This is a genomic window from Dyadobacter sandarakinus, from assembly GCF_016894445.1.
In the GTDB taxonomy this organism is placed as follows: domain Bacteria; phylum Bacteroidota; class Bacteroidia; order Cytophagales; family Spirosomataceae; genus Dyadobacter; species Dyadobacter sandarakinus.
The window spans coordinates 4,700,001-4,757,334 of record NZ_CP056775.1 but is presented as its reverse complement, the minus strand read 5'-3'; the positions used below and the strand labels follow the sequence as shown (position 1 = coordinate 4,757,334).

Below are 57,334 nucleotides of genomic sequence, written 5' to 3'. Positions count from 1 at the left end.
AACCGTTACTTTTCCGGATTGTTGCGTATCAATAGGCAGAGAATACAACAGATACGCAATGAACCTGATCTATCAGCAGGAATCTTACGAGATTATCGGAAGTTGCATGGAGGTACACAATGAGCTTGGTCACGGCTTTTTGGAAATAGTCTACAAAGACGCGCTCGAATACCTGTTTTTGCAAAAGTTCATTTATTTTGAGCGTGAGAAAGAGTATCCGGTTTATTTCCAAGGTCGGTTGCTGAAGCACAAGTTCTGGGCTGATTTTGTGGTTTATGACAAGATCATTCTCGAACTAAAATGTGTGAAGTGTCTCACAGAGGAGCACATCGCCCAGACTATCAACTATCTCAAAGTTTCGGGAAGCAAACTGGGTTTACTGGTTAATTTCGGGAGGGGAAAGTTAGAATATAAACGCCTGGTACTTTGACTGCCACGGATACACGAATTTACACGGATGTGGATGATCCGTGCAAATCCGTGTATCCGTGGCAAAAAAAAGCAGAATACGATAATATATCCCAATATGAATTACAAAATACTGGCACTCCTTCTATTATTTACCCTTCCAGCTTTCGCCCAGAAAGCAGTTGATAAGGAAGACTGGATTTCGCTTTTTAATGGAAAAGACCTTACGGGCTGGGATATCAAAATTGCCGGGCATAAGGTGAATGATAACCACAAAAACACCTTTATCGCCGAAGACGGGATGATCCGGGTGAATTACAAAGAGTACGACAAGTTCACTGATGAATACGGCCATATGTACTATCATAAGCCATATTCACATTATAAGATCCGGCTGCAGTATCGTTTTACAGGCAATCAGGTTCCTGGTGGAGCCTCGTGGAATGTCCGAAATAGCGGCATCATGCTCCATTCGCAATCAGCTGCCAGTCTCGGCCTTGACCAGGATTTCCCGATTTCGCTGGAAATGCAGTACCTGGGTGGGCTGAATGCCGGAGAGCGTAATACGGGTAATCTTTGTACGCCGGGAACCATCGTCGATATTAATGGAAAACTGGCCGAGGAACATTGCAGTAATTCTGCTTCCAAAACTTACAATGGCGACCAGTGGGTGCATGCAGAGGCTATTGTGCTGGGCGATTCCATCGTGTATCACCTGATTGAAGGTGACACGGTCCTGGTTTATACCAATCCCCGCATTGGCGGCGGCTACGTAGGTGCCAATCATACTTTTAAAGATGGCAAGGTAGGCAACGAAGCAGAATGGATCAAAAAGGATAATACACCCCTGGGAAGCGGGTACATTGCATTACAAGCTGAAAGTCACCCGATCGATTTTAAAGACATCCAGCTTCTGAATCTGAAAGGATGCATGGACAAAAAAGCATCCAATTACAAATCGTACTACATTGAGCCGGATAAAAGCTCCTGTTTGTATAAAAAATGAAGCACCCTGTTCTCCGGATTTTAGTACTCATCATCATCTTTGCAGGCTTAAACTGGCTTGCTTCACAGTTTTTTCTGCGCCTGGACCTGACTGCTGATAAACGGTATAGCATTTCTGACGCTACCATCAGCCTTCTCAGCAACCTTGACAAGGATATAGTCGTTAACGTATATCTCTCAGGTGAATTTCCGCCCGGATTTGAAAGACTGGAAAACGCGACCCAGGAAACACTGGAAGAATTCAGGACCTATGCCAGTGGTCACCTGACCGTCAATTACTCCGACCCTTCTGATGCTGCCAGTGAGGAGCAGCGGCAAAAGCAGTACATGAACCTCATTGATCGCGGACTTACTCCCACCAATGTATTTGCAAACGAAGACGGAAAACGTACCGAAAAAATCATTTTTCCGGGTGTTATCGTACAGGCGGATACCCTTTCCGTACCGGTCCAGCTTTTAAAAGGAAACAGAAGTTCAACGCCGGAAGAGCAGCTAAACCAGTCGTATGAAGGCGTTGAATTTGAAATTGCATCTGCAATACGTCTTTTATCCAATCAGCAGCGCAAAAAAGTAGGCCTTGTTGTAAGTCATACCAAAGTACCGCCAGCCCGCCTCAGTGATCTGATTGCGACAATTCAGCAGCGATACGACGTATTCCTGGACATGAATAATCCCGAATCGTACCAGGGTCTGGATGCTTTGCTGATTCTTAAACCGGATAGCGCATTTTCCGAAAACGACAAGTTTAAGCTGGATCAATATGTAGTCCATGGAGGAAATGCAATTTTCCTGCTCGACGGTGCCAAAGTGGACAGTGTAAGCCAGGAAGGAAGCTATGCTCAGCCACTCGATATCGGTCTTTCCGATTTGCTTTTCAGATGGGGTGTTCGTATCAATACCAATCTTGTAAAAGATCTTACCTGTGCCGAAATCCTGCTGAACGTAGGGAACAGCGGCGACAAGCCCGAAATACAGGCTATTCCCTGGCGGTTTTTTCCATTGCTCAATAACTTTGGTCCACACCCGGTAACACGCAATATCAATGCGGTATATACGCGCTTTTTAAGCTCTATTGATACAGTAGGCGGTACTCAGGGCATCCGCAAAACTCCCCTGCTTTCCTCATCTCCCTACACGCAGCTGGTAAATGCGCCTGCACTGGTCGGCTACAATGAGGCCCGGAAAGATCCCGATCCTCAGGAATATCGTAGTGGAGTGAAGCTGGCCGGTATACTGCTAGAAGGTACATTTAACTCCCTGTTTGCCAACCGCATACTTCCGAATGATCCGAGAGCGGCAAAATTCAGGGAAACAGGAGCTCAGGGAAAGGTTATTATATGTTCCGATGGTGATATTGCAATCAATGATTTTGACTATCGCCGCAATGCCCCGCTGCCCTTGGGTTATGACCGCGTGTCAAAGCAGACTTATGGTAATAAGGACTTCATCATGAATGCAATTGATTATATGACCGATGCAAACGGACTCATCAATTCCAGGAGCAAGGAAATTACGATCAGACCGCTGGACAAGATTGAAGTACGTGAAAGCCGGAGGTTCTGGCAGGCACTTAACCTGTTGCTTCCCCTGGTATTTATAGGAATTTTTGGTGCCGCGAGACATTACATACGCATCCGAAAATTCGCCTGAACCGGAGCGGTGGCTACGTATTTTTTCCATACTTTTGTTCCCTGCTGCCAGATTTTATATTCTGTATTGCAATAAATCCATCCAACACTTACGTCACGAATTATGAAGTTTGTCGTTTCGTCATCAATCCTCCTGAAACAGCTGTCTGCGATAAATGGTGTCGTTTCAACGAACCCGATTGTACCTATTCTTGAGAACTTCCTGCTCTCTCTTGAGGGAAATACATTAACTGTCACTGCGTCGGATCTGCAAACAGTGATGATCACGGAAATAGAAGTGGAATCTTCTGAAAAGGGCGCAATTGCGATTCCTGCCAAGTTGCTGCTGGATACCCTGCGTGGCCTGCCTGAGCAGCCTATTACATTGCAGGTGAACAGCGAGACCTTTGGAACCGAGATTATTTCTGACAATGGCCGGTATAAACTTTCTGGTGAAAACCCGATTGACTTTCCAAAAACACCGGCTGTAAACCGTGGCCAGGCTGTGAATTTCTCATCCACAGCATTGGGAGCTGCCATCTCAAACACACTTTTTGCAACGAGTACTGACGATCTTCGGCCTGCTATGACAGGTGTTTTCGTTCAGATGGGTACAGAGAATGCTACGTTTGTAGCCACTGACGGTCACCGCCTGGTTCGCTACCGTCGTACAGATATCAAGTCGGATCTGGATACTTCTATGATCATTCAGCGCAAGGCATTAAACCTGCTGAAATCCTGCTTGCCTTCTGAGGATGTACCCGTAAAAGCAGAGTTTACTACATCCAATGCATTTTTCAGCTTTGGAACCATTCGTATGATCTGCCGCCTGATCGATGAGCGTTTTCCTGATTATGAAAATGCAATTCCTACGAATAATCAGAATACATTAACCATCAGCAGGCTCGAAATACTTAGCTCACTGCGGCGTATTTCCATTTACTCCAATCGTACGACCCACCAGGTCAGATTGAAGTTGTCCCTCAATGATCTTGTTATTTCTGCGGAAGATCTTGATTACTCAAATGAAGCCAATGAACGATTGATGTGCGAGTACAATGGGGATGATATGGAAATAGGCTTTAATGCTAAATTCCTTATTGAGGTCCTTGGAAACTTGTCAAGCAAAACAATTAGTTTTGAATTATCCGCTCCAAACCGGGCAGGCCTGATTATTCCTATTGATCAGGAAGAAAATGAAGATATACTCATGCTGGTCATGCCGGTAATGCTTAACACATACGTATAGATAGTACTTACCTACCTGTTCAAAGGCCGTCTGATCGACGGCCTTTTTTGTTTATAATCAATAACTTACATTTATTACGAAAAAAATCGTAGATAACTCTTGCATCTACGATCTTTTTCGTACACATTTGCTACGAACATTATCGTAGCAGCTAAAATCATGTACATCAAACCAACAGATGCAGAACTTGAAATTTTGAATTACTTATGGGAAGCCGGTCCTAGTACGGTGCGTGCAGTACATGAAACCGTATCAGCGAACAAAGACACGGGTTATACCACAACTTTAAAGTTAATGCAGATAATGCATGACAAGGGTCTTTTGTATCGTACTGAGCAGGGCCGGTCACACATTTATGTTGCCCTGCTTGGTCAGGAAGAAACGCAGCAAAATCTGTTAACCCGCCTGGTTAATACCGTTTTTCGGGGCTCAGCAGCTCAAATGGTCATGCAGGCACTTGGCAACCACACTACTTCCAAAAAAGAACTGGATGAAATTCGTGAGCTCCTGAACAACCTGGAAAACAACCATCAATCATGAAAGCAACACTTAACCTTTTCAACGATGCGACACTGGCTGCATTTGGATGGACATTGGTTCATTCCCTTTGGCAGGGTGCTATCCTGGCATTAATCGCTTGTGCAGCTTTTTATTTTTTCAAACACCGCACAGCCCAGACCCGCTACCTGACCGGCGTATTGCTGCTCGCAGCTCAGCTTACTGCTTCGGTAATTACATTCCTTTATTACCAGTCCAAAACTGTAACCATTTCAGGTTTAAAACCAGCAGTGTTACAGCAGCCAGCAGTTGCACTATCTCAGCTCGAATTGTCCATGGCATTTAAAATGCAGCTTTGGCTAACCTTACACTTACATGAACTGGTAATCTGCTGGATCATTGGTGCCGGCTTGCTGCTGCTGCGTTTTATGGGCGGCTGGATCTTCACTGAACGTCTGCGCACGCGTGCTCACGTTGTAGCGGATCGGGAATGGCGCACGCGGTTTGGTGTTATTGCCGCCAGGATGAATATAAAACAATCGGTTGACTTCAAAGAAAGTAACAGGGTTACAGCGCCGGTGGTCATTGGTACGTTCAGCCCGGTTGTGCTTGTACCATTTGGATTTTTAACAGGTTTTCCTCCCGCTCAACTGGAAGCGATACTAGCTCACGAGCTTGCGCATATTCAGCGCAATGATTATTTGGTCAATGTGCTTCAATCATTGGTAGAGGTCATTTTCTTCTTCCACCCGGGCATCTGGTGGCTATCCGAGCGCATCCGTGCTGAACGTGAACATTGCTGCGATGACATTGCACTCCGGGTATGCGGTGATAAAATGTCGCTTGCTTATGCCTTGCTGAAAGTAGCTGACTGGCAAACAACCACAGGTATGGCGATGGCTTTTGCTTCCCGGAAGCCTTTGCTGCTAAACCGCATTCACCGGCTGCTGGGACTTTCTGCCAAGTCACAAAGATTTGCTCCAAGCCTCTCCGCTACGATTCTTACGGTTGCCATTGCGACGATGGTGTCAGCCTATGCATTTGCACAGCAAACTGATAAACCTGTACCCAAGAAAACAGCTAAGCATCATACTGCTGCACGCAAATCAAAAGCGGCTCATCAGAATGTTGATCCAGCCATAGAAATAGAAGAGCCAGAGATGAATATCCAGATTGAGGAGACTGAGAATATGGAGCTGATGATTGATCCTGGTATGGAAAATGATTCTATCAACAAGAAAATAGCTGAAATCAACCAGAAAATGCAGACTATGGAAGCCGAAATGCGGCCATACCAGAGCAGAATGGATGAACTGAATCTTGAAATGGAAAAACAAAGGTTTGAGATGGAGCGCGCGCAACGCCAGCTCGAACAAATCGAATGGAAAAAAGAGCGGATTATGGATGTGCGGTCGGGTTTAATGGAACAGCGCTCTGAAATACTGGACCACGCTCAGGAGCAGGAAGTATCCAAAGACAAAGAAACCGAGGTTGAAAAACAGGTGGCGGAGTTGGAACAGAAGATTAAAGCTCAGGAACAAGCTGTGACCGACCTGAACACCCAGATCGCCGCTGCACAGAAAGCAGTCTCCACAGCTGAGGAGCCGATCCAGAAGTCGGAAGCTGAACTACAGGAAATTTCGGCAAAGCTGGACGAACTGGGTCGTAATGCAGGTCTGGAATCTCTGGGGCTTGCCAGGGTTGGGGTTCCTGCACCTCGTCCTCCGAAGCCGCCGCGTGCTGCCAGGATCCATGGTGCCCCCGCACCTCCTCCGCCGCCTGCAAAGGTCGTAAGGCCCAAAAGCCCTCCTACCCCACCATTGGCACCGGCCAGAAAATAATATTATATGAAAACGGACAACCAGGCTCAGCCAGGTTGTCCGTTTTCTTTTATTCTACTTCTATGATTACATCGTCCGTCATGGGATGTGATACGCAGGTGAGTATAAAACCCTCTTCCCGCTCAGCTTTTGATAAGGCATCTTCTTCATCCAGATGCACCTTACCCGACACGCACCGCCCCAGACAGGCCGTGCACATACCAGCCTGACAGGAATATGGAAGATCAATATCCATATTCAGGGCGGCTTCCAGTACGGTTTCGTGTGGCTTTACCGGTAACTTGTACTCAGTACCTTCGTAAAAAAGGGTAATTTCTCTTGTTTTCACAGCATCATCTTCAGTTGTCACCGCGCCCGGCTCGGCGGAGCTTGCAGTTGCAAAGCTTTCCTTCCGGATATGAGCCTCGGGAACCGACAAGATTTCAAGGGCACTTTTCGCTTCATGCGTCAGATCTTCGGGTCCGCAGAGGTAGTACTCGGCATTCTGCGGGTTTAAAGCAGGAAGAGATTCCATAATTTTAAGAATGTGTGTTTTGTTGAGGCGGCCCCTTTGTCCTTCCCAGCTCTCCACTGGCTGGCTGAGCGTATGCACTATGTGCAGGCGATTTGCATACTTCATCTGAAGAGCCTGCAATTTTTCCCGGAAAATAATCAGCTCCTCATTGCGGCTGCCATAAAGGAGAAAAACTTCACTTTCCGGTTCTACAATCAGGACAGACTTCAGGATGGAAAAAAGAGGTGTGATACCGCTGCCTGCACCGATAAAGACGACCTGCCGGGTTTGATCGTCAGCCTGCTTTGGAAAAAAGTTGCCCGCCGGTTCCAGCGTTTCGAGCACATCGCCTGGCTTTACATAGTCAGCAAGCCAGTTGGAAGCATATCCCCCCGGTACCCGCTTGATCGTAATTGCCGGCGACACATCCGTGTAAGGCGAACTCGACATGGAGTATGAGCGTCTCACTTTTTTATCTCCGTCAGGTAAAAGTAAAGTCAGGAACTGACCCGGACGATAGGCTACAACCTCATTGATCGGGTGCCAAAAGTGGATGGTTACAGCCTCATCCGTCTCTTTTTCCACTTCTTTTACTTTCAAAAAATAATGCTTACTCATGGTAATACGCTGTTATGCATAAATGCAAAAGCCTCACAGGTAACACCTATGAGGCTTTTTTGATTTCAAAAACAATTATTTCAATGTTGCTACGGCATCTTTAATGCGCTGAACCGCCTCGGTCAATGCCTGATCAGCAGCTGCCGTGGAAATCCGGATACAATTAGGTGCCCCGAAACCCGAGCCGGCTACGGTCGACACGTATGAATTGGTCAGCAGCCAGTTGGCAAAATCGTCGGAATTGTTGATGGTATTTGTTCCATCAGATTTCCCAAAGTAGTAGCTGACATCAGGGAATGCATAAAAAGCGCCATCCGGCACATTCACCTTGAAACCAGGAATTTCTTTTAACAAACCCACTACAAGGTCACGGCGGCGCGCGTAGGCTGCGGTCATTTCTTTGGTAGCGTCCAAAGGTCCGTTAAATGCAGCAGTGGCCGCTTTCTGGGCTATGGAATTCGTACCGGATGTAACCTGTCCCTGCAATTTTTCCACTCCTTCGGAAATCCATTTCGCAGCAGCAATGAAACCGATGCGCCAGCCCGTCATCGCAAATCCTTTTGCGACACCATTTACGGTGATCACCCGCTCTTTCAGCGCCGGGATAGAACCCATACTGAAATGGCCTTCCTCGGTGAAGTTGATATATTCATAAATCTCATCCGCCAGTATGTAAACACCTTCGTGCTTTTCCAGAACAGCCCCGATTTCACGCAGTTCCTTTTCGGAGTACACCGCGCCGGTCGGATTGTTGGGAGATGCGTACATTACCACCTTTGTACGGGGTGTAATGGCAGCTTCCAACTGTGCGGCGGTTACTTTGAAACCATTGTCGAAAGCACCGTCGATGATCACCGACTTGCCTTCCGCCAGCTTCACCATTTCGGAATAGCTTACCCAGTATGGAGCAAAAATCACTACTTCATCGCCGGGATTAACCAATACCTGGATCACATTGGCCAGTGAATGCTTTGCTCCGGTAGAAACCACGATGTTCTCGGGTTTCCAATCTATATTATTGTCACGTTTCAGTTTATCAGCGATAGCCTTGCGCAGATCAGGATATCCTGCCACTGGTGAATAGCCGTGAAAACCATCATCGATTGCCTTCTTAGCAGCTTCACAAATGTGCTCAGGTGTCTTAAAATCAGGCTCACCTACACTCAGACTAATTACTCTGTGGCCCTGTGCGGCCAGTTCACGTGCCATTTTGGTCATCGCCAGCGTCGAAGATTCTTCAAGCGCGTTGATTCGGTCGGCCAACCGGTTTTCCAATGCTACTGCGGACATTGTACAGAAAATTAAGTTTTAAAGAAGATACTGCTATCTATATCAACAAATTGCCCGCAAAGTTACGTCTTTTTTAAAAGAAGGCCCCTGTCGTTGAACAAAGAATTGTGAAAAGTGCAGATTCACGGGAAATCACGCCTGTGCAGACTATCATTTTTTGTAACACAAAAAAACAAAAAAATGCCGCTCCTGAAAAGGAACGGCACTGTGCCGAAGGCGGGACTCGAACCCGCACAGGATTGCTCCCTCACGCCCCTGAAACGTGCGTGTCTACCAGTTTCACCACTTCGGCTCGAAATCGGTGTGCAAATATAGTAAAGTTTTTTTCTTTCCAAGACTTTGCTCCATGAGGTCAGAAAATTTATAAAAACCTATTTGCTGACATACAAGGCATCCAGATTACGCCCGATACCCTCATAATCGAGTCCGTAGCCGACAACAAATTTGTTCTCGATTTCAAAGCCGAGGTACCGCATGCTGATGGGTGTCTTCAGAGCTTCGGGCTTGTGAAGTAGCACTGCAAGCTCTATGGAACTGGGGCCGAGTTGCTGCAACTGGTCCAGCAGTGACTGCATGGTGAGCCCGGTATCCACAATGTCTTCAATGATAATGATATCCCGTCCCGCCAGGTCACCGTCAAGGCCGAGTATTTGTCGTACCTGCCCGGTAGACGAAGTGCCGGAGTACGATGCAAGCCGGATGAAAGACATCTGGCAGGATAGCGGAATACGCTTGACAAGCTCACTGGCAAACAGGAATGCCCCATTTAAAACCACCAGAAAAAGAGGACATCGCCCTTCATAGTCACTTGTGATGGACATTGCCAGCTCCCCGACGCGGGCTTCCAGATCTTCCCGCGAGATAAATGGCTCAAACGTTCTGTCCAGTATGTCAATGGTCATGAAAAGTAGGTATAAAGTAGTCTGAACATCAATATTAACTCTTTTTTCAAAAACGCTGCCGGACAGGCAAACGTTAAATTAAATTCGGGCGTTAATTAGGACAGATTTTACCCCTGCTATGAAAAATATCATTTTCGTCCTCACCTTATCCATTGGCCTTTACCTGGCTTCTGCCCGACCGGCGGATGCACAGCTATATTCTTCTGCCGAGCTGGACAAGAATTATGATATGATCCTGAAAAATCCGGGCATTCAGATTGAGGCTACCGAGGCGATTAATATGATGTATAATTACCGTTTTACGGAAGCAGATGCCGAATTCCGCTGGCTGAAATACCGCTATCCCACGCACCCGATGCCGCACTTTCTGATGGGTTTGGCAGAGTGGTGGAAAATCGTCCCGAATACCGACAATGAATCACATGATAAAGCATTTCTGGCCCAGATGGACTCTACGATAGAGCTGGCAGAGGAGCTTTATGATAACGAAAAGAACAAAATAGAGCCTGCATTTTTCCTGGCCGCTGCCTATGCATTCAAGGGCAGGCTGTATGCTGAGCGGGAAAGCTGGGCCAAGGCAGCATTTGCAGGCAAAAAGTCACTCAAATATTTTGAACAATGCAAAGGGAACGGTGACCTGAGCCCCGAACTGCTTTTTGGTGACGGACTGTACAACTATTATGCTGAGTGGGTACCGAAAGAATACCCGATCCTCAAACCTGTGATGGCGCTTTTTCCAAAGGGGAACAAGCGCCTGGGCGAGCAGCAACTTGAAAAAGTGGGCAACAATGCTTTCTACACGCGGGTGGAAGCGCGGTACTTTCTTTTGCAGATTTATAGCATGGAGAGCGAGCATTCCAAAGCGTATGAAATGGCCAAGTACATGTGGCAGACGTTCCCAAACAATCCTTATTTCGAACGCTATTTTTGTCGCACGGCATTTGTGACGGGAAAAATGGCAGAGGCTGAAAAGGCTGCTCAGAATATTCTGGACAAAATAAGTCAGGCTATGCCGGGCTACGAGGCGGTGAGCGGACGTAATGCAGCTTATGTACTGGCGTACTATCATATGAATTACCACCGTAATTATGACCTGGCCAGCCAGTATTATCAAAAAGCGATCAGTTTTTCAACGGAAACCAACTCCCTGAATGCCGGCTACTACCTTTCATCGCTGATCGGGCTGGGGAAAATAGCGGAAATGAAGAAAGACTACGATGAGGCAATTCGCTACTACAAGCTTGCCGACGACAAGGCCGACAAGAAGTCGAGCCAGGCGAAGGAAGCCAAAACAGCCATTGCCAATCTTAAAAAACTAAAAAGGGAGCAGCGCCGAAAAAGGTGATGCCGGGCTATTTTTTTAGTGCTGCATAATGTTTGAAGAACAAAGGAATGGTCTCAATGCCTTTGTAGTAGTTAAACAATCCGTAGCTTTCATTGGGCGAATGCAGGTTATCAATATCCAGTCCAAAGCCCATCAGGATGCTTTTGCAGCCAAGTTCCTGCTCAAAAAGCGCCACGATCGGTATGCTTCCCCCACCCCTGGTTGGCAACGGTTTTTTCCCGAAGGATTCCTCCATCGCTTTCTCAGCAGCCTGGTACTCCACCGAACTGGTGGGCGTCACATAAGGCAACCCGCCGTGATGCGGCACTACCTTCACTTTTACAGATGGTGGTGCAATGGATTCAAAATGCCTGGTAAACAATTCACAGATTTCATCATCATGCTGATCGGGCACGAGGCGCATGGAGATTTTTGCATGGGCTTTTGAAGGAAGCACCGTTTTGGCACCCTCGCCCGTATACCCTCCCCAGATTCCATTGACATCCAATGTAGGGCGGATGGACGTGCGCTCGATGGTTGTATATCCAGCTTCTCCACGCACGTCGGCCACCTGCAACTCATCTTTATAGGCTTCCAGGCTGAAAGGTGCAGCATTGAGCGCATCCCGCTCCTGGCCGGAAAGCTCCTGTACTTTGTCATAAAAACCAGGAATGGTAATGTGCCCGTCGGCATCTTTCAGGGATGCGATCATTTCACACAGTACATTGATCGGATTGGCCACGGCTCCTCCGTAAACGCCTGAATGCAGGTCACGGTTGGCGCCTGTTACTTCTACCTCCACGTAGGTAAGCCCGCGCAAACCAGTTTCAATGGAGGGTACATCATTAGCAATAATGCTGGTATCGGAAATCAGGATCGTGTCACAGGCCAGTATATTACGGTGCTGCCGCACAAAGCTACCCAGATTGGATGAACCGATCTCCTCTTCACCCTCGATCATCACTTTCACATTACACGTCAGGTTACCGGTAGCGAGCATCGTTTCCAATGCTTTGATATGCATGTAAAACTGACCTTTATCATCGCAAGCACCGCGCGCATAAATACGCTCATTTTTGATCACCGGCTCAAATGGAGGCGACTCCCACAGCTCGTAAGGATCGGCAGGCTGTACGTCGTAATGCCCGTAAATCAGCACGGTAGGCAAAGCAGGATCAATGATTTTTTCACCATAAACGACCGGATGACCCGCTGTCTCGTATATCTCAGCTCTGTCTGCTCCGGCATTTTCAATGCTTTCCCTGACATAGGCCGCGGCTTTCTGCATATCATCCCTGAACCTTGAATCAGCGCTGACAGAGGGAATGCGCAGCAGATCGAGCAGCTCGTTCAGAAATCGTTCCTGGTTTTCTTCTATGTATTGCTTCATGTTAAATGTCGTTTTTGAATGCGTCAAGATAAAAAATAACCCCTCAGGGATATCCAAAGGGGTTTGTATTTTTTTCAGGAAAGATACTCAGCGTTGATTCGAAGCCTGTTTGGAGCGGGCAAAAAGGTTAACCCGGTTTTCATTTCCATTAACAAGCCGGATGATGTTTTTCTGATGCGTAAAAACGACCAGCACAAACATCGTAAATCCAAAAACAACCAGCAGCGGCTCCGGATGGCCGAAAACGCCCAGCCACGACAGTACCGGAAATGCCAGTGTCGCCAGTATGGAGCTGAGTGACACATATTGTGACGTCAGCAGTGTAAGTATAAAGATCGTAATGCAAAGTGAAGCAAGTTCCGGATGGATCGCGAGTACCATACCCAGCAGGGTAGCGATGCCTTTTCCACCTTTGAACTTCACGAAAACCGGAAATATATGTCCGATGATCGCAATGATGCCGAAGATGATCTTGTACATCAGCAACTCGGTTTCACCAATTTCGTTCAGGTAAAAAAGCATGGAGGCCAGTGAAGTCGCTGTCCAGCCTTTCAGTACGTCAATAAGCATTACTACGGTTCCGGCCCGCTTGCCAAGTACCCTGAATGTATTGGTAGCGCCTGCATTGCCGCTGCCGTGTTTACGAACATCAATCCCGAAATATCCTATCCCGTACCAGACCGAACTTGGGATTGACCCCAGCAGATACGCTGCAACAACTGTAAATAATAATATGGTAAGACTCATTTTGTACTATTCGCAGATAATTTGCTATTGTTACTGGTTTTATTCAAATGTACAACGATAGGAGGATTTAGCAAGTGCAAAGACAATAAAACTATCGTTCTGATAGCATATTTTCAAAACCTGAAATAAAATATGGTAAAATGTTCATGCCAGCTCAAAAACCTTCTGCAGGTTCTTCTTTCTTCTTCTTTTCAGCTGCGGGTGCGGCTTTTTTCTTGACGGTTTTGGCCACTTTGGCTTTTTTAACTGCGGGCTGGTAAAAATCATCAAACCGGTTAACAAACAGATCCTTCTCCTCCGGCCCCAATGCAATGAGTGTCATATCTTTCGACTTCACTGCCTTTGCCTTAGTACTGATCTGATCATTGAAGTCTATGTCAGACGATACTACCCCGAGCTCGCCCTGGCGATAATCCATGAAGTACCACACATCCGGCGATGCCTGCAAAAATAAGCTGAACTCATCTCCTTCCACACCACGTCGCAGTTCAAGCACTCCTTCCATCTGCGCATTCACATTGTTGCGTCCAAAATGTGCTACGCCGATCGGCCCCTGTGAGTAGTAGGCACCATGCGCGGCCGACCAATGCAGGTTCACATTGGACAGTACCATAGGTACGTCAAGCAGCGGCGATGCCTCAAATATCGGCTTATACCCTGCTGCCGTCAGCTTAGCGTATGCGTCAGTTGCTTTCGGTCCGATCAATGCGGAAAGTTTGCGGTTCAGCTGTTCGGCATCGTCATCGGCTGCGGTACTGTTCTGCTCTTCCAGGTTCGTTTCCACAATCTTGGCTACCATCTGCTGCGCTATCGGTTCGAGGGGCGGCATTTTCATCAGGAGCATGGTATTGAAGGAAAACCGTGAACTATCCACCTGGGCCTCCACGGTACCTACCGATTGCAGCCAGGGGGCGCCGGTAAGTTTGAGCGGGCCGGAGAATGTTGCCAGGCCTGTTTTATCATCAAATTTCAATGCATTGCCCTCGTCAATAAGCCCGTCCTCTCCGGGAGGCGGCGTAACTGTAAATGCTTTGCTATCCTCGTCGTAATTAAGCGCACCCTGTGCCAGGTAAATATCCTCATCACCGTCGGAATCCTTGGGCGACAGGAAGCTCATGTACAAGCCGCGGGCTTCATTATAATGCAGCCCCACAGAGAGCGGAATGTCATGTTCATTTCTGAGATCCTTACTGATCTTGATGGATACCGATTCACCGGGTGAGTCATTGTAAACAATCCATGAACTCTGAAAATCTTTCCGGAACTTGATGACCGGTTTTACAAAACCTTCCAGTTTGAGTGAAGGCTCATAAGCAACGAGCTTGATACCGCCTTTATACTGGATCCGGGGTGACAGAAAAAGATTTTGTTCTTCCTTGATATCGGCCCTGGCAGTGGTATAGTACCTGATTCCCGCATTCGCCTGGGTTGCTTTCGAACGTTTGCCCTCCGCAGGTGCCCCCATTTCAATGAGCTCAAAGTTCTGCATTTTGATGTTGAAGGTATCTTTCCGCGCGGTGATGTACTGGTAAGTCGCGGAGCCCTCGAAGTGGTTGCGGGAGTCAATGCGAATGTCGGCGTCACGCATGCGGTGCGATACGTTCATGGTATCAATTTCAATGCGTGCTTTCTTCAATGGGTTGATCCGTCCTTTGTTATCAATACTCACAAGCCCGCCACCCGGAATGATCTTCACATCGGCAGTCTGGATAAAAGATACGCCTTTGATGTTTAGGGTTACTTTTTCAATATCATAAATAGCCTCAGACCCGTTGAAAGACAATCCTTCCTGCGTGGAGTCCATGGAAGTATAGGATGAAGTTTCGCCAAACCCTTTCATCAGGATCGTCTTTTTATTCATATCCCATTTCGCACTCCCGATCAGCGTTTTGTAGGAAGCTGTCGGAATCTCCATACCAGAGGAGTCGGAACCAAAGCCAGACTCGTCCGTAAGGAAGTTGGCAATGCCTGTTTTGAAGTTGAAATCAATATTGACATTGTTTCCCGTCAGCAGTTTCTGGGTCGATTTCTGTCCGCTGCTATTAATTGAAAATGAAGATTTGTTGGCCAGGTAGCCGTCTTTATTAAACTTAATGTCAGGCGACGACAGCTCTGAATCGGGACGTTTGAGCCTGCCGCTTCCATACAAACCCGACGAGCGCAACAGCAGGTTTCCTTCCAGGTTGGTAGTTCCCTGATAAAAGGAGAAAGACTTGCCCTGGGTGCTGATCATCATACTGTCAGCCGCCGGGTACCATTTCAGTGCATAGTCTTTGAGCTGTACACCCGGAAAGTATCCTTTGCCGATCGTGGCTTCCTTAATGCTGGCAGCCTCTCCCGAAGCCATCAGCGAGTCGGCGGTAAGGAGTACATTTTTGGCGGTCATGGAGGCAGAAAGGTACTTCAGCACAGCTTTGGAATGCAGCCCGCTGTTGTCCATTGTGAGGGTATCGGTAAACCGTGCCGTGGCTTTTCCTTCGTACAGCTTCATATCCGTAACCGGTGGTTTGTACTCAAACCCAAGCGAGTTGTCAGGCATGCTTTTCAGGATCGTCTGGATAGGCGGAATGATCCCGTTTGAATTAAATGTACCGTCAAAGATCACGTCACGGTTATCCAGTCCGTCCATATCGATCTTTGGTATTTTGAAAAACACCTCCCGCGGGTACACCACCGTACCCCGCTCGGGCTGGTCAAAGTATACCATCATACCATCTTCCACCACGAGCCTTGGCGACTTTTTCACGCCCTTCTGCACGCCCGACTTGTTTTTGGGGTCACTCAGATAAAAGGTACCGCCTTTTTCATATTTCACGTGGCCGCCTACCTCACCCTTTTCGCCTTTTGCAAATTTTTCACGGGGTGTAAATGTGATGGAGTCGGATGGTGCTACATTGACAAAAAACTGATTGTAGTCGAACTTAACATTCTGGCCACGGAACTGGTAGTTGGATGCCACCATCTGTCCGTTCAGGGTAAAGTTCCGGTTTTTGCCGATCACCAGTTTCTTATCGGCCGGTACCGCATATATTTTCAGCGAATCGCTCACTACAAACCTGGATACGCCGAGTACGGTAAGCAGGGTATCGGGCAGGTAAATGGTTGCATTTGCAACTTCGTCATTGGCTGCAAACTGGGAAGTAACCTGAAAATTGTCATAATCCGCCTTGTCCAGGTTTGCCAGTACCCACAGCACCCCTTTTTTGCTCAGTGCAAACTCGTCGGTACTTTTATTATAAATGAAATATCCGTCCAGCTGCAGTCTTTCCAGGGAACGCCGGAGTATTTTGGGGTTCTGCTTGGACTTTGCAGCAAGTTCCTCCACCAGAAAAGATGACTTCTTAGTGGTCTGCGTGTAGTTAGCAGCCATCACCAGCGGCTGGAAACCAAATTCCTTTGCAATATCCCTGAACTTTTCTTTTTTGAAATAATCGAAAGATTCAAGTTTTACGGGTACTACCTGCTTGCCATCAATCCTCAGGAACTCCACCTTGTCATTCGGGAACTTCCAGCGCATAGCCTGCGCCCAGATGTTCATTTTGTGATACGAATCCTGGTAAGGCAGGGGCGCAAAGTCCGTTTTGTCTGCACGTCCGAGTTTCAGCAAACCTTCATCATCATTATAATTGAGCGTCACACCCGGATGATACAGCGAGTCGCTGCCAAGGGGCATGGTGAAGCTGGTCAGCGAAGAAGAAATAGCCGAGTCTTTGAGCATAAACTTCTTACTCTGTGCCCTGAATGCAGGCTTATCCTTGTATTTGACAGATACTGTAGAAGGCTTGTCGCTGAGTGAGGAACTATACATTTCGAGTCCCACAAGTGCAAATCCACCTTTATAATCAATGTTCTTCCGTGTGTTTTTCAACCGCGCATCTATTCCATTGGAAACAAACCTCGGGTAGGACGACGGTTTTCCTTTGACTTTTTTTACGCCCCGGTACTCCATGGTACCTTTTATAGGCGCTGCCAGTTGCTGGTCACTATGCAGGGTAACATTTTCGGCTATAATCCCCGGCCGGGCAATGTTGAATGAGTAGCTGTCCAAATCGGCATAAATGGAAGAATCGCCGGCTGCCTGCCAGCTGAATTTCCCTCCTTTTCCTACAAAATTCCCGTCTTTCAGCGCAATACTTCCATTAGCAGGCCCAAACACAATTGAATCTCCTGCAGTTACCATGGCGAATGTCGCATTCTGAAGATCGAGCAATGCGCCGGTGATTGCAGGTAGCGGCTGCGATTTGGGCGCAATCACAAAATCCGAGTCGGCCGGCGTATCCCAGCTGTCATTTACCGCCACTTCTTTCGCAGTCTCGGCAGCAGCCTGGGTACTTGTCGTGTCAAAGCGATAGCGGTAAGTCCCGCCGATCAGGTAGAGCGAGTTATAATTGGATTGATGGAGCCTGTTTGTCTCTGCCAGTGTACGAATTGTTTCAAGTACTTTCTGGAACGATTTGGCATCATACTTTTCACCCGACTGTGCTGCCAGGGTCAGGAATCCGTCCAGGTTTTCGGGGGATTGTTTTGCAAAAAGCTGCGCATTCCTGGTCAGTAGGAACAGGATCGCACCAGCCTTCTGACCTTTCGCTGCCTGCGTTTTTACAATACTGATAAAACGCGCCTGCTGGGGCGCACTTACGGACGACATCCATACGCTGTCCAGCTGAGCAGCTGCACGCATGTACTGCGGATTGCGACTGCCATCCAGCAGCTTACGCAACTGTACCATGAACTGCCCCGGCTCATCAGCAAATTTCAGGCCCTGGCCGGATACCTGGCTTATGGTAAAAATGGATATGGTTAAAAGTAAAGCAAAACGATAGATTCTCATGGATGATCAGCTTCTGAAAACTTATTTCTCAAACACAACGCATGCCCATTGATTTCGCGTATCAGATCTCCGTATTTTCAGTCCATTTTGCAATGCACAGTGCTCGATATCAGCCTGATCAGTTTCATAAAAGCCACTGACCACCAGCCAGCCGCCGGGTTCCAGGTGTGCATTGTATTTGTGGATTTCGGCCAGGAGTATGTTCCGGTTGATATTGGCAAGTATTCCTCCAAAGGTCCAGATTCCGGGTACATCATCAATCGTCCCCTGAAAAACCTCCGTTCCGCAACTCAGTTCATTCATTTCAAAGTTTTCCACGGTATTTTCAACAGCCCACTCATCAATATCAAACCCGAGCAGGGAAGCAGCGCCCAGCTTGGCAGCGAGTATGGAAAGGATACCTGTACCGCAGCCAACATCCATCACAGAAAGGCCCTGATGAACAAGATCAAGCTGTGCATTCATCACCAGCCAGGTGGTTTCATGGTGACCGGTACCGAATGACATTTTGGGCTGCACCAGCAGATCATATTTGAATTTGGGATCGGGCAGGTGGAAAGTAGCGCGTATACGAATCTGATCCCCTACTTCAATCGGCTCGTAGCTTTTCTCCCATTCTTCGTTCCAGTTTTTCCTTTCCAGTGACTTCCAGGAGAGGGTTATGGAAGTAAAATCCCGGTATTTGGCCACCAGCTCCTGTACTGCATGTTCATCAAAATCATCCTCCTGTATATATGCTTTCAGGCCATCGCCCGACTCTACAAAGGACTCGAACCCTATTTCACCCAGCTCAGCCATAAGAATTTCGGAAAAATCGGGTTCTACCAGGAGGTCAACTTCAATGTAGTTCATATTCAATAAGTTCTTCATTTGTTTGTTAAAAAGCAAAAATTCCCTGCCGGTAAAAGCGGCAGGGATTATATCATGTAAATAAAATGCTGACAGAAGTCAGACCAGGGGCTGTGATTGCCGGTAGCCTGATGTTAGTTAAGGAATGCAGTGGTAGCGCGCGGCTTCACTGCCGGGCTGGTAAAGTCCGTAATGGCCGCCAGGATGCCGGAAGTATCAATACCGCATTCATGAAAAAGCTCGATCGGCTCACCATGTTCCACGATCGAATCAGGAATACCCAATCGTTTGAGCTGCGCAGTATACCCATGGTCTACCATAAACTCAATAACAGCACTTCCAAATCCGCCCTGCAGGCAGCCGTCTTCCAGTGTGATGACGCGGTCAAATTTTGAAAAGATTTCGTGCAGCAATGTTTCGTCCAGAGGTTTGGCAAAACGCATGTCGTATAATGCAGCAGATACTCCGAACTTCCCGGCTTGGTCACAGGCAGCATTTGCAAGGTTCCCGATCGGCCCGAAAGACAGCACGGCTACATCCTCTCCCTCACGCACCAGCCTTCCTTTACCGATCTGGATTTCTTCAAAAGCCGTACGCCACTCGGGCATTACTCCTGCTCCGCGCGGGTAGCGTATCGTAAGTGCTTTGGTACCTTCCTGGAATGAACCCAGCTGCGCAGTATACATCATATTGCGAAGCTCCTGCTCGTTCATGGGCGAGGCTACAACCATGTTGGGGATACAGCGCATATAAGCGATATCGTACACACCGTGATGTGTAGGCCCATCCGCCCCGACAAGCCCGGCGCGGTCCAGACAGAATATGACAGGCAGCTCCTGAATGCATACATCATGAATCACCTGATCATACGCGCGCTGCATAAAGGTGGAGTAGATGTTGCAAAAAACAACTTCACCCCGCGTGGCCATACCAGCTGAGAAAGTAACTGCATGCTGCTCGGCTATCCCAACGTCAAACGCCCGGTCGCTCATCACATCCATCATGATGTTCAGTGACGATCCCGAGGGCATTGCAGGCGTCACACCTACGATTTTAGGGTTCGTTTTGGCAAGCTCCACAATGGTATGCCCGAATACATCCTGAAATTTGGGAGGTTGAGGGGCTGCGTAGGTCTTTTTCTGTATTTCTCCGGTGATTTTGTCAAAAATGCCAGGTGCGTGCCACTTGGTCTGGTCTTTCTCGGCAGGCCCGTATCCTTTTCCTTTGACAGTCAGGCAATGAAGCAGCTTGGGGCCCGGAATGCTTTTAAGATCTTTCAGTACCTCGGTCAGGTGGCTGATATCATTCCCATCTATCGGACCAAAATATCTCAAACCCAGGGATTCGAAAAGGTTACTTTGCCGCAAAATGGCGGTTTTCATAACAGTCTCTACCTTGGATACGATCTCCTGTGCACTTTTACCAAAATTGCTCATTTTACCGAGCATGTTCCATACTTCGTCGCGGAACTTGTTGTATGTCCGGGAAGTGGTAATATCAGTCAGGTACTCTTTCAATGCACCTACATTGGGATCAATCGCCATGCAGTTGTCATTGAGAATAATCAGAATATTGGAATCGGTGGCACCGGCATGGTTAAGTCCTTCAAAGGCCATCCCTGCGGTCATCGCACCGTCACCTATTACGGCAATATGCTGGCGGGAAAAGTTCTTTTCCAGCGCAGATGCTACGGACATTCCCAGCGCAGACGAAATGGATGTGGACGAGTGCCCTACCCCGAATGCATCGTAAATGCTTTCTTTTCTTTTGGGAAAACCGGAAATACCGCCGTAAGTACGGTTGGAATGAAAATTATCCCGGCGGCCGGTCAGGATCTTGTGGCCGTAAGCCTGGTGACCTACGTCCCATACAAGCTGATCGTCAGGCGTATTGAAAACGTAATGCAGCGCAACAGAAAGCTCTACGACTCCCAGGCTAGCTCCAAAATGGCCTCCATAGACTGAAACATTATCTATTATAAACTGACGTAACTCATTACAGACTTGTGGTAGCTGAGTACTGTCTAGCTTACGTAAATCCTCAGGAGAATCAATAGAAGCTAATAATTTACCTGGTGTTATAAGCATATTTGACCACGGTTACGTAAAAACTGTCCTGTGCCGGAAGGCAAAAATAAGTAAACCTGCTATGGCGTACCCTATTTTTGCTGACTGGCCTTAAATAATTTTTGTTTCTCTTCCCGGGTCAGGCTTTCATATCCGGACTTTGAAATTTTGTCCAGAATAGTATCAATTTCTGTCTGATCTGGCATTTCTATGGGGCCACCTGCGGTGGATGAGGAATATACGCTGGTACTGCGGTACACCTGGCGTTCGCGGTAGGTTACCTGCATGGAAGGACGTTTGCGGAAGAGCCTCGACCAGCCATTCATGACGGCATAGATCGGTTTTCCCAGGTCTGTACCGCTTTGCAACATTTTGATGAATACATACCCGATCAGCGCTCCGCCCAGGTGCGCCAGGTTGCCGCCTGCATTGGGGCCGACTGTCTGAGCAAGAGACAGAATGATGTAGAACAAAGCGATAAACTTAATCCTCACCGGACCCAGAAAAATCAGGTTAAAGGTATAGTTAGGCAGCAGGGTGGAGGCCCCTACTGCTACTGAAAATGCGGCTGCCGATGCGCCCAGCATCTGGGAACCTTCCACGAATGCATGGAAGTAAGGCAGCATATTGTAAAGCACAATGAAAATAACGCCGCCGGCAATTCCGCCCAGCAGGTATAATGCAATCACCCTTTTGGCACCCAGGTATTCATCAATCAACCTGCCAAACCAATACAGGAAAAGCATGTTGAAGAGGATATGGAAAATATCGTCATGCGTGAAAAAGTAGGTGATGAGTGTCCAGGGCTTGCGTATAAACTCGGAAGTGGCGGCAGGAAGCTGCAGTGTATCGATCACAGCCTCATATACATTGGGCGACTGGGAAAGTGTAAGAACTATCTTCAGAAGGAGCAATATCAGAAATACTGCTGTGTTGACCAGGATTATCTTAACGAGTGCATTTTCAGACTTGGCAAACTCCCTCTTTACATCATCTACAATATTGCTCATCTTATATCAATAGAAATTTGTTTTCCGCATATTCCAGTAACGCAACAATATATATGCAAATAGCATTCCTCCTATATGCGCGAAATGCGCAACATTATCTGACTGTGCGTTCTGGATACCGGAGTAAAGCTCGTAGAGGCCGTAAAATGCTACGAAGTACTTGGCTTTCACCGGAAACGGCACAAACAGGAGGAAAAGCTCAGTGTTCGGAAATAATAAACCAAACGCCATCAGAATGCCGAAAATTGCTCCTGATGCACCTACCATAGGCGTGTTGATCAGGCTTTGGTAGTAGGTGGTTACGATGTTTATACTCTGTTGAATATACTGAGAATTTGCAGGATTTTCTTCAAACTGATTTGAAAATTCCCGCATGAAGTCCGACTCATGAAATGCACGCCCGTATTTGCTTGTAAAATCAACAAGTGCGTCGGGGCTAGGGCTTTGTGTATATATTTCAACAGCCTCCCGTACACGGCTGTTTTCAAAATAATCAATCCCCGAAAACAACAGTCCTGCACCTATCCCGGTAAAAAAATAAAAAAAGAGAAAGCGCTTGGGTCCCCACATCCGTTCAAGCAGCGGTCCGAACATAAACAACCCGAACATATTGGAAAAAAGGTGCCCCAGGCTCCCATGCAGGAACATATAGGTAACGAACTGGTAAGGCATAAACGCCGGTGACAAAAACGACCTCAGCGCAAACCCTCCGGTAAGATCGATAACATACGAGTCAACAATAAAAAACAGGACATTCAATATCAAAAGATTCCTGACCGTAGGCGTAATGGATAACATATGTGCTCGTAAGTAGAAAGAAATATAAATCGTTAAATGCCTGCCTGTTTTCAGCTTTTGAAAATTCCCGCAAGCTTGTCCATCGTAAGTAAAACAATGATCGGCTCCCCGCCCGGAGTTCTGTTCGGATCGGTGGAAGCAAAAAGCTGGTCAATCAGCGTGTGGATTTCAACCATCGACAATTTGACCGCATACCTGTAAGAAAAACGTTTTGCCAGCGACCGCGAAAGGCTTTCGGGTTTGTTCAGTTTGAGGTCGGAATAACTTTGTTTCAGCTGCTCTATCAACTCTTCAAACAAATCCTGCTCGCTTTCCTCCGGGAGGTCTGCCGGAATACCGCGTATAATCAGCTCATTGGCCCCAAACTCATCGAATTCAAACCCCAGACTTCGGATTTCCTTTTTGGTTTCATGCACCAGCTGCATATCGGAATGCGTCAGCCGGATGGTTTTGGGAAATAAAAGCTGCTGGCAGGCACCATTGCGATTGGTGAGCATTTTGCGGTACCGCTCGTAAAGAATGCGCTCATAGGCCGCTTTCTGATCAATCAGCATAATTCCGTCCTTGACCTGCGAGAGAATGTACCGGTTGTGCAGCTGAAAAAGCATTGCATCACTTTCCGGCGCCGAAATTACCTCGGAAGCCATCCGGTTGATCTTGCTCGCTACTGTCTTGGATTGCTCCTGGTAAGCCGGTCTTGATACCGTGGTCGTGTTCATTTCAAAAGCGGCCAGTTCCCGGGAGCGATCCTCCGAGTTCTGCAAGCCCTCGAAGAGTTTGTTCCAGTTGGTCAGGTTGGAGCGCGAAGCACTACCCTCGCCCTTTTTAGACTGGGCTGCCCAGTCGGGCATTACCGTCCGGGGAATCATATTATGGTTCTGATCACCGGGAGATGTGTTCAGAAAATTTACATTATCATCAAAATCAATGGACTGAGACAGGTTATAAACGCCTACTGCCTTTTTCACAGCCGCCATCACAATGGCATATACGGATCTTTCATCATCAAACTTGATTTCTGTTTTGGTCGGATGAATGTTGATATCGATGTGTGAAGGATCAATTTCGAGAAAAAGCACGTAGAAAGGATGACTTCCCTCCGCAATCGTGCCGTCAAAGGCACTTACTACGGCGTGATTCAGGTAATTATGCTTGATGTACCTGTCGTTGACAAAGAAAAATTGCTCTCCGCGTGTCTTCTTGGCAAACTCGGGCTTACCTACATAGCCGCGTACGCTGATGTAGGATGTATCTTCCTGGCAGAATGCCAGCTGCTCCCGGTAGCTTTTTCCGTAAATATCCACGATCCTGCGCACCAGCTTGCCACTTTGCAGGTTGAAAACCTCGGTATCATTATGATGCAGCGTCATCGCTACCTCCGGGTGTGACAGTGCTACACGCTGAAATTCATCGAGCACATGCCGCATTTCAACCGAATTGGATTTCAGGAAATTGCGGCGTGCAGGTACATTGAAAAATAGATTTTTGACCGAAATACTCGTGCCTTTTATACAGGCGACCGGTTCCTGGGACTTGATATCGGAACCTTCAATACGGATCAGTGTACCCAGCTCATCGGTTTCGCGGCGGGTGCGCATTTCTATCTGAGCAACTGCCGAAATGGATGCAAGTGCTTCTCCCCGGAACCCCATGCTGCGGATGCGGAAAAGGTCTTCGGACTGGCGTATTTTGGAAGTAGCATGGCGCTCGAATGACATGCGGGCATCGGTTTCGGACATTCCTGAACCATTATCGATGACCTGTATCAGTGTTCGGCCAGCTTCGCGGAGAATGACCTGAATGCTTGTAGCCTTAGCATCAATTGCATTTTCCATCAGCTCCTTTATGGCGGAAGCAGGCCTTTGGACAACTTCGCCGGCAGCTATCTGGTTTGCAATAGAATCCGGTAATAATTGTATGATATCAGACGAAGACATGTCCAGGGTGCAGTTTGCTTTACTAAACAAATAAACAAAATTTTTAACAGCTGCACGCACATTACCGGTGATGCCCGGGCAAATGCGCCATGAATACCAGCAAAGAACTTGTAGAAATATTTGTGTTGAAAATGAAATTTGTAAGTCTTTTCAGGCCATTTTCCATCCAGCTTTTTGATGATTTCCATTTGTTTATGTAAATTGGATTCCTCACTTAGGAGAAATAACCTGATCCAGTTATGAAAGCGCCCGTTATCAAAAGGTTCAATTTTACGATGGCATTGCAGTGGCTCATTTTTCTGCCGGTGATTTTGCCTTTGTGTATTGTATTTGGTGCCCTTCAGGGAATTCTTAAAACCGTGGAGAAAATGGCACACCGTATGTGGCTCGATATGGAGTTATAGGTGCGTACCCGGCGGCTTTGCGCGAGTATACATGGCACCGTCAGGCGATGGCCTGATTTTTACTGGATAAATTACAGCTTCCCGCACTTCAAACACTTCTTCAACACGCGGTGAAGTTTGTACCAGTTAAAACATATCGCAATGAAAAAACCATTAATTACCTTAATGCTGCTGGCTATCAGCACGCTCTCGTTCAGTCAGGCAAAGTTCAGCCTGGGCCCCAAAGCAGGTATCAACATCAGCAACTATACCGGTGGTAATATCCAGTCGGATGCGCTGGTAGGCTATCACATTGGTGGTGTGCTTAATTACGGCTTTGGAAAAGTGTTCTCGCTGCAACCTGAGGTGTTATTCTCCACACAGGGTGCAAAAGTTGAAAATGGCGGCCAGAAAGAAGATTTCAAGATCAGCTACATCACAGTGCCTGTTATGCTGAAGTTCCGTACAAACAGCGGGTTTTATGTTGAGCTGGGACCGCAGGCAGGATTCAGAGCGGGATCAGACATTCCGGATCAGACGATCAACAATTTTGCTAAAAACCTTGACCTGGCTGGCGCTGTGGGTATCGGTTACCATTCAGGCATTGGTCTGGGTGTAGGTGCGCGTTACATTGCGGGAGTTTCCAAGGTTGGTGATTTCTCGGGCCAGGACATTGATCCTGATTTCAAGAACAGTGTAATCCAGGTGAGCTTGTTCTGGGCTATTCCGTTCGTTAAATAATATATGCTTCGCCGGCCTTATTCCTCCAACGGAGGTGGGGCTGGCGTAGTTTCACGGCCTGGCGCCGGAAAAAGATATTTGGTCACAACAAGGAAGAATCCCGTGATATTCACGGTAGCTGTTGTGACCAATGTTATTAATACTGCATCCGAAAGGTGAAAGCTGAAACTGATGTATTTGACGCCGGTACGGAAGAATACATCCAGGAAGTTATAGCAGTAGATTTCCCCGATTCCGTTGAGCCACACCAGCAATACAACGGTTACCAGCCAAACACAAACCATCCAGAAAATATACTCCGCGTATTTTTTCCGCTCGCGGATGTTCTGCGTCAATCCTTCCAGATTAGCCTCCTGCAATAATCTCAGAAAGTTTTTTTCGCTGATATCCTGCTCTGTGGACTGGGATGAGGCCGATGCAACCCAGTTACGCAATGAACTGGTACTAAATGGCTTTGGCTGCTCAGACTGCGTTGGATTGGATTTGCTGCTCAAAATATTCCCTTATCAAATTGTCGTCAATAATCCCGTTTTCACCAAAACGCTTGTAGGTAATATCCCAGGGAGAATTTTTGGCATGCGACCAGTTGGAAAGTGTGACGGCATCCACATCACGGGTGATCTCCCAGGTACTTTGTATAGCCTCAACTGCTGACGGCGTCAGTTCTGAAAAATTTTCGAGAGGAAGGAAGTTGACGGTTATGGAAGTCCGTTCAATGATCGGGGCGTTTCCCCATTTTTTATAAAGCTGATAAATCGTCGGGACTACGGGGCCAAAACGCCAGGCAAGGAATTTCTCGCGTACAAGCGGATCTCCGTTGTTGACGGCCAGATGCAGGCCGTGTGCAAAAAATACCATTTTCTGCAACTTCATCTGTGTGACGGGATTATTTTCCTTAACCCCCAGATTGACAAATTGCCCGGCTATCAGAATTGACGAATACATACTTTTCTACTTTAAAACTCTCAATTCCCTAATGCAATGTACATACTATTAGACGAAAGAAAATTGACGGGGTAACTTTAAAAGTTTAAATAACCCGCAACCGGGTACCCCGGAAAAACTTTTTCCACAAGTAACGTATAATTTGAATTTTTCCCTACCTTTGCAAGCCAAAATTACGGGTAGAAGAGATTTTAAGCGCAATAATTTGATAATGAGATGAAACGTACCTTTCAACCATCGAATCGCAAGAGAAGAAATAAGCATGGGTTCCGTGAAAGAATGTCTACGGCAAATGGTCGTAAGGTAGTAGCCGGCCGCCGTAAAAAAGGTCGCTGGAAACTGACTGTTTCTGACGAAAAGCGTCATAAGCAATAATCAGGTTTGAGGTTTGAGTAGGAGACGCTCGTCTTTCGCAGTCTGATAGGTTCGGTTGCTCCAGCTTATCAGACTACTTTTTTCTACAAGAACTTGAAACAGACATTCGGTAAAAAGGAGCGCTTGTGCGGCCATCGCGAAATTGGCAGGCTATTTCAAAGAGGTAGTACGGAAGTTCAGACGTTCTACCTTTTTCCTTTTAGGGTACTTTACATTCAGGATCAGCAATTTACCTCCCCTCTCCCGCAGGTCCTCTTCTCTGTTTCCAAGAAAAAATTTAAAAAGGCTGTCGATCGTAATCTGGTACGCCGCCGCTGCAAAGAGTCGTATCGCCTCAGCAAGCAGCCCCTCCAATTGCTGCCTCCCGGCGAAAAGCCTTCCTACATTGCTTTTTTGTATCTTGCAAAAGAAATAGCATCTTATGACGTTATTGACAAGGCAATGAAACAATGCATTAAAAAGCTGGAAAAGTTGCCCTTCAATCTCCGGAAGGATCCATCAAATTCCACTGAAAACCCATGAGAAAATCTTTTCGCCCATTATGGCTGGCTGCGCCCGTGTTGGCTGGCCTGGCTATATTTTCTTTTAAACAGGATGACCGCCTGTTTGAAATTGCCCGCAATCTCGACATTTATGCCACGCTTTTTAAGGAGCTGAATGCCAACTACGTAGATGAGGTAAATCCTAATATCCTGATTAAAACCAGCATTGATAACATGCTCCGCTCACTGGACCCGTACACGGTGTATTATGCTGAGGATGATATTGAAGATTATATGACCATGACCACCGGCAAGTACAATGGCATTGGTGCCATGGTCAGCTCTGCCGACGGCAAACACGTGGTAATGATGGTGTATGAAGGTACACCTGCTCAAAAAGCCGGCTTGCAGCTCGGAGACGAAATCCAGAAGATAAATGGTATAGACCTCTCGACCCGGGGAGAGTTTGATACCGGAAAACTACTTAAGGGACAAACACAAACCGGGGTGACGCTCACCTTGAAAAGGTATGGCGTAACCAAGCCTGTGGAAGTTACCCTGAACCGCGACATTGTGAAGGTAACCAATGTACCTTATTATGGAATGCTCAACGAAAGTGTCGGCTACATCGATCTGAAAGACTTTACTGCTTCGGCTTCACGCGAAGTGCGGAATGCATTTCAGGAGCTGAAAGGAAAAGGAATGAAAAGTGTAGTGCTCGACCTGCGCGATAATCCCGGTGGACTTCTGGACATGGCGATCGAAATCTCCAACATTTTTATTCCGAAAGGAGAAGAAATTGTATCGACCAAAGGCAAGGTAACAGAGTGGAACAAAACATACACTGCCTACAATCCTGCACTGGATACGGAAATTCCGGTAGTGGTACTTACCAATAACCGCAGCGCCTCCGCAGCGGAGATCGTCTCGGGAGTTATCCAGGATTATGATCGCGGCGTGCTGATCGGGCAGCGTACTTATGGGAAAGGTCTTGTGCAGACAACCAAGGATCTTTCTTTTAACACAAAAATGAAAATCACTACGGCCAAGTACTACATTCCGAGCGGCCGGTGTATCCAGGCAATTGATTACAGCCACAGGAATGATGACGGCAGCGTGGGCAAAATACCCGATTCGCTGATGACAGCATTCAAGACCCATAATGGACGTGTAGTGTACGATGGTGGTGGTATACTCCCTGATATTCAGACTGAAAAGGAAACCTACTCGGCACTGGCCAGCTCACTGGGGCGTAACCGGCTGTTTTTTGATTATGCCGTTAAATACCACTTTGAGCATCAGACTATTAAGCCAGCCCGGGACTTTCACCTGACAGATGCCGATTATGCTGCATTTGTAAAATGGCTTGACGATAAGGAATACGACTACACTTCCCAGGTAGAGCGCGACCTGGCTGACCTGGAAGCATCCGCAAAAAAAGAGAAATCCCTGGAAGTTATTGAAGATCAGCTGAAAGCACTCAAACAAAAGCTGACGCACAGTAAGGTAAACGACCTGCAGATTTACAAACCCGAGATCAAACAGATCCTGGAAGAAGAGATCATCAAGCATTACTATCTCGAAAAGGGAATGCGTGAGGCTTCATTCAACGAAGATGCGGAAATAAAGGCGGCGCTCGCGCTCTTTAAAGAGCCAGGCCGATACAATGAAATTCTTAAAAAGAAATAATCCCGGCCCGTCAGCAACCCTGACGGGCTTTTAACTGCTATGCTTTTACTGAGTATTGATACTTCAACCCGCGGATGCTCAGTGGCGCTGCACGACGGTGATGTATTGCTGGCCCTTTCGGAGCTGTATACAGATAAGTCATCTTCGGCTATGCTGACCACACTGATTGAGCGTATTGTTGCACAATCACGTTACCTGCTGCGCGACCTGGATGCCATTGCCGTGGCAAAAGGTCCGGGCTCGTACACCGGCTTGCGCGTAGGTGTATCCACAGCAAAAGGCCTTTGCTATGCACTTGATAAGCCTCTGATCGCTATTAATACGCTGGAAGCGATGGCTTTTCAGCTGCAAGGCTTTTATCCGGACAGCCTGCTTTGCCCGATGATTGATGCCCGCCGCATGGAGGTATACACGGCTGTGTTCAATGAGCGGAATGAGATGGTGCAACCTACCAATGCAGTTATCCTGACAGATCAGAGCTTTGAAGAATATCTGTCTCATTCACGGATGGTGTTTTTCGGTGATGGTGCAGCCAAGTTCAAATCTTTGATGAATGATAAAGAAAATGCATTCTTTCCTTCAAAGCTGATCCAGCCAAGTGCAGCTACGGTGGGCCTACTCGCAGCAGGATCCTTTCAGAATGGTATTTTTGAAGATACTGCAATGTTTGAGCCTTATTACCTGAAAGACTTTATGTCCCTGTCTGCACGGAAAACGGGGAGCCTGGTTTAGCTTATATTCAAACCAAGTACCCGAATTTGGTGTTAGGTCTTTTGTAACTGAACAAAAATGGAAACTGAGGAAATTGTCAACCGCATTGCTTCAAGCGGTATTATATCTTTTGATCTTGAAACCTTGTATCATCCGGGTGAGCGGATTACTTACGATATCAAGGACAACCTCTGGCAGGGATTGATACTTAAGGAAAAGGATTTTCGCGATTTTTTGAAGACACATGACTGGACGCAGTACCAGGATAAAAATGTGTCGGTAATCTGCTCCGAGGATGCGATTGTGCCTACCTGGGCTTACATGCTGCTTGCATTGCACTTGGAGCCTTATGCCAATGCAGTGGTATTCGGCGACATGACGGCATTGGAAGACAACCTGTTTGCAGATGCCCTTCAGAAACTGGATATTGAAGAATTCAGAGGAAAAAAAGTAGTAGTGAAAGGCTGCAGTAAATTTCCGGTTCCCATTTCAGCCTACATGCTCATCAGCCAAATGCTCAAACCCGTAGTACAAAGCCTGATGTTCGGAGAGCCATGCAGTACGGTACCCCTTTACAAAAAGCCTAAATCTTCCGTTTCTTCCTCCAACTGACCGGTCTCTTCGGCTTTAAGCAGCCTGAATGTCATCCGGTGATACGGACAAGGCCCATGCAGGCCGATGGCGCGCCTATGATGAATAGTAGGATAACCTACGTTGGTTTCCCATCCGTAGTGCGGATATTGTTGTGACAGGCCGCTCATCAGCTCATCACGGTAATTTTTGGCAAGTACAGATGCTGCTGCAATGGAAAGGTAATGCGCATCGCCTTTGATGATGCAGGTGTGCGGGATCATCGGGTAAGGTGTAAAGCGGTTACCATCTACCAGCAAATGTTCGGGCCGGTGCGTCAGCTTGTCGACAGCTCGGTGCATGGCCAAAAAACTCGCCTTTAAAATATTAATCCGGTCAATTTCAAGATTGTCTACCTCGGCTACTGCCCAGGCAAGTGCTTCACGGACGATTTCTGTTTCAAGCTCTAAACGCTGGGAACGGGTCAGCTGCTTGGAATCATTCAGGTAGGCATGGGTGTAATCTTGCGGAAGTATCACCGCAGCTGCCACCACAGGGCCTGCCAGGCAGCCCCGGCCTACTTCGTCCAGCCCGGCTTCAATGACATTGATATTGTAATATGCTTTCAGCATTAATCTTCAAGAATGTTAGCCATAAAGGTACTTTTGGTACCCATCGCAATAAGGAGGAACAATACAGCCCAATATAAATAAACCCTGTAAAAATCGCTGACGTCCCGCGATACTACATCCCGCGATTTTACTTTTTCAAGCTGGTCTATTTGTTTAAACACTGTTTCCAGACCGATATTATCGGAAGCACGGAAATATTTACCATTACCGATATCCGCAATGTTTTTGAGCTCGCCCTCATCCACCATTGCCGCTGCTGCTGCGGTGGTATCGCGCCGGGTAACTGTCCGTGGTTTCCCGACTGATATGGTGTAAATCTTGATTCCGAATGCATGTGCCAACTGGGCCGAAGTAGCAGGTCCCAGGTTACCCGATGTATTATCCCCGTCACTGATCAGGATTACCACCTTGCTGTCACCCGGCATTTCGCGCATGCGGTTTACAGACACCGCCAGTGCCGATCCGATGGCTGTACCCGCAATCGGGATCATATTGGGATTGATCTGGTTCAGAAAACCATACAGCAGCTCATAGTCGGTGGTAAGCGGACAGAGCGATACTGCTTCTCCCGCAAAAATCACAATGCCGATACGATCGTGAAGTCGCCCCTGTATAAACTTTCTCGCCACTGTTTTAGCTGCGGCAAGCCTGTTTGGGTTCAGGTCTTTTTCCAACATGGAATCAGAGATGTCCAGCAGCAGCATAATGTCGATACCTTCGGAGTACCTGTCTGTACGCTCGGAAACCACCTGCGGCCTGGCCAGCGCCACAAGGATCAATGCAATACCCAGGCCCACACTGACAGGTTGGATAAACCGCAGTAATACCAGCCAGTTCCAGGCACTTTTTACTCGGCTGAATGTAGTGGTCAGCCGTTGCTTATGCTTTCGGTACAATGCATCCCGGAGCCAGAAAAGTATGGGAACAAAGGGTATCAGGTACAAAAAATAGGGATATACCCACTCATACGACTGCCAGGCATTGATTCCGAACCATTTTAATGAAAACCATTCTCCCATGAATCAGGCAACCGGACTGTTTAAAATAAACTTTCTTTTACTTCTGTAAATGCGTGTTGCCCCGGCTTTCAGTACTTCAAGCGATGCGTCCATATTGCGGGACTTACCCTGTCCGTAAATGATACTGTCCATATTCTTTAATGCCTCTGCAAGCTCTTCATCAGGCATATTATCTACGATCTCCCGGGTTGTGTAGGTAGCAAAGGGTTTTTTCTCCAATCTTTCCAGATAATTTTTCCAGACGATGATCGCCTTTTCGGCATCCTTGATGTTATTCTTTTCCCTCGCATTCCGCATAAGCCGGTTAAATATGCGAAGGTATTCGAGGTGCCTGCGCTGCAATTTCAGCAGCTGCCACTGCTTGTAAATGTCCTGCCCGAAAACCCAGTAGATACTGCCGATCGTACCGATGATCAGCGCCAGGCTACCAATAAGTATGGAGAAGTTAAACTGCCGTCCCAGCCGGAGCAGGTGGGTTTCAGGAACAAGCCGGGGTTTTTTCCTTAGAGCAGCAATATTGCTTTTTAACAAAAAAACGGAATCCGGCCGGGTGAAAACAGCTGTACAGTCTTTCTGACGAAAAACATAGACCGGCAGACGCAGCCGCTGCACAGGGGCTACATCGAAGGAAACCAGGTGATACACCGCACTGTCCAGCGTACCACGATCATCCGTGCTGGACACAAAACTTTTTTTCGAGATCAGTTCAAACGGCCCGAAGTTGTAAGCCGAGTCAGGAAAGAAGACTTCCGTGGCAGACTTGTGCCGGAAGCTAAGTGAAAAATATACAGGCTTACCCACTTCAATACTATCCGTCAGGAAAACGCCCTGTGGAAGATTCTTCTGCGCCCATGCACCAGAATGGAAAAAGCAGCATAGGATCAGCAATGCCCCGGCCCTGAGCGATCTGCTGTTTGCAAGTAAGCGTTTGAATACCAATGCAGACATCAGGACGAAGTAGTGCTTCTGGTATAACGCCTTACTTTAAACAAATGGATCAACGCAGGGATGTAATCCTCCTGGGTATTTACGATCAGGTAGTCTGCCCGGTTCTGGTGACATAATCTTTTCAGCTCCTCACTGCGTTTTTCAAAACGGCTGGCCATTTGCTCACGGTACTGCTTGGAGGATGTATTGATCCATACGGTACTTTGCTTTTCGGCATCATACAGCGGGATAATGCCCAGTCCGGGCAAACTGACTTCCCGGGTATCATACAAATGAATCACCACCAGGTCGTGCTTGCGTGCCAGTGCTTTTAAGTTATGCTGGTAATTAAGGTCGATAAAGTCTGAGATCAGGAAAACAAGGCTGCGGCGTCTCAGTACATTCAGCGCCACCAGTATAGCGTCGGCAATATTGGTGCGGGGCGACTCAGGGATCAGCTTGTAGAGTTCGGAAATAACACTGTACCCGTGCTTCATCCCATCCGACGGGCGGATGTAACGTTCTGTTTTATCAGAAAAACAAAGCAAACCGACCCGTGAAGCCTCCTGGATGGCCGACAATGCGAGCACGCCGCATACTTCCTTACCGATATCAATTTTAAGCCGCCGTAATTCACCCACTTGCTGCGAAGCACTTACATCGAGCATAAAGAATGCCGTCTGCTCCTTTTCCTCCTTAAAGATTTTCAAAAAGGTACCATGCCCTTTGGCAGAGGTATTCCAGTCAATCGCCCGCACATCATCGCCGTACTGGTAAAGACGAAGGTCATCGAATTCCAGTCCCGAGCCCTTAAATACGGAGTGAAAGTTCCCATACCGTTCACTGGTAACGGCTTTTCGCATCCGTATCTCGTATTTCCTCAACTTTCCCAAAAACTGCTGAAACATAAGTTTTGCGAAAAAATCACCAACTTTGTCGTCCTGTGAAACCAAACAAAGATAGGCATTTGCGTGTTATGAAGCGGCTGCTCTCCCATTTACGAGGCCTGGCGGCATTGTATGCGCTACCTGCTTTGCTCCTTGCAGGCTGCGGCGGTGACAATACACTCCCTGCCAACACGCTGTCTGAGGAACAGATGTCGAACATCCTGGCAGACATTCACCTGGCCGAATCGCGAGTGAACCGCCTGCAGCTACGCTCGCTGGACTCGTCCCTGATGCTCTTCAACAGGCTGAAAAGCGACATCTGGAAAAAATATAAGGTAGATACCCTGGCTTACCGCGAGAGCTATAATTACTACATGACACACCCGGAGGTCATGACGCGTATTTATGAAAAAGTAGGGAAGAAGATTGAGCAGAGGGAGAAAAGCAGCAATATTAAGCTCTGACACTACACACATTGGTCGTAAACCTATAAAATACAGCAAGTGAACAACAGCATTGTAGTTATTCCAACCTACAACGAAATCGAAAACATTGAGGCGATTATCCGGAAGGTTCTTACGCTGAGCCAGCCATTTGACCTGTTGATTATCGACGACGGCTCACCCGACGGTACCGCTGCGGTGGTCAAACGCCTGATGGGAGAATTTCCTGCTTTGCTGCACCTGGTAGAAAGAAAAGGTAAGCTGGGATTGGGTACGGCTTACATTCACGGATTCAAATGGGCGCTGGAACGTGGATACGAGTATATTTTTGAAATGGATGCCGACTTTTCACACCCTCCGGAAGATCTTGTACGCTTGCATCATGCCTGTGCCGTGCAGGGTAAGGACGTGGCGATCGGGTCACGGTACATTACGGGTGTCAATGTGGTAAACTGGCCTATCAACCGCGTGCTGATGTCCTACTTTGCAGGAACTTACGTGAGGATGATTACAGGAATGAGCATCATGGACCCGACAGCAGGATTTATTTGCTACACCGCTCGTGTGCTCCGGACAATCAACCTGAACAGCATCCGCTTTATCGGGTATGCATTCCAGATCGAGATGAAGTTTAATTCCTGGAAGTACGGATTTGATATCGTGGAGGTGCCAATCATCTTTACCGATCGTACCAAAGGTGCTTCCAAAATGTCACGGGGAATATTCAAGGAGGCTGTTTTCGGTGTGATCAGCATGAAAATCAACAGTTACTTCAAACGTTACATTCCATCACATTCGGAAAAGTAAGCCAGGAGTTTTTTTCTGATTTAGTTAAAAAAACTTAACGCCAATTTGCCTGCTGCATTTAAGTAATACCTTCATGTAAAAACACGATGAAGGCTTTTTATCAGGGCATCAGGTTATTTTACAGCTCCTTTGCACCTTTTTCCATAGGTCTGTCCTTTCTTTTCTGGCTTGTCGCTGAGATGCCGCTTGGTATTGACCTGCTCCGGTTTTTACCATTATTTATATTCTTCAAAGCTTTTTCGGGCGGGCTCATCTGGTATTACATTACCACCTTCGAAGCCGGGCAACTGTACTTTTACTATAACATGGGCTTGTCGCAGCGAAGGCTTTTTACAGCTGCATTTGCAACCGACGTGCTGATTTTCGGAATATTTGTGATCACAGCCAGTCTCTTTTTTTGATGGACAAAAATCAAAAAGTGCTGGAAGCTGACAGTATCTGGCTGGAATATGACGGGCGTAAAATCCTGCAAAACATCTACCTGAAAGCAGAAACCGGAAAAGTTACAGGCTTGCTGGGACGTAACGGAGTCGGAAAATCGAGCTTGCTCAGGATCATCTTTGGCACCTTACCGGCACAAAGCCAGTCTGTGCGTATCAATGGAGCTTACGTAGCAGAACCCTACAAGCAACATGGCTTGCTCCGCTATCTGCCGCAGCACAGGTTTGCTCCCAATCTTTCCCTCAAAACACTTTGCTCCTGCTATGATGTCTTATTGGAGCAGATGGTAGCCTACTTCCCGGAGCTGGGAGAGCATACCCGGGAAAAGATCAACAGCCTCTCAGGCGGAAAGGTCAGATTGATTGAGACCATGCTGGTATTGCTTTCGCCGGTATCCTTTGTTATTCTGGATGAGCCTTTTACGCATTTATCACCGGTCGTGACGGAGACGCTGATGCAGGTTATTACAGACCAGAAAGCGCATAAAGGTATCCTGGTTTGCGATCATTTGTACCACCAGGTACTGGCTATTTCCGATGCAGCGTACCTGATGGTACCGGTAGGCAGGACTATCCTGCTGACGGACCCGCTCACGGAGCTAAGCGCGTACGGTTATACGCTTTAAAGTTTTTTGGGTTGGAAATGCAAGCCAGATGAAGTAGATCGTGAGCAGCACAATCAATATCTGCATAGCGTAGTCGACCGCCAGCTGCCAGGATGAAAACAGGTCGGCCGGAGCGAGATAACAGGGCATACCCAGCCGCCACCAGAATGAAGGCTGTACCACACACAGCACATTGTAAATAAGCAGCAGCCCTACTTCAGTCCTGTTTTTCCAGTTAATAATATGCAGTACCAGCGGTATCAGGAATATAAAGATGTAGTTGCTGTAAGCACTTTGCTGCACGATCATCATGGTTGCATACAATATCACCCATACGCGCGAAAGCATAATACGGAAATCGGCATGACGAAGGCGCCATGCTGCCACACACGCCATCCCAACGGATATCAGCAGGCCTACCCAGTTCCAGAACTTTTCGCCCACACCGATCGCATTAAAAAACCAGGGATTGATAACGGACGGGATGTTGGGTGCCCGGAGCGTTTGAGCCTCACCCAGCGGCTGGGTAAACTCCCATCCTACCAATAGAAAAAGAATGGCGAGAGCAATAATCCCGACCAGCGCCATGGGTATGATCATCCTGAGCTTTTGTTTTTCTACCAAAAAAAGCGGCACGAGTATCAGCACGAAAATTGCCTTGGTAATCAGCAACCCTAATGCAAGCAGCACCGCATACCACGCTACCCGCAGCGTGCGCTCCCTGACGAGGTAAGGCAGGATAACAAACAGCCACATCCAGACATCTTCCTGTGCTGCAACAACACAGAGTACCAGGGAGCCCGGAAGCAGCAGGTAAAGCAATGATTTGAACAAAACCTCACCCTTTGGCTGAAACGGACGGAAGAAGCGACTTGACAGGAATAATGCAATACCGTCCATGATGACCATGACCAGTACGACCATTTTCGGACTATACCAGAATTTGACGCCAATTGCCAGCAGGTAAGGATACAAAGGCGAATACGGCGACCAGAAATCACGGTAAACTACCATCCCCTGTGAAGCTTTGCTGGCTTCATCCCAAAAGCCGTTTACATCGGAAGTGGGTTCAATGCCGGCTGCGATATAAATGAACAGAAATGGCACCAGCCTCAAAAGCAGCCAGCCTGTAAAGAGTACCCGGCCGGGCGGCTTATTGTCCAGGTAGTGGACTATGGCATTTTGTCTGGCAAGAAAAATGATAACCAGCAGCACAGAAAGCAGGCTGATCGCGGTTTTGGCGACGACAATGCTCATGCTGCTTCGGGGTTTGTTACGATTACAACCTTCCTGTATGTTTCACGCAGGATCCACAGGAAGCAAAGTACGTTGAGGATTTGAAGAATATATTCCAGCAAAAAAGACGGATTGCCCAGCTTGCCGAATGAAGTATAAGCCGGCTGGCCAATGTACACCCATACAAACGGCTGCACTACTGTAAGCCAGTTCAATGCAAGCAGAACAGCGATATGAATGGTCTTCCGGATATCAATAATTTCAAAAAGCACGGCCATGAGGTAAGCAATCACGTAGGCACCCATGGCACTTGCCTGAAAAATCATCATACACACAAAACACGCGATAAACAGTCCGGGCAGTACTTCATTCACATGCCGGTGACGTGCCTTCCATGCAATATAGACAGGAACAAACACCGTAAAAAGCAGGCCCACCCAGTTGATGAGTGTTGATTTTTTTTCATCAATGGTAAAAAAAGACTCTATCAGAGGTCGTGTTACCGAAAACAGATTGGGTGTCATAAGCTGCTCGGTATGCCGGATAGGCATCAGAAAAAGATCGCCGATCTGCCAGTACAGAAAGGCTACCGCAGGCAAACCGATTGCAGCCATAACCAGCAACATCTTCACAGGCTTGCGAACCACCACCAGCAATGCAGGTAGCAGAAATATAAAGGTTACTTTAATCGTCAGCAAGGTAGCGGCGTAGATCAGCCCCAACCCTACCTCGTAGCCGGTGGTTTTACGAAGTGTAAAACGCCACATCAGCAGCGCAGCTCCCCAAAACCAGACTTCCTCCTGTCCATCCACCAGGATGTACATAAATGCAGCCGGAAGCATGTAGTAGACGGTAGCCAGCTGCAATGCCCGGTCTGATCTGAGCTTGTAGGTTTGATAGGTAAGCCAGAGAATGAGCGTTTCCATTATCACCATAAAGAGCACAATGGCGCGGGCATTGTGCCAGATCCACACGGGGATACTGATGATATATGCATAAAGCGGAGCATGGTAGGACCAGAAGTCGCGATACACAAACCCGCCGCTTTTGGCAGCCTGTGCTTTGTAGAAGAAAAAAGGAATATCGCCCCGGGGCTCTTCATACAGGACAAGAAAAATGGCAATCCATGGGACAATCCTGAAAATCAAGAAACTACCCCAAAAAACCAGCCTGTCACTCTCACGCTGCCACCTTGCAAACTGCCCGGGTTTGCTGATCGTCCATATGATCCCAATTGACAATGCCAGGTTGATCAGCAGCTTGATGTAGAAGACGGTGATAATGGGCATTTACTAAATTCAGTAGAGTGTAGCTGATGTCAGGGCAGATTTACGGAAAGTACCGGGGCGCAAACTTAAGATAACTTTTTATGATGCGCGCAGCAAATTCCAAAGATTTGGTACGTTGCCAAACTGTATGCTTGCATACGATCTTTGCAAATGTTAAACTTGATAAGCTTCACAGTCACTCACTTCCGGTTTTAAGGGGTAAGTGGTTCTTCTATTACAGATTCTTCAATTCAATGATGGTTGCCTGACAGCACAAAGATGGCAGATCGGGCCAAATCGGCGATAATTACAAGGGTACCTCAGAAATCCAAAAAACTTACAGCAATTATGGAACTTTTAAACAGATCCTAAATTTGCTTGTGTGATGATTTTATAATGATTGTTGGATTAAAATTAGACTAAAATATCACTATTTTCCAGTTTTTTGTTAAATAGGACTTGTATTAGTTTTGTACAATTTATTAGATTTGTACAAAAATGGAGAAATCGGTCAAATGACCCTTAAATATACCAAGCATGGAAGACTATAATAAGATAATCGAGTCATTGGGAGTGAAATTCGTGAAAGCCCGGCACATCCGGATTTTACAACCAATTACCATTAAAAACTTCTACGATGTACAGAATTCACTGACAATCCTGTATGATGGAGAGGTTTCTTTTGGTTCCGACGAGTCGCAGAAGGTGGAGGAAGGCGACATGCTTTTTATCCCGGGGGGTAAACATGCTACGGTAACTTACGGCAACACGCAAACTGCCAAAACGGTGTCCAATGAGGAGTTTATGACCAATCGGGACAACTATATCGAGGCTGGCCATGATCCTGCGCTGATCGGAAAATTGCCTAATTCTTTTGGGCTGATTTCCTTTGAAGCCAAAGTTTTTGATACGGTTAACTTTTTCACATCCCTGGATGTACCTCCTTTTCTGATCAAGAGAGACGATCAGATTGCCGCCACGATCAACCAGATCCTGACGGAAGATATGCTGGACACACCGGGAAAGGGCCGTATTATCAAGATTAAAACCGAGGAAGTTGTCATCGAGATCATTCGTTACATCCTGAAAAACAAGCTGTTTGTAGAGCAACTCGTAACAAACAGTACTTACTTTAAGGATCCCCGCCTCATCGATATCTTTGCCTATATCAAGGACAACCTGGGTGGCGATCTTTCCAATAAGGTCCTGGCCAATGTTGCAAACGTATCCGAGGATTATGTAGGGCAGTATTTTAAGATGCTGACGGGAATCAATCCACAGGATTATATTGAATACCAGCGCATGGAGAAGGCAGTGGATTTACTGCGTACATCCAAGAAAAGCATCAGGGCGATCGGTTCGGACGTAGGCTATAAGGATACTGCTTATTTCTGCCGCCGCTTTAAAATGATGTTCGGTATACCTGCCGGAAAAATGCGCCGTCGTGAGTCGCTGATGAACGTATAATATTACTGACAACCAATTATAAACAAGACGAGCGGAGCCAGTGGCTCCGCTCGTCTTGTTTATAATAATGCTGATTACCCACGCAAAGGGGTTAACTGCACGGTAGTAACCTTCCAGGTACCTCCTGCCCTGACGCACACCGCAATGTAGGCCAGGTCACCCTGAAAACTGTTGTTGCTGATCCTCGCACTCAGGTTCCACTGCCCGGTTATAATGGCCACATCTCCGTAACTTTTTGTACTGGTACCCGACAGTATTCCGGAGTTGATCACGATCTCACCCGCAGCGACAGCCTGCTGCAACTGCTCACCACTCACTGTCTGTCCATTGAAACTTACGACTGTAAAGTCGGAAGACAGCAAAGCGCCCAGGCTACGTGCATCCTCTTCAAGCAATGCTTTGAAAAACAGGTTGGAGCAATCTGTGCCGTCAGTTGGCTGTGGTAGTTGCTGCGCCTTGGCAGCCAGCGTAAGCATTACCAGTACAATTGAAAATAGGTGCTTCATGGCATAGCTAAATGATAGTAGTGATACAATGTAGAAAAAACCAGCGATTGCATTGCCTTGTCAAAGGGTGTAATCCTGCTTTTTACTCCGACAATATCTCAGTAGTTTCGTGCCGGTATTATCGTGTCCCATTTTGTAATGAAATCGTATTTACGACTGCTGTATCTTCCTGTAAGTGTGTGCTTACTACTGGCCTGCTCCACGCCTCCCGACAGGCTGGGCAAGCTGGACCTTAAAAAGTGGCGTGGCGACAGAGGAGGCTGCAAAAATGAGCGAAAGGCTTTGCTCGATGATTTTAAGGCAGAACAAAAAACACTGATGGGAAAACTGGCTGACGACGTGGGTGGTTTGCTAGGGCGGCCCGACATTCAGCAACTGGGGGAAAGAAACCTGAAATTCTACGTTTATTTTCTTGAAAAAGGCGCTCAGTGCGACAATCCTGCGGGAAAATCGGAAGCACAGAAGGTGATTCTGAAATTCAATGCAGTAGGGCTCCTGTCTGAAATCACTTACCAGACCCGGCCGCTTTAATCAGATAAAAAACTTTTTGATCCGGATCAGCTGCTCTACGGGCTCAGGGACCATGTACCTGATGGAGCGCCCCGTACGTATACAATCGCGAATGTACGTAGCCGAAATATCGAGCAAGGGCGCATCTACGAACCTGACGGCTGGATGTTCCTTAAAACCATGTTTTTTTGAATCAGGACGAGGATATACATACAAGCCGGTGTACTCCAGTATTTTGTCATGATTTTTCCAGTTGGGAAACTGGGCAAGATTATCTTCTCCTATGATCAGCCGGAACTCGTGCTGCGGGTACTTCTCCTGCAATCGCGCAATCGTATCAATGGTATAGCTAGGCTTCGGCATATGAAACTCAATGTCCGAAACCTTAAAAAATGCATTGTCACTGATTGCCCTCTGCACCAGGTCGTACCGATCGAACTCATGCAGCAGGCTACTGTTCTTTTTGAATGGATTTTGCGGACTCACAACAAACCAGATTTGTTCAAGATCAGTCTGTGTTGCCATAGTATTGGCAATGATGAGGTGCCCGATGTGAATGGGATTAAATGATCCGAAGAATAACCCGATTTTCATAAGCAGGTCAGCGACTAATGAAACCGGCTACAAGGTCCTCCGCCTTCCTGAGCGTATCGGCCAGGTGATCATTCACCAGTACTACATCAAACTCGCCCTCAAAGCTTTGCTCATACCGCACCTTGGCCAGACGTGTTGCAAATGACTCTTCGGTTTCGGTACCCCGCGCCGACAGGCGGCGCCGGATTTCCTCTTCCGAAGAAACCTTTACAAAAACGGCCAAAGCATCGCTTCCATAAGCCTCTTTGAGTTTCAGTCCACCTTTAACATCCACATCGAAAACGACATGTTTTCCTTCATCCCAGAGCCGCTGGATTTCGGATTTGAGTGTTCCATAGTAGCTGCCGGCATACACCTCCTCCCATTCCGCAAATTGCTGCGCAGCAATTTTCTCCCTGAAATCGGCCAGGGTAAGAAAATAATAATCTTTTCCGTCCACCTCATAGTCACGCCGCTCACGGGTACAGGCCGACACGGAAAATGCGAGCTGACTTGAGTAATGGTCTAAAAGATGTCTGACGATGGTTGTCTTTCCGGAACCGGAAGGTGCAGAAAATATAATAAGCTTTCCTTTCACGAAAACAGGGTTAGCTGTTGATTTTAGAAATGATCGTGTTTAGAATGCTCTCTGGGCAGGGCTTTTTAACTATTTTTTGGTTAAGCGATTCTTTGATGCACTTTTCCAACCGGTAGGATTCAATGCATGGAAGGCATTTATCCATATTTTCACGGAAGTGGTCCTTTTCGGCTTCCGTGGCTTCGTCATCCAGTATAGACTGAATAATTTTCATGCATTCCGCGTGGTGCTCACACGTATGCTTCATTTGAGGTTTTTGCGCATTTTCTACTGCGGAAGGCGTCGAAAGAGATGCATTCATTATTCTGGGAAAAAAATATTGGAATATATGTACAGTTGTACCCTATAACCAAATAGGCTGTAAAAAAAGTTTCACAACCTACGAATCGTATCCCATTGAGCTGGCGTAGTTTCTGAGTTTTTCTTTGAGAAGATTACGTGCGCGGTGCAGCCTCGACCGTACAGTTCCTATCGGAATGTCCAGGATCTTGGCCATTTCTTCGTAAGTAAATCCTTCAATATCGCAGAGAATGATCACCGTACGGAAATCCACCGGGAGTGCATTCAATGCATTGGCTACTTCGTCCCCGATCAGCTCCTGAACAGCATCTGCCCGCAGATCGACCGTGTAAGTGGTATCAGATGCCTCCTCTGAGTTATAAGTAGTTTCAACTTCCTGATAATCAACTTTCGACGGCTCTTTACTCTTCTTCCGGTAATCGTTGATAAAGCTGTTTTTCAGGATCCTGAAAAGCCAGGCTTTTGCGTTGGTACCCTGTTCAAAAGAAGAAATAAAACGAAAAGCCTTCAGGTATGTATCTTGAACCAGGTCATTTGCATCATCCTCGTCCATGGTCAGACGAAAGGCGAAGTTGTACATGGAGTCTATATGAGGCATGAATTCACGGTTGAAAACCTCGTAGCGAAGATCATCCGTGTATCCATTAGTCGTAAGCGTTTCTGGCATGGCATCTAACATGGGAATGCTGAATTTACAAAGATTAACAACAGCTCCAAATGGTACAAATTAAAATTTGATGAATGGCTCTTTGAAGCAACCGGGCAGCCATTGGTTCGAGTTAAGTTGATGCAGTGTAAAATTTACTCTATGTGCGTAACCCCTAAAATTAGAGTGCCTGCAACATGATTAATGTATATACATCAAATAGCGAGCCAACTTTATTATGCGTCAATTTGTCAGTTAGCGCTTGGAAAAAAGTTCCAGAAGAACAATCAGAAGGGTAGTTAAGACCACGCTGGCACCGATGCGCATCAGGGTGTAAAGGATCATTCCAAAATTATTCATCTCAAGAAGAAACAATACGCTGTGATGCAAAACGATCAGCGGGAAAATGTAGGATAAAAATCCTCCCAGACCCTGCGCCCGCATGCCGACCTCGATCCTTTCCGCTCCCCTGGACTTCATTTGATACTGGATCAGGAAAGGCCGGATGTAGGCGATCAGTACAGTGGCTGCTGCATGCATACCATAGGTATTGGAGAAAACATCGACCATAAAGCCTATCCCGAAGCCTATGAGCAGCAGGTACAGCCTGTCTACCTCCGCAGGAAGCAGCAGTACACCGGCTATATAGATGAAGCAAAAGGCATAATTGAAAGCGACCATGTTCCGCAGGAAGAATATCTGCAAAAACAGGTAAAGCAGGATCATCAGTAAATATTGAATCGCTTCTCGTAAACTCATTTGGTCTCGACGGTACGTAGTTTCAGCTCTTCCTGCTCCCCAAGTTGTTGATTTCGTACCACATAAACGTAAGCAAGGTTTCTGAAATCAGTAGATAGGCGAAGTACGATGTTGTAAAAGGTCTGGTTTGGGTGCACGGTAACTTCCGCAACCTTACCCACCATAATGCCGGGCGGAAACACCGAGTTCTGATCGGACGTGACAGCCGAATCACCTTTATAGACCTTGGTGTACTTGGACACGTCAATCAAATCGATCAGGTCCGGATCCTTACCATTCCATTTGGCATAGCCTATTTCCTTGCTTCGCACCAGCTTGGACGACACCATAAACTGCGAGTGCAGGATAGATGTTACCAAAGAGTAGTTTTCCGAGCAAAAACGCACCTTACCCACAACACCGGTTGCCGAGATAACGCCCATGCCGGGCTTGATACCATCCGCCGTACCCTTATCAATGGTCAGTACATTGTTTGTCTGGCTGGTTTCATTGTCCACAACCTTGGCAATCTGGTAAGTAAAACGCGATGCGAATGCAGAGTCGGGCACATACCCAGCAGGCGCATCTACGGGTTTCTGCTGGCTAAGGGTGGTCACCATCGCATGCAGCCGAGCATTTTCGGCAGCAAGGTCGGCATTGATATCATCCAGCTTGGTATAATCCCGGATCGAATTGGAAAGCGCCAGTGTTCTGGCCACCCAATGATTGGTTGTATTGAAATAAGTAGCACCCCAGTAGGTATTGCTGCGCACGATTAACCAGCCACTGAGTACTTCCAGCAATATAAATACCAGGAAAAACCGATTCCGGATTACGAAATCAACGAGTTGGAGCATCTTTCAAATAGTTCACGCGCAGTTGACCTATTCAAAAATAGGAATCATTCCGAAAATGATAAACTGTGGATGATCAATACTAGGAAATCAGTACAGGCTTGTAGAGTTCCAGGTTTTTGAGTACCTCTCCTGTACCTTTTACCACTGCTTTCAGTGGATCATCGGCGATGTGAACGGGTAATTTCGTTTTTTGGGCAATGCGGCGATCGAGGCCGTGGATGAGTGCGCCTCCACCTGTGAGGTAGATGCCGTTTTTGAAAATGTCGGCGGAAAGCTCGGGAGGGGAAATTTCAAGTGCTTTCATGACACCCTCTTCTATTTTCGAGATAGACTTATCCAGTGAATAAGCTATTTCACTGTATGTAACCCGGATTTCCTTTGGAATACCTGTCATCAAATCGCGTCCGCGGATCTGGTAATCATCCAGAGGAACTTCCAGCTCGGGAGTAGCCGACCCGATAGCCATCTTGATCAACTCGGCCGAGCGCTCCCCGATGAGCAGGTTATGCTCGCGGCGCATATAATCCACAATATCCCTGGTAAATACGTCGCCCGCAATTCTTACGGACTGTTCGCAGACAATCCCGGACAATGCAATCACCGCGATTTCGGTAGTTCCTCCGCCAATATCGACGATCATCACACCATTGGGCTGGGTAATGTCGATACCGATACCGATTGCAGCCGCAATAGGCTCGTGCACCATATATACTTCTTTGGCGCCGGCGTGCTCACAGGAATCTTTTACTGCCCGTTTTTCCACTTCGGTAATGCCCGACGGGATACATACTACCATGCGGTGTGAAGGAGTAAAGAAGCGGCTGCCGGTATCAATCATCTTGATCATTCCGCGGATCATCATTTCCGCGGCAGTAAAGTCGGCGATCACACCATCTTTAAGGGGCCGGATTGTTTTGATATTTTCGTTTGTCTTCTCATGCATTTGCATAGCAGTATGTCCGATCGCCAGCACTTTGCCGGTCGTTTTGTCCATGGCTATGATTGAAGGTTCGTCAACAACTACTGTATCTTTATGTATAATCAGGGTATTGGCGGTACCCAGGTCTATTGCAATATCGCTAGTCAAAAAATCAAACAATCCCATAAATATTATTGAAAATTTTCGCTCACTTTGATTTCAGGTTGGCAAAATTACAGATTATTACCCACAAACAAAGGCATTTAAAAAAGTTTCGGGAAGGCCCTAAATCGGCCTGAAAATGCCCGTCCTGAGCCTCTTCCGAACAGAATTTACAATTCCTGATTACCTTTGTTTTACTATGGGAATCAGATCATTTTTGAGTGAGCCGCTGGCCCGGTACATCGTCGGTAAACAGCAGGAGTGGATCGTGCGCAGTGGTGAAGTACAGGAAGAGTGGCGCCGCAAGCTTGTCAGTAAGGCAGCCGGGACGCAGTTCGGGAAAGACCATTTTTTTCACGACATTCAAACCTATGAAGATTACAGGCAGGCAGTACCTGTAAGTGATTATGAGGATCTGAAAGGCTATATTTCGAGGATCAAGGAGGGAGAGGAAAACATACTCTGGCCCGGTAAGCCGCTGTATTTTGCCAAAACGTCAGGTACGACCTCGGGCACCAAGTACATCCCGATTTCACAGGATTCGATTTCCAATCACATCGACTCTGCGCGCAATGCCATTTTGACGTACATTCATGAGACGAAAAAAGCCTCATTCCTGGACAAAAAGCTCATTTTCCTATCAGGAAGCCCTGTTCTTACCGAAACCGGCGGCGTACTGACAGGCCGGCTGTCAGGTATATCCAATCACCACGTACCCGGCTACCTGCGCTCAAACCAGATGCCGAGCTATGAAACCAACTGCATTGAGGATTGGGAAACCAAGCTGGAAAAGATCATTGATGAAACACTGGATCAGCCTATGTCGCTGATTTCGGGTATTCCTCCGTGGGTCCAAATGTATTTTGACAGGATCATTGAGCGTACAGGCAGGAAAATCAAGGATGTATTTCCGGACTTTTCACTTTTCATTTACGGAGGTGTCAATTTTGAGCCTTACCGTGCCAAACTGATGGAGTCGATCGGGAAACCTGTGGACTCGATTGAGCTTTACCCGGCCTCTGAGGGCTTTCTGGCGTATCAGGATTCACAGGAAGAAGAAGGGCTTCTTTTACTGCTGAACACCGGTATCTTTTTCGAATTTATTCCCGCTGACGATTTTTTTAGTGAAAATCCTAAACGGTTATCTATACATGACGTGCAGGTGGGACAGAATTATGCTGTGATCATCAACAATAATGCAGGTCTGTGGGGGTACTCTATCGGCGACACGGTGCGATTTGTATCTACCAATCCTTACCGGATCGTGGTTACCGGACGTATCAAACATTTTATTTCTGCTTTCGGGGAACATGTGATCGGTGAGGAAATTGAAAAAGCATTGCGCTACGCCATGGAGCGGCATCCCGAGACCGAAGTAGTTGAATTTACAGTAGCTCCGATGGTAAATCCCGCTACAGGCGGACTTCCTTATCACGAGTGGCTGGTCGAGTTTGCACGTTTACCCAATGATCTTGCCGAGTTTTCAAACGACATAGACCGGCGGTTGACAGAACTCAATATTTATTACAAAGACCTGATAGCCGGTAACATTCTTAAACAGCTTGAACTGAAGCCGCTGCGGAAAAATGCATTCATCGATTATATGCGGTCACAGGGTAAGCTCGGCGGGCAGAATAAAATGCCAAGACTGTCCAATGACCGCAAAATTGCAGATGAGCTGATCAGGATTAATCATTAAAAAGTAACCCACATTCATCGTGTCTTATGCTTAAAAGAATTGCAATACTGGGATCAACGGGATCCATTGGCACGCAGGCACTGGACGTTGTACGCGCCAATAGCGACCGTTTTTCTGTGCAGGTACTTACGGCACAGGACAATGCAGCCTTGCTGGTAGAGCAGGCAGCCGAATTTCGCCCGGGTACTGTTGTAATTGGCAATGAGGCACATTTTGATTTTGTAAAATCCAGCCTGGCTACATTGGGTATTCAGGTTTACGCGGGCGCGCAGGCGCTGGTACCGGTAGTTGAAGGTGATGATATCGACATTGTGCTGACTGCGATGGTGGGCTATGCCGGACTTTTACCTACTATTCACGCAATCAAGGCCGGGAAAGATATTGCACTGGCCAATAAGGAAACCCTGGTAGTAGCAGGTCAGCTGATCACTGATCTTGCCCGGCTGCACAATGTGAAGATTTATCCGGTTGATTCAGAGCATTCGGCTATTTTCCAATGCCTGACCGGCGAGGATGGCAATCCTATCGAAAAGATTATTCTTACTGCTTCGGGTGGTCCGTTCCGAGGCAAGGACAAGGCATTTTTATCCAATGTAACCAAGCAGCAGGCGCTCAAACATCCCAACTGGAGTATGGGTGCCAAAATCACCATTGATTCGGCTACCCTCATGAACAAGGGGCTGGAAGTGATTGAGGCGAAATGGTTGTTTGATCTTGCACCCGAGCAAATTGAGGTAGTGGTTCACCCGCAAAGCATTATCCATTCGCTGGTACAATTTGAAGACGGCAGCATGAAGGCGCAAATGGGACTGCCGGACATGAAGTTGCCTATACAGTATGCATTACATTATCCGCAGCGGCTCAAATCCGGTTTTCCACGCTTTAACTTTCTGGATTATCCTGCACTCACATTCGAGATGCCGGATCTGGAAACATTCCGTAATCTGGCGATAGCCTATGATGTACTGAGAAAAGGAGGAAATGCTGCCTGTATCATCAATGCAGCCAATGAAATTGCGGTTGAAGCGTTTTTAGGTGAAAGGATTCGGTTTCTGGACATTTCTGACGTGATTGTTGAGAGCCTTGCCAGAATAGATTTTATACTGAATCCTTCATATTCCGATTATGTTGAAACAAATGAAGCAACACGTCGTATAGCTTCGGAATTGATACAGGTCAAAGTTTAGATGGAAACCACCTTTCTTAAATACTTGTCTGTTGCACTCGCGAGTACATTGAAGTTTTTCGGAGGACCTATCACGGGAGTTGTTCTTCAACTCAGCTGGATAGAGACCGCCATTTGTTCCGCTTTGGGAATGATGTTTACCGTACTGGTGCTGACATACGTAGGGAGCGGCATACAGGGTTTGTTCAAGAAGTACAGGAAGTCCGCCCCAAAGAAGTTTTCAAGAACGACGCGCATGGCGGTCAACATCTGGCAGCGGTTCGGCATTATCGGTATTGCGTTTCTTACGCCTCCTCTGTTTACCCCTTTGTTCGGACCGATACTGGCTGTGGCTTTTCGTGTGCCGAGAGGCTCTATTTTCCTGTGGATGTCCGTGAGTGCAATGGTTTGGGGCCTTGCAATATCGTACCTGGCGCACAAGGCTACATTTATTCAGGACTGGATTAAATAGGCAGTTACCTGCTTACCTCCTTTGTAGGCGCTTTACTTTTTTTCATAAAATCACCCTGCGAGAAGTACTTTTCGATCAGGCAGTACATGAGTATGAAAAAGTAGCGGCTGCCCATTTCCTTGATTTTCAGCTTTGATTCTCCGTATTTCCGGTTGGTCCAGCTGTTGGGTACCACGGCGTAACTGTAACCCCGCACAATCGCTTTGAGCGGCAGCTCAATGGTCAGGTTAAAATGCGGGGCCAAAAACGGCTTGATTCCGTCAATTGTTTCTCTTTTGTAAAGCTTGAATGCATTGGTAGTATCATTGTATTTGATGCCCATCACCATGCGCACAATGAAGTTTGCCACGCGGTTGATCACCTTTTTCAAGGCAGGATAGTCGATTACCTGCCCTCCTTTTTCCCAGCGCGAGCCAAAGACACAATCATAATCCCCTTCCAGCATCTTGAAATAATACTTTGCAAGATCCTCCGGGTCGTCGGACATATCAGCCATAAATACTGCTACACAATCCCCTTTGAAACGTTCCAGTCCGTATCTGACCGCATAGCCAAATCCATTGGGGCCGGGATTGGTATAGTAAACCAGGGTTGGAATTTGCAGGGATAATTCGCTAAGTACCCGCAACGTACCATCCTTAGAGTTATCGTTGGTAACGCAGATTTCGTGCGGAATTTTGTACTTATTTAAGGTCTGATGCAGGGAAAGAAGCGTGTGAGAGATGGATTCTTCTTCGTTATATGCTGGAATTACGACGCTTAGCTTCATGAAAGTCTGCTGTTGACAAAAGAACAAATTAAAGATTATTCGTGTGAACCGCCAACTTTTTCAATATTCGCAAGCTGCATATCATATCGCTCTACCGTGCGCGCAATAACCTCTTTATACTGGTAATGAAGCCACTTGTCGACGTTTTTAAACATTTCCCTGCGATTTTGCAGAAAGCCAATGTTTGTATCTGCATGGACAAGGCTCAGGCCCGCGCTATGCTTGCGGTACACCCCCATGGGCTCCGGCAAATAACCGATATCTCCCTGAGCAGCCAATTGGATCATGATGGCCCAGTCGCCCGCTGCCGCAGTAGCATGCCAGCCGGCAAAGTCATGATGAAGAAAATGATTGCGATACATCCAGCTCGCGGTCGCAAAAAACCATTGATCTTCCAGAATATCTTCAATGGAGGAGCGGAGCTTTTGATCGGAACTGTTGAAGTGGTGCGATGGCGAACCATCCTCATACGTCACCACCATGTTGTGATGGCAGACCATCAGGTCAGAATGCTGATCCAAGAAATCGGCCTGCTTCTGCAGTTTCATAGGGTCAGTCCAGTAGTCATCCCCCTCACACATGGCCACGTACTCGCCCCGGCAGGCTTTTAACAGCTGCAGTACATTGTTTCTGCCTGCAAATTCACGCGGCTCAGCGGGACCCTGATTTTGCTGATGCAAAAAAGCCCGGATTTTGCCCGGGTGTTTCTGCATATATTCCTGAATGATCCTCGGATTGTTGTCTGTGGAACCATCGTCGCCAATCACAATTTCAAAGTCAAAGCTTGTCTGTTGCATCAGTACACCGTCCAGCATCTGGGCGATATACTTTTCATGGTTGTACGTAGGTACACAAACGGAAACTTTCATCAGCTGAACACTTCTTTCAGCTGCTCCACACTTGGAAAGTTGGGTGTAACCAATTCCGTTTCGGGCTTGTAAATGTAAGCCATCGGGTAACCGCGCTCAATAAATGTAGGCTCGTCGAGATTGTTATACCGCAACTGTACCGACCACCGGATGTTACGCGTGATATTATTGCCTGACTGGTGGATAAGAAAAGCGGAAAAAATAAGCATGTCACCCACCTTAAACTCCGTCTGCACAAACTTGTCTTCCTCAATCGAGTTTGTAATACCACCCTGATAACCGGAGGCCGACGACTCCTGCAAGCCTGCCTTATGACTTCCGGGAATTACCTGTAATGCACCCAGGTCGGCACCAGCATCTACCATCGGGAACCAGATCACGGCACTATCCAGTGATCCCTGCCCGGTACGCCAGTCCTGATGCGCATCCAGCTTCCAGTGCTTGCTGCCATCTTTGGATAAAAAGCGGCTGTTAAACTGCATTGCAGCCCGGGCACCTATAATCGGGTTGGTAAGCCCTACTTCTTTTAGCAGGTTTTCGATTTTGGGATCAACCCCGAGCCGGTGCAGCGAAAAAGCGTGCTGTACCGTTTTGCCTGTGTTCACAAAAGCTTCAAAGTCTTTTTCAAAGAATTCGAACATGGCATTTTCAAAAACATCGCGATCGTCGATGTCCACCACCTTGCCGGTCACCCGTTTGATTTGCGCTGCAAAGATTTTCCGTGCATCGCGGTATATATTTTCAATTACCTCCTGATCGAGAAAACCGCGCAGCAGTACGTAACCGTCATTATTGAATTGTTCCTGAAGTGTACTCATCGGATTGCAATGATTGTTTTAAATTATTGAAAAACCCGGCGCATGAAGCTCCGGCATTTCTTCAAATTTACAGGTTATTTCTCATCAAAATCATGACCTAAGTTACCCATTTTTATGGTATTAGTCCTCCCAGACTGCATACCCGAAACCTGCTGCACCAAAACCATTTCCATTGTACAACAAATACTTTTTGCCGTTGTGCTGGTAGTAATTAGCATAATCAATCATTTCGTAGTCAAAATCCCCGGGATGCTCGGATTTTGCAATTCCTACCAGGTGATCTTTTCTTTCCCAATGCGTGCCGTCCAGGGATTCGGCATATCCAAGCCGGTAGCTCTGGTTGCGATCGGTGCGGTAATCACGGGTGTGCCGGTATGAATAGTACATCTTGTAAATCCCGTCTTCCTTAAACACGCTGGGCCTGCCTACCGCATGAAGAAAATCATCAAAGTCCAATGCAGGCACATCACTGATTTCCCAGTGGATCCCGTCCTTTGAAGTCGCAGACTGCCCGCGATAGTAAGGTTCCGGATAATCATGAATGTACTCGCATTTGTGGCCCGAAATGTACCACATACGCCAGGTACCATCATCTTCCCGCATTACTGACGGCTGAGCAGCCCAGAGCGGGTTTTGTATACTACGGTCCATGATCGGACCAACGAACATTTTTTTGAAGTTGATACCGCCATCATGACTTACTGCCAGACCCATTGAAAGTCGGTATGAATTCCAGGTGCGGTTCCAGCCTGTATAATAGAGCCAGATGTCACCATTTGGCATGTCCACAAACCAGGCAGGCATTGCACCGGTTTCATCATACTCGCCAGGGCCACCCAGTTCCAGTACCGGCTTGTCGTGGACGTACAGTATTTTTTGTGGATCGTCATAATCTACATCCAGGAAGGTAGGCCGCGACTGACCGCTTTTGTCCCGTGACGAAAAATAGATCCGGAGAAAATCCTTGTGTTTATATGCAAATGGTACCTGTGCATGCGAAATACTATGCGGCATGCTGCCATCAGGCTTGTAAATGACGCCCTTTTTAACCCACATGTAATAAAATGAATTTAGTTACTCTGCTTTCTCTGCCCTGATACGCCAGTTATCTACAAAATCCTTACCCGGCATTAGAAGGTCTACATCTACCTCGGGAGGATTAGCCGTCACCCTGAACTCCATCACATAAAAAGCATTTCCAAATACGTAGTGCAGCTTGAAATCTTCAATGTTCAATGGTACGTCTTCAATCGGTACTTCTGCCCGGAAGAGCGGGTTCGCTTTGAGCAGCGTAGTATAAGTAGGCGTATTTCTCAGCCATGGAGCCACACTTTCGTCTCCTACCACTACTTTCCCACCAGGCTTTACAACACGTGCAAGCTCATCAAATGCTCTTTTTCTTTCTGAAAAAGTATTGATTCCACCGAAGTGAAAAACGGCGTCAAAGGTATTGTCTGCAAATGGGAGGTAAGATCCGTTTCCCAGAAAGTAATGCACATTGGCTTCATCTGTTGACAGTTTTTCCTGCGCCCTTTTTAACATATTGGGTGAAAGATCAGACAAAACAGCCGTACCGCCCGGCTTGATCCTGTCGAGTATCAATGCCGAATCTTTGCCGGTACCAGCTCCTACTTCAAGCGCAGTCATGCCCGGCTTCAATTCCATCAGGTCTATAAAAAACTTTCTGGTGGCCGCTTCATCGGAATGGTTTAAAGTTTGGAAAACCCATGATACCCCCTGGTCGTACCGCAGTACAGCCTGATCGTACAGGTACTGCTCACGTGCATCTTCGGGTAAAAGTTCTTTTGGGTACAGCATGTTAACAATGCCCGTCTCTCCTACTTCGTAGGTTGTTCCATCTTCACTGACCAGCGTTTTTCTGTCCTCTGAAATACGCAATGCAGTTCCGGAGACAGGGCAGACCAGAGATTCTAAAAACTCATTCTGATTCATTTTCGCGTGTTTATTGATTCGTACCTGGTCAAAATTACTTTTTTTCTACATAAACCTGCTATGGACCGCCTCTTATTGGCAAGTGCGCATGTAACTTCGTTTATTGTACCTTTAAATCTGAAAGGACGGCGGATATGACCAGCCGGCGACTGAACAAAAGCATTATGTTTGAATTATTAGGTAAAATCAAGTCCCTTGCAAAGGAAAATGCAGCCGCCGCTATTAAGCATCGCAGGCACCTGCACAGTAACCCTGAATTATCCTTTGAAGAATTTAAAACTGCACAATACGTGGCTGCTGAGTTGTCTGCTATCGGACTTCAGCCGCAGGAAGGTGTTGCAGGTACAGGTGTAGTTGCATTGATAGAAGGTAAAAACCCGACAAAGCGGATTGTTGGCCTGCGGGCAGATATGGATGCATTGCCGATTCTGGAAGCTAATGATGTACCCTATAAATCGACCGTGCCCGGTGTAATGCATGCTTGTGGTCATGATGTACATACTTCCTCCCTCCTGGTTACCGCCCGGATCCTGAATGAGATCAAAGAACAATTTGAGGGTACCATCAAACTGGTATTTCAGCCTGCCGAAGAAAAAGCGCCGGGAGGTGCCTCGCTGATGATCCGCGAGGGGGTTTTGGAAAATCCGCGTCCTGCCAGTATGATAGGTCAGCATGTTGCTCCTAATATTCCTGTGGGTAAAATTGGCTTCCGCGAAGGTATGTACATGGCAAGTACTGATGAGCTTTACCTTACTGTAAAAGGAAAAGGCGGCCACGCTGCTGCACCCCACCAGCTTGTTGATCCGGTACTTATTGCTTCTCACATTATTGTAGCGCTGCAACAAATCATCAGCCGGAACAGGAACCCTGCTAATCCATCCGTACTCTCATTTGGCCGGTTTATAGCTGACGGTGTCACCAATGTGATCCCAAATGAAGTGACCATCCAGGGTACCTGGCGCTGTATGGATGAAGCATGGAGGGAAGACGGGTTACGCCGTATGAAGAAGCTGGCAGAAGGAATTGCTGAAGCTATGGGGGGATCCTGTGAATTCAATATTGTTCATGGTTATCCTTTTCTAAAAAATCATCCTGAGGTAACCAGCAGATTACGCTCATCGGCGATTGGGTATTTAGGTGCGGAAAATGTAATTGACCTGGATCTTTGGATGGCGGGCGAAGATTTTGCATTTTACTCTCAGGTAGTAGACTCCTGCTTTTACCGGCTGGGTACCCGCAATGAAGTCAGAGGAATCATCTCAGGTGTTCATACGCCTACCTTTGACATTGACGAAAGTGCGCTGGAAATTTCCATTGGTCTTATGAGCTGGTTAGCACTATCAGAATTGGCAGTTAGCTAGTTAATTCTTTTTGTGCTTTGCTTTAGGTTAAATGATCGTAGCATCAATCGTAATGCTGCGATTATTATTAGTCAACAAATGATAGGTTAGATTGATTAGAAAAAAGTATCAATAGTAAACCGGGTAGCTCACTTGCTTGTCCTACTTGGCAAACTTATACCAAGTTATAAATCTTACTAGTTCAGTTTTTTACCAGCAACCATAGTAACAATACTGCCGTGTTGTTGATGCTGCTTTGAAGTCAATCCAGCAGTAGTGTGAATAAGCTTAAGATAAAGATTTTAATGAATGAATATTGGCTATTCCATTTGCCAGTTAAAATCACATTATATCCCCTCCTATTTGCTTTATAAATTTAAGTTGGCCATTTGATAAATAGAACGCTCTCTAGAAAATTCAGGGAATGCTATTTCATAAAAATTCCGCATATTAATCTGGAATGGGGTAAGCCGCAATTTATCAATCATAGACTATGGCAACCGAGATTTAGTAAGTTCTTTAACTTCAGACAACTACGTGCATTCTATGACAACATTTCTTGATAATGCTCGGCTATATCTTGGTGTACTCAAACGGGTAGGACGAACAATGACATTGGGCTTGTTTGGTTCCAATAACAGGCAAGAGTTACTTGCACTTTACAACATTTATGAAACTAAAACGAATGGCAAGGAAAGCACGCCTGTTGACCCGTTTATAATCCCCAAGACTGACATTTTTGAATTACTGGGAAATGATTCTGCTGTCTACGAAGGTGTTTACGAATGTGGCTTTGGTCATACAACCGAGTTTGAGTTGAAAGTGATCAGCAATCTTGTGAAAAAACTGAACCCTAATAGAGTTTTTGAGATAGGCACATTTCAGGGAAGAACAACCCTTAATATAGCACTAAATTGCCATCCTGATGCTATAATCACCACTCTGGACCTTCCAAGCAGTGAGCTAGATTCAACGAAAATGGAAATTGAGGAAGGAGAAATTCGTTATGTAACCAAGGATATTTCAGGAGAAAGATTTATTGGTCATCCCATAGCATACAAAATTAAACAGGTATTTGGCGACTCAGCAACGTTCCCTTTCGAAGAGTATACCAATTCAATTGATCTTGCATTTATTGATGGCTCCCATGCTTATGACTATGTATTGAACGACAGCGAGAAGGTGTTTAACATTATGCGCCCCGGAGGATTGATTATGTGGCATGATTATACAAATTGGCCTGGCGTTTGGTCAGCACTTAATAAACTCTACCAGTCGGATATCAGATATGTTAATATAAAGCACATTGGCGGAACCAGCATTGCAATGCTTAAAGTGTAATGCACTCCGTTATTGCTGGGCTTCAAATATGTGGCTGAATAGAAAAGAATTCCTTATTAAACACGGTCCTTTCTCATAACAATATTTGGATATATCAAGTATTCGTTCACCCTACAATTAACTTCAATTAAGTTTCTCCATATACACCATCGACCGCTATTTCCTAAAGCGAAAAAAAGACCATCTTTGAGGATGGTCTTATGGGTTAATGATTGTGGCGGCTACCTACTTTACCGGGTTTGATCCAGGTATCATCGGCGGTACGGGGCTTAACTTCTCTGTTCGGGATGGGAAGAGGTGTACACCCGTCCAATAGCCACCAACAAGCTCTTTGAGTTCAATGATTGAATGATTGAATTTCGAATGATTGAATAATGCTTTATTCTCTCATTGGGTCACCGCAGCGGCGGGCCGTTCATTCATTCGGTCATGCTTTTTCATGTCATATTGGAAGTAGAAGAGAAAAAGATAAAGATTAAATGTGCAAGCTGTTGGGTAATTAGTACTGCTCAGCTGAATGTGTTTCTACACTTATACCTGCAGCCTATCAACGTCGTAGTCTACAACGACCCTTATGTGGAAGATTCA

The 57,334-nt window shown here is 46.8% G+C and carries 56 protein-coding genes, 1 tRNA gene and 2 rRNA genes (1 of these 59 running past the window's edge); 25 read left to right on the top strand and 34 right to left on the bottom strand.

All coding sequences use genetic code 11. The features are described 5' to 3' along the window. Positions 1-58: 58 nt before the first annotated feature. The 6 genes from HWI92_RS19480 (at position 59) to HWI92_RS19455 (ending at position 6,629) form a co-directional block, all read left to right on the top strand. Complete coding sequence (locus HWI92_RS19480; protein WP_204658384.1) at positions 59-430, top strand: GxxExxY protein; 372 nt, start codon at positions 59-61, stop codon at positions 428-430. A 96-nt stretch (positions 431-526) separates the two neighbouring features. Next, the gene (locus HWI92_RS19475) at positions 527-1,414 is read left to right on the top strand and encodes a 3-keto-disaccharide hydrolase (protein WP_204658382.1); all 888 of its coding nucleotides are present in this window, start codon (positions 527-529) and stop codon (positions 1,412-1,414) included. Then, the gene (gldG, locus tag HWI92_RS19470; RefSeq protein ID WP_204658380.1) at positions 1,411-3,063 is read left to right on the top strand and encodes a gliding motility-associated ABC transporter substrate-binding protein GldG; all 1,653 of its coding nucleotides are present in this window, start codon (positions 1,411-1,413) and stop codon (positions 3,061-3,063) included. Before HWI92_RS19475 ends, gldG begins: the two co-directional genes overlap by 4 nt. Before the next feature lie 102 nt (positions 3,064-3,165). After that, positions 3,166-4,290 (top strand): DNA polymerase III subunit beta, encoded by a 1,125-nt coding sequence (gene dnaN / locus HWI92_RS19465; protein ID WP_204658378.1) that lies wholly within the window; start codon positions 3,166-3,168, stop codon positions 4,288-4,290. Positions 4,291-4,449: 159 nt separating this feature from the next. After that, complete coding sequence (locus tag HWI92_RS19460) at positions 4,450-4,830, top strand: BlaI/MecI/CopY family transcriptional regulator (protein WP_204658376.1); 381 nt, start codon at positions 4,450-4,452, stop codon at positions 4,828-4,830. Next, positions 4,827-6,629, top strand: a complete 1,803-nt coding sequence (locus HWI92_RS19455; protein ID WP_204658374.1) for a M56 family metallopeptidase — start codon at positions 4,827-4,829, stop codon at positions 6,627-6,629. The genes HWI92_RS19460 and HWI92_RS19455 overlap by 4 nt, the downstream gene beginning before the upstream one ends. Before the next feature lie 49 nt (positions 6,630-6,678). Here HWI92_RS19455 and HWI92_RS19450 read toward each other — a convergent pair whose 3' ends face one another. From HWI92_RS19450 to hpt, 4 genes are all read right to left on the bottom strand, one after another. Next, positions 6,679-7,740, bottom strand: a complete 1,062-nt coding sequence (locus HWI92_RS19450; protein ID WP_204658372.1) for a ferredoxin--NADP reductase — start codon at positions 7,738-7,740, stop codon at positions 6,679-6,681. 75 nt (positions 7,741-7,815) lie between these two features. Further along, positions 7,816-9,030, bottom strand: a complete 1,215-nt coding sequence (locus HWI92_RS19445; protein WP_204658370.1) for a pyridoxal phosphate-dependent aminotransferase — start codon at positions 9,028-9,030, stop codon at positions 7,816-7,818. A 208-nt stretch (positions 9,031-9,238) separates the two neighbouring features. After that, positions 9,239-9,322 (bottom strand) — tRNA-Leu (locus HWI92_RS19440). A gap of 79 nt (positions 9,323-9,401) precedes the next feature. Then, on the bottom strand, positions 9,402-9,932 hold the full coding sequence (gene hpt / locus HWI92_RS19435; protein WP_204658368.1) for a hypoxanthine phosphoribosyltransferase: 531 nt from the start codon (positions 9,930-9,932) through the stop codon (positions 9,402-9,404). A gap of 118 nt (positions 9,933-10,050) precedes the next feature. Between hpt and HWI92_RS19430 the strand changes: the two genes are divergently transcribed. Beyond that, positions 10,051-11,277 (top strand): tetratricopeptide repeat protein, encoded by a 1,227-nt coding sequence (locus HWI92_RS19430; RefSeq protein ID WP_204658366.1) that lies wholly within the window; start codon positions 10,051-10,053, stop codon positions 11,275-11,277. 7 nt (positions 11,278-11,284) lie between these two features. Here HWI92_RS19430 and HWI92_RS19425 read toward each other — a convergent pair whose 3' ends face one another. The 8 genes from HWI92_RS19425 to mutL form a co-directional block, all read right to left on the bottom strand. Continuing rightward, positions 11,285-12,646, bottom strand: coding sequence for a dipeptidase (locus HWI92_RS19425; protein WP_204658364.1), 1,362 nt, complete (start codon positions 12,644-12,646; stop codon positions 11,285-11,287). Positions 12,647-12,733: 87 nt separating this feature from the next. Continuing rightward, positions 12,734-13,393, bottom strand: a complete 660-nt coding sequence (gene plsY, locus HWI92_RS19420; protein WP_204658362.1) for a glycerol-3-phosphate 1-O-acyltransferase PlsY — start codon at positions 13,391-13,393, stop codon at positions 12,734-12,736. A 154-nt stretch (positions 13,394-13,547) separates the two neighbouring features. Beyond that, on the bottom strand, positions 13,548-18,224 hold the full coding sequence (locus tag HWI92_RS19415; protein ID WP_204658360.1) for a hypothetical protein: 4,677 nt from the start codon (positions 18,222-18,224) through the stop codon (positions 13,548-13,550). Positions 18,225-18,245: 21 nt separating this feature from the next. After that, positions 18,246-19,094 (bottom strand): 50S ribosomal protein L11 methyltransferase, encoded by an 849-nt coding sequence (gene prmA / locus HWI92_RS19410; RefSeq protein ID WP_229248328.1) that lies wholly within the window; start codon positions 19,092-19,094, stop codon positions 18,246-18,248. A 113-nt stretch (positions 19,095-19,207) separates the two neighbouring features. Then, positions 19,208-21,160 carry a 1-deoxy-D-xylulose-5-phosphate synthase gene (gene dxs / locus HWI92_RS19405; protein WP_204658358.1) on the bottom strand — a complete coding sequence of 651 codons (1,953 nt, stop codon included), beginning with the start codon at positions 21,158-21,160 and terminating at the stop codon, positions 19,208-19,210. A gap of 71 nt (positions 21,161-21,231) precedes the next feature. Continuing rightward, positions 21,232-22,149 carry a rhomboid family intramembrane serine protease gene (locus HWI92_RS19400; RefSeq protein WP_204658356.1) on the bottom strand — a complete coding sequence of 306 codons (918 nt, stop codon included), beginning with the start codon at positions 22,147-22,149 and terminating at the stop codon, positions 21,232-21,234. 6 nt (positions 22,150-22,155) lie between these two features. Then, positions 22,156-22,947 carry a rhomboid family intramembrane serine protease gene (locus HWI92_RS19395; protein ID WP_204658354.1) on the bottom strand — a complete coding sequence of 264 codons (792 nt, stop codon included), beginning with the start codon at positions 22,945-22,947 and terminating at the stop codon, positions 22,156-22,158. A 50-nt stretch (positions 22,948-22,997) separates the two neighbouring features. Continuing rightward, on the bottom strand, positions 22,998-24,884 hold the full coding sequence (mutL, locus tag HWI92_RS19390; protein WP_204658352.1) for a DNA mismatch repair endonuclease MutL: 1,887 nt from the start codon (positions 24,882-24,884) through the stop codon (positions 22,998-23,000). A 239-nt stretch (positions 24,885-25,123) separates the two neighbouring features. Here mutL and HWI92_RS19385 point away from each other — a divergent pair, with 239 nt between their 5' ends. Beyond that, positions 25,124-25,288, top strand: a complete 165-nt coding sequence (locus HWI92_RS19385; RefSeq protein ID WP_204658350.1) for a hypothetical protein — start codon at positions 25,124-25,126, stop codon at positions 25,286-25,288. Positions 25,289-25,429: 141 nt separating this feature from the next. Beyond that, a complete protein-coding gene (locus HWI92_RS19380) occupies positions 25,430-26,008 on the top strand; it encodes a porin family protein (protein WP_204658348.1) in 579 nt (192 codons plus the stop codon). A gap of 17 nt (positions 26,009-26,025) precedes the next feature. Here HWI92_RS19380 and HWI92_RS19375 read toward each other — a convergent pair whose 3' ends face one another. Beyond that, a complete protein-coding gene (locus HWI92_RS19375) occupies positions 26,026-26,442 on the bottom strand; it encodes a hypothetical protein (protein ID WP_204658346.1) in 417 nt (138 codons plus the stop codon). A gap of 28 nt (positions 26,443-26,470) precedes the next feature. Further along, entirely contained in the window at positions 26,471-26,953 is a 483-nt protein-coding gene (locus tag HWI92_RS19370) for a Panacea domain-containing protein (protein ID WP_204658344.1), read from the bottom strand. 216 nt (positions 26,954-27,169) lie between these two features. On the opposite strand from HWI92_RS19370, the gene rpmH reads away from it, so the two are divergent. The 5 genes from rpmH (at position 27,170) to HWI92_RS19345 (ending at position 30,822) form a co-directional block, all read left to right on the top strand. Next, a complete protein-coding gene (rpmH, locus tag HWI92_RS19365) occupies positions 27,170-27,328 on the top strand; it encodes a 50S ribosomal protein L34 (RefSeq protein ID WP_015813300.1) in 159 nt (52 codons plus the stop codon). A gap of 93 nt (positions 27,329-27,421) precedes the next feature. Further along, positions 27,422-27,850, top strand: coding sequence for a ribonuclease P protein component (locus tag HWI92_RS19360; RefSeq protein WP_204658342.1), 429 nt, complete (start codon positions 27,422-27,424; stop codon positions 27,848-27,850). Further along, positions 27,847-29,499, top strand: coding sequence for a S41 family peptidase (locus HWI92_RS19355; protein ID WP_204658340.1), 1,653 nt, complete (start codon positions 27,847-27,849; stop codon positions 29,497-29,499). The genes HWI92_RS19360 and HWI92_RS19355 overlap by 4 nt, the downstream gene beginning before the upstream one ends. 39 nt (positions 29,500-29,538) lie before the next feature. Then, positions 29,539-30,231 (top strand): tRNA (adenosine(37)-N6)-threonylcarbamoyltransferase complex dimerization subunit type 1 TsaB, encoded by a 693-nt coding sequence (gene tsaB / locus HWI92_RS19350; RefSeq protein ID WP_204658338.1) that lies wholly within the window; start codon positions 29,539-29,541, stop codon positions 30,229-30,231. A 57-nt stretch (positions 30,232-30,288) separates the two neighbouring features. Continuing rightward, complete coding sequence (locus tag HWI92_RS19345) at positions 30,289-30,822, top strand: DUF2480 family protein (protein ID WP_204658336.1); 534 nt, start codon at positions 30,289-30,291, stop codon at positions 30,820-30,822. On the opposite strand, the gene rnhB is transcribed toward HWI92_RS19345, so the two are convergent. Genes rnhB through HWI92_RS19325 form a run of 4 tightly spaced genes read right to left on the bottom strand, consistent with a single transcriptional unit; the run spans position 30,783 to position 34,266 of the window. Then, a complete protein-coding gene (gene rnhB, locus HWI92_RS19340) occupies positions 30,783-31,412 on the bottom strand; it encodes a ribonuclease HII (protein ID WP_204658334.1) in 630 nt (209 codons plus the stop codon). The genes HWI92_RS19345 and rnhB overlap by 40 nt on opposite strands. Beyond that, the gene (locus HWI92_RS19335) at positions 31,412-32,431 is read right to left on the bottom strand and encodes a VWA domain-containing protein (protein WP_204658332.1); all 1,020 of its coding nucleotides are present in this window, start codon (positions 32,429-32,431) and stop codon (positions 31,412-31,414) included. The genes rnhB and HWI92_RS19335 overlap by 1 nt, the downstream gene beginning before the upstream one ends. A 3-nt stretch (positions 32,432-32,434) precedes the next feature. Beyond that, positions 32,435-33,379 carry a hypothetical protein gene (locus tag HWI92_RS19330; RefSeq protein WP_229248325.1) on the bottom strand — a complete coding sequence of 315 codons (945 nt, stop codon included), beginning with the start codon at positions 33,377-33,379 and terminating at the stop codon, positions 32,435-32,437. Further along, positions 33,379-34,266, bottom strand: coding sequence for a DUF58 domain-containing protein (locus tag HWI92_RS19325; protein ID WP_204658330.1), 888 nt, complete (start codon positions 34,264-34,266; stop codon positions 33,379-33,381). Before HWI92_RS19325 ends, HWI92_RS19330 begins: the two co-directional genes overlap by 1 nt. Positions 34,267-34,301: 35 nt before the next feature. Here HWI92_RS19325 and HWI92_RS19320 point away from each other — a divergent pair, with 35 nt between their 5' ends. From HWI92_RS19320 to HWI92_RS19305, 4 genes are all read left to right on the top strand, one after another. Continuing rightward, a complete protein-coding gene (locus HWI92_RS19320; RefSeq protein WP_229248318.1) occupies positions 34,302-34,709 on the top strand; it encodes a DUF4296 domain-containing protein in 408 nt (135 codons plus the stop codon). 39 nt (positions 34,710-34,748) lie between these two features. After that, positions 34,749-35,495, top strand: coding sequence for a polyprenol monophosphomannose synthase (locus HWI92_RS19315; RefSeq protein ID WP_204658328.1), 747 nt, complete (start codon positions 34,749-34,751; stop codon positions 35,493-35,495). 86 nt (positions 35,496-35,581) lie between these two features. Further along, positions 35,582-35,896 (top strand): hypothetical protein, encoded by a 315-nt coding sequence (locus tag HWI92_RS19310; protein ID WP_204658326.1) that lies wholly within the window; start codon positions 35,582-35,584, stop codon positions 35,894-35,896. After that, positions 35,896-36,561: an ATP-binding cassette domain-containing protein gene (locus HWI92_RS19305; protein ID WP_204658324.1), complete on the top strand. Its 666-nt coding sequence runs from the start codon at positions 35,896-35,898 to the stop codon at positions 36,559-36,561. The genes HWI92_RS19310 and HWI92_RS19305 overlap by 1 nt, the downstream gene beginning before the upstream one ends. Here the strand turns inward: HWI92_RS19305 and HWI92_RS19300 are convergent. Together HWI92_RS19300 and HWI92_RS19295 are read right to left on the bottom strand one after the other, a co-directional pair. Continuing rightward, positions 36,535-37,797 carry a hypothetical protein gene (locus HWI92_RS19300; RefSeq protein ID WP_204658322.1) on the bottom strand — a complete coding sequence of 421 codons (1,263 nt, stop codon included), beginning with the start codon at positions 37,795-37,797 and terminating at the stop codon, positions 36,535-36,537. The two genes, HWI92_RS19305 and HWI92_RS19300, sit on opposite strands and share 27 nt — an antisense overlap. Further along, the gene (locus HWI92_RS19295; protein WP_204658320.1) at positions 37,794-39,065 is read right to left on the bottom strand and encodes a hypothetical protein; all 1,272 of its coding nucleotides are present in this window, start codon (positions 39,063-39,065) and stop codon (positions 37,794-37,796) included. Before HWI92_RS19295 ends, HWI92_RS19300 begins: the two co-directional genes overlap by 4 nt. A 516-nt stretch (positions 39,066-39,581) precedes the next feature. On the opposite strand from HWI92_RS19295, the gene HWI92_RS19290 reads away from it, so the two are divergent. Then, positions 39,582-40,511: a helix-turn-helix domain-containing protein gene (locus HWI92_RS19290; RefSeq protein ID WP_204658318.1), complete on the top strand. Its 930-nt coding sequence runs from the start codon at positions 39,582-39,584 to the stop codon at positions 40,509-40,511. Between the two features lie 74 nt (positions 40,512-40,585). Here the strand turns inward: HWI92_RS19290 and HWI92_RS19285 are convergent, their stop codons facing one another. Continuing rightward, positions 40,586-41,017, bottom strand: a complete 432-nt coding sequence (locus HWI92_RS19285) for a nuclear transport factor 2 family protein (protein WP_204658316.1) — start codon at positions 41,015-41,017, stop codon at positions 40,586-40,588. A gap of 138 nt (positions 41,018-41,155) precedes the next feature. On the opposite strand from HWI92_RS19285, the gene HWI92_RS19280 reads away from it, so the two are divergent. Continuing rightward, entirely contained in the window at positions 41,156-41,548 is a 393-nt protein-coding gene (locus tag HWI92_RS19280; protein WP_229248316.1) for a hypothetical protein, read from the top strand. Here the strand turns inward: HWI92_RS19280 and nadD are convergent, their stop codons facing one another. From nadD to HWI92_RS19250, 6 genes are all read right to left on the bottom strand, one after another. Then, positions 41,549-42,121: a nicotinate (nicotinamide) nucleotide adenylyltransferase gene (gene nadD / locus HWI92_RS19275; protein WP_204658314.1), complete on the bottom strand. Its 573-nt coding sequence runs from the start codon at positions 42,119-42,121 to the stop codon at positions 41,549-41,551. Between the two features lie 7 nt (positions 42,122-42,128). Then, positions 42,129-42,698 carry a guanylate kinase gene (gmk, locus tag HWI92_RS19270; RefSeq protein WP_204658312.1) on the bottom strand — a complete coding sequence of 190 codons (570 nt, stop codon included), beginning with the start codon at positions 42,696-42,698 and terminating at the stop codon, positions 42,129-42,131. Between the two features lie 379 nt (positions 42,699-43,077). Then, positions 43,078-43,677 (bottom strand): sigma-70 family RNA polymerase sigma factor, encoded by a 600-nt coding sequence (locus HWI92_RS19265; protein WP_204658310.1) that lies wholly within the window; start codon positions 43,675-43,677, stop codon positions 43,078-43,080. A 222-nt stretch (positions 43,678-43,899) separates the two neighbouring features. Continuing rightward, complete coding sequence (locus HWI92_RS19260) at positions 43,900-44,403, bottom strand: hypothetical protein (protein ID WP_204658308.1); 504 nt, start codon at positions 44,401-44,403, stop codon at positions 43,900-43,902. Continuing rightward, a complete protein-coding gene (gene mreC / locus HWI92_RS19255) occupies positions 44,400-45,239 on the bottom strand; it encodes a rod shape-determining protein MreC (RefSeq protein ID WP_204658306.1) in 840 nt (279 codons plus the stop codon). Before mreC ends, HWI92_RS19260 begins: the two co-directional genes overlap by 4 nt. A 79-nt stretch (positions 45,240-45,318) precedes the next feature. Further along, the gene (locus HWI92_RS19250; protein ID WP_204658304.1) at positions 45,319-46,344 is read right to left on the bottom strand and encodes a rod shape-determining protein; all 1,026 of its coding nucleotides are present in this window, start codon (positions 46,342-46,344) and stop codon (positions 45,319-45,321) included. A gap of 175 nt (positions 46,345-46,519) precedes the next feature. Between HWI92_RS19250 and HWI92_RS19245 the strand changes: the two genes are divergently transcribed. Genes HWI92_RS19245 through HWI92_RS19235 form a run of 3 tightly spaced genes read left to right on the top strand, consistent with a single transcriptional unit; the run spans position 46,520 to position 49,656 of the window. After that, the gene (locus tag HWI92_RS19245) at positions 46,520-48,019 is read left to right on the top strand and encodes a GH3 auxin-responsive promoter family protein (RefSeq protein ID WP_204658302.1); all 1,500 of its coding nucleotides are present in this window, start codon (positions 46,520-46,522) and stop codon (positions 48,017-48,019) included. A gap of 26 nt (positions 48,020-48,045) precedes the next feature. Continuing rightward, positions 48,046-49,206, top strand: a complete 1,161-nt coding sequence (locus HWI92_RS19240; RefSeq protein WP_204658300.1) for a 1-deoxy-D-xylulose-5-phosphate reductoisomerase — start codon at positions 48,046-48,048, stop codon at positions 49,204-49,206. Continuing rightward, positions 49,207-49,656, top strand: coding sequence for a hypothetical protein (locus tag HWI92_RS19235; RefSeq protein ID WP_204658298.1), 450 nt, complete (start codon positions 49,207-49,209; stop codon positions 49,654-49,656). A 4-nt stretch (positions 49,657-49,660) separates the two neighbouring features. Here the strand turns inward: HWI92_RS19235 and HWI92_RS19230 are convergent, their stop codons facing one another. The 5 genes from HWI92_RS19230 to HWI92_RS19210 form a co-directional block, all read right to left on the bottom strand. Then, entirely contained in the window at positions 49,661-50,425 is a 765-nt protein-coding gene (locus HWI92_RS19230; protein ID WP_204658296.1) for a glycosyltransferase family 2 protein, read from the bottom strand. A gap of 35 nt (positions 50,426-50,460) precedes the next feature. Further along, complete coding sequence (locus HWI92_RS19225) at positions 50,461-51,294, bottom strand: glycosyltransferase (protein WP_204658294.1); 834 nt, start codon at positions 51,292-51,294, stop codon at positions 50,461-50,463. Further along, complete coding sequence (locus HWI92_RS19220) at positions 51,294-52,112, bottom strand: phytanoyl-CoA dioxygenase family protein (RefSeq protein ID WP_204658292.1); 819 nt, start codon at positions 52,110-52,112, stop codon at positions 51,294-51,296. Before HWI92_RS19220 ends, HWI92_RS19225 begins: the two co-directional genes overlap by 1 nt. 120 nt (positions 52,113-52,232) lie before the next feature. Beyond that, complete coding sequence (locus HWI92_RS19215) at positions 52,233-53,168, bottom strand: glycoside hydrolase family protein (protein ID WP_204658290.1); 936 nt, start codon at positions 53,166-53,168, stop codon at positions 52,233-52,235. 18 nt (positions 53,169-53,186) lie between these two features. Continuing rightward, complete coding sequence (locus HWI92_RS19210; protein WP_204658277.1) at positions 53,187-54,065, bottom strand: class I SAM-dependent methyltransferase; 879 nt, start codon at positions 54,063-54,065, stop codon at positions 53,187-53,189. Positions 54,066-54,229: 164 nt separating this feature from the next. Here HWI92_RS19210 and HWI92_RS19205 point away from each other — a divergent pair, with 164 nt between their 5' ends. Together HWI92_RS19205 and HWI92_RS19200 are read left to right on the top strand one after the other, a co-directional pair. Further along, positions 54,230-55,426 carry a M20 metallopeptidase family protein gene (locus HWI92_RS19205; protein ID WP_204658275.1) on the top strand — a complete coding sequence of 399 codons (1,197 nt, stop codon included), beginning with the start codon at positions 54,230-54,232 and terminating at the stop codon, positions 55,424-55,426. A gap of 525 nt (positions 55,427-55,951) precedes the next feature. Continuing rightward, positions 55,952-56,746 (top strand): class I SAM-dependent methyltransferase, encoded by a 795-nt coding sequence (locus HWI92_RS19200; protein WP_204658273.1) that lies wholly within the window; start codon positions 55,952-55,954, stop codon positions 56,744-56,746. A gap of 212 nt (positions 56,747-56,958) precedes the next feature. Here the strand turns inward: HWI92_RS19200 and rrf are convergent. Beyond that, positions 56,959-57,070 (bottom strand): 5S ribosomal RNA (gene rrf / locus HWI92_RS19195). 155 nt (positions 57,071-57,225) lie between these two features. Beyond that, positions 57,226-57,334, bottom strand: a 23S ribosomal RNA gene (locus HWI92_RS19190); it runs 2,715 nt beyond the window's last position.

What these genes read in the sequence shown, in the direction of transcription:
- HWI92_RS19385 (WP_204658350.1), top strand. Translation starts at nt 25,124, where the DNA reads ATGAAAGCGCCCGTTATCAAAAGGTTCAATTTTACGATGGCATTGCAG.
- HWI92_RS19480 (WP_204658384.1), top strand. Translation starts at nt 59, where the DNA reads ATGAACCTGATCTATCAGCAGGAATCTTACGAGATTATCGGAAGTTGC.
- HWI92_RS19335 (WP_204658332.1), bottom strand. Translation starts at nt 32,431, where the DNA reads ATGGGAGAATGGTTTTCATTAAAATGGTTCGGAATCAATGCCTGGCAG.
- HWI92_RS19220 (WP_204658292.1), bottom strand. Translation starts at nt 52,112, where the DNA reads ATGAGTACACTTCAGGAACAATTCAATAATGACGGTTACGTACTGCTG.
- HWI92_RS19455 (WP_204658374.1), top strand. Translation starts at nt 4,827, where the DNA reads ATGAAAGCAACACTTAACCTTTTCAACGATGCGACACTGGCTGCATTT.
- nadD (WP_204658314.1), bottom strand. Translation starts at nt 42,121, where the DNA reads ATGAAAATCGGGTTATTCTTCGGATCATTTAATCCCATTCACATCGGG.
- HWI92_RS19310 (WP_204658326.1), top strand. Translation starts at nt 35,582, where the DNA reads ATGAAGGCTTTTTATCAGGGCATCAGGTTATTTTACAGCTCCTTTGCA.
- tsaB (WP_204658338.1), top strand. Translation starts at nt 29,539, where the DNA reads ATGCTTTTACTGAGTATTGATACTTCAACCCGCGGATGCTCAGTGGCG.
- HWI92_RS19330 (WP_229248325.1), bottom strand. Translation starts at nt 33,379, where the DNA reads ATGTCTGCATTGGTATTCAAACGCTTACTTGCAAACAGCAGATCGCTC.
- HWI92_RS19200 (WP_204658273.1), top strand. Translation starts at nt 55,952, where the DNA reads ATGACAACATTTCTTGATAATGCTCGGCTATATCTTGGTGTACTCAAA.
- hpt (WP_204658368.1), bottom strand. Translation starts at nt 9,932, where the DNA reads ATGACCATTGACATACTGGACAGAACGTTTGAGCCATTTATCTCGCGG.
- mreC (WP_204658306.1), bottom strand. Translation starts at nt 45,239, where the DNA reads ATGCTCCAACTCGTTGATTTCGTAATCCGGAATCGGTTTTTCCTGGTA.
- HWI92_RS19345 (WP_204658336.1), top strand. Translation starts at nt 30,289, where the DNA reads ATGGAAACTGAGGAAATTGTCAACCGCATTGCTTCAAGCGGTATTATA.
- HWI92_RS19300 (WP_204658322.1), bottom strand. Translation starts at nt 37,797, where the DNA reads ATGAGCATTGTCGTCGCCAAAACCGCGATCAGCCTGCTTTCTGTGCTG.
- rnhB (WP_204658334.1), bottom strand. Translation starts at nt 31,412, where the DNA reads ATGCTGAAAGCATATTACAATATCAATGTCATTGAAGCCGGGCTGGAC.
- HWI92_RS19445 (WP_204658370.1), bottom strand. Translation starts at nt 9,030, where the DNA reads ATGTCCGCAGTAGCATTGGAAAACCGGTTGGCCGACCGAATCAACGCG.
- HWI92_RS19460 (WP_204658376.1), top strand. Translation starts at nt 4,450, where the DNA reads ATGTACATCAAACCAACAGATGCAGAACTTGAAATTTTGAATTACTTA.
- HWI92_RS19285 (WP_204658316.1), bottom strand. Translation starts at nt 41,017, where the DNA reads ATGAAGCACCTATTTTCAATTGTACTGGTAATGCTTACGCTGGCTGCC.
- HWI92_RS19475 (WP_204658382.1), top strand. Translation starts at nt 527, where the DNA reads ATGAATTACAAAATACTGGCACTCCTTCTATTATTTACCCTTCCAGCT.
- mutL (WP_204658352.1), bottom strand. Translation starts at nt 24,884, where the DNA reads ATGTCTTCGTCTGATATCATACAATTATTACCGGATTCTATTGCAAAC.
- dxs (WP_204658358.1), bottom strand. Translation starts at nt 21,160, where the DNA reads ATGCTTATAACACCAGGTAAATTATTAGCTTCTATTGATTCTCCTGAG.
- HWI92_RS19380 (WP_204658348.1), top strand. Translation starts at nt 25,430, where the DNA reads ATGAAAAAACCATTAATTACCTTAATGCTGCTGGCTATCAGCACGCTC.
- HWI92_RS19280 (WP_229248316.1), top strand. Translation starts at nt 41,156, where the DNA reads ATGAAATCGTATTTACGACTGCTGTATCTTCCTGTAAGTGTGTGCTTA.
- HWI92_RS19215 (WP_204658290.1), bottom strand. Translation starts at nt 53,168, where the DNA reads ATGTGGGTTAAAAAGGGCGTCATTTACAAGCCTGATGGCAGCATGCCG.
- HWI92_RS19245 (WP_204658302.1), top strand. Translation starts at nt 46,520, where the DNA reads ATGGGAATCAGATCATTTTTGAGTGAGCCGCTGGCCCGGTACATCGTC.
- HWI92_RS19205 (WP_204658275.1), top strand. Translation starts at nt 54,230, where the DNA reads ATGTTTGAATTATTAGGTAAAATCAAGTCCCTTGCAAAGGAAAATGCA.
- HWI92_RS19235 (WP_204658298.1), top strand. Translation starts at nt 49,207, where the DNA reads ATGGAAACCACCTTTCTTAAATACTTGTCTGTTGCACTCGCGAGTACA.
- HWI92_RS19250 (WP_204658304.1), bottom strand. Translation starts at nt 46,344, where the DNA reads ATGGGATTGTTTGATTTTTTGACTAGCGATATTGCAATAGACCTGGGT.
- HWI92_RS19355 (WP_204658340.1), top strand. Translation starts at nt 27,847, where the DNA reads ATGAGAAAATCTTTTCGCCCATTATGGCTGGCTGCGCCCGTGTTGGCT.
- HWI92_RS19450 (WP_204658372.1), bottom strand. Translation starts at nt 7,740, where the DNA reads ATGAGTAAGCATTATTTTTTGAAAGTAAAAGAAGTGGAAAAAGAGACG.
- HWI92_RS19370 (WP_204658344.1), bottom strand. Translation starts at nt 26,953, where the DNA reads ATGTATTCGTCAATTCTGATAGCCGGGCAATTTGTCAATCTGGGGGTT.
- dnaN (WP_204658378.1), top strand. Translation starts at nt 3,166, where the DNA reads ATGAAGTTTGTCGTTTCGTCATCAATCCTCCTGAAACAGCTGTCTGCG.
- plsY (WP_204658362.1), bottom strand. Translation starts at nt 13,393, where the DNA reads ATGAGTCTTACCATATTATTATTTACAGTTGTTGCAGCGTATCTGCTG.
- HWI92_RS19325 (WP_204658330.1), bottom strand. Translation starts at nt 34,266, where the DNA reads ATGTTTCAGCAGTTTTTGGGAAAGTTGAGGAAATACGAGATACGGATG.
- HWI92_RS19225 (WP_204658294.1), bottom strand. Translation starts at nt 51,294, where the DNA reads ATGAAAGTTTCCGTTTGTGTACCTACGTACAACCATGAAAAGTATATC.
- prmA (WP_229248328.1), bottom strand. Translation starts at nt 19,094, where the DNA reads ATGAAGAACTTATTGAATATGAACTACATTGAAGTTGACCTCCTGGTA.
- HWI92_RS19265 (WP_204658310.1), bottom strand. Translation starts at nt 43,677, where the DNA reads ATGTTAGATGCCATGCCAGAAACGCTTACGACTAATGGATACACGGAT.
- HWI92_RS19425 (WP_204658364.1), bottom strand. Translation starts at nt 12,646, where the DNA reads ATGAAGCAATACATAGAAGAAAACCAGGAACGATTTCTGAACGAGCTG.
- HWI92_RS19395 (WP_204658354.1), bottom strand. Translation starts at nt 22,947, where the DNA reads ATGTTATCCATTACGCCTACGGTCAGGAATCTTTTGATATTGAATGTC.
- HWI92_RS19230 (WP_204658296.1), bottom strand. Translation starts at nt 50,425, where the DNA reads ATGAAGCTAAGCGTCGTAATTCCAGCATATAACGAAGAAGAATCCATC.
- HWI92_RS19240 (WP_204658300.1), top strand. Translation starts at nt 48,046, where the DNA reads ATGCTTAAAAGAATTGCAATACTGGGATCAACGGGATCCATTGGCACG.
- HWI92_RS19430 (WP_204658366.1), top strand. Translation starts at nt 10,051, where the DNA reads ATGAAAAATATCATTTTCGTCCTCACCTTATCCATTGGCCTTTACCTG.
- HWI92_RS19295 (WP_204658320.1), bottom strand. Translation starts at nt 39,065, where the DNA reads ATGCCCATTATCACCGTCTTCTACATCAAGCTGCTGATCAACCTGGCA.
- HWI92_RS19305 (WP_204658324.1), top strand. Translation starts at nt 35,896, where the DNA reads ATGGACAAAAATCAAAAAGTGCTGGAAGCTGACAGTATCTGGCTGGAA.
- HWI92_RS19210 (WP_204658277.1), bottom strand. Translation starts at nt 54,065, where the DNA reads ATGAATCAGAATGAGTTTTTAGAATCTCTGGTCTGCCCTGTCTCCGGA.
- rpmH (WP_015813300.1), top strand. Translation starts at nt 27,170, where the DNA reads ATGAAACGTACCTTTCAACCATCGAATCGCAAGAGAAGAAATAAGCAT.
- HWI92_RS19290 (WP_204658318.1), top strand. Translation starts at nt 39,582, where the DNA reads ATGGAAGACTATAATAAGATAATCGAGTCATTGGGAGTGAAATTCGTG.
- gldG (WP_204658380.1), top strand. Translation starts at nt 1,411, where the DNA reads ATGAAGCACCCTGTTCTCCGGATTTTAGTACTCATCATCATCTTTGCA.
- HWI92_RS19415 (WP_204658360.1), bottom strand. Translation starts at nt 18,224, where the DNA reads ATGAGAATCTATCGTTTTGCTTTACTTTTAACCATATCCATTTTTACC.
- HWI92_RS19260 (WP_204658308.1), bottom strand. Translation starts at nt 44,403, where the DNA reads ATGAGTTTACGAGAAGCGATTCAATATTTACTGATGATCCTGCTTTAC.
- HWI92_RS19400 (WP_204658356.1), bottom strand. Translation starts at nt 22,149, where the DNA reads ATGAGCAATATTGTAGATGATGTAAAGAGGGAGTTTGCCAAGTCTGAA.